Genomic DNA, 56,800 nt, shown 5'->3' on the forward strand with positions numbered 1-56,800 from the left:
CTTCCCTGGCATCGACGTTAGCGCCGCGAAATAAAGTTTAAAACCGCGCGATGAATCGCGCCGCTACAACCCCGTAACGTTTCGTAGCGGCGCGGTTTACCGCGCAATGTTTTGTTCCGTAGCGGCGCGATTTATCGCGCAATGTTTTGTTCTGTAGCGGCGCGGTTTATCGCGCAATGTTTTGCGTTATTTAGCCGCTAAATAACACAACGCCTCCGCCACCTGATATGACTTCACAAACGACGGCACCGGCAAAAACTCAAAGCGAGAATGGAAGTTGTGCGCGCCGGTAAAGAAATTCGGCGTCAGCAATCCACGGGCTGACAATGCGGCACCATCCGTACCCCCACGCATCGGGATCACCTTCGGTTCAATGCCCAATTGCGCCAGCGCGCTAAAAATCAAATCAATCGCGCGGCGGTCTTCACCAATCGCATTGCTGATATTGCTGTAGGTATCATTGATACTCAGGGATACCGTACCGGTGGGATAGCGGGCGGCAATCTCATCTGTTACCTCCACCAACTGCTGTTTCTTCGCATCAAAACCCTTAAGGTCGAAATCGCGGATGGAGGCTTTCAGCACCGCGCGGCTGGCGTTGGCCTGCATATCGTTAAACCAGATATATCCCTCGCGGCCTTCGGTATGCTCCGGTGTCGCCAGACGATCAAAATGGTCAATAAAGTCATGCGCCATCAGCAGCGGATTGACCAGTACGCCTTTGCCAGACATCGGATGTGCCGCCACGCCGGTAAATACAATCTCGGCAGCGGCAGCGTTAAAGTTTTCGAAAACCACCTCACCCAATTCGCAGCAATCGATAGTCCAGGCGAAATCGACGTTAAAACGTTGCTCCAGATCGAGCGCTTTGGCTCCCCGCAAGCCAATCTCCTCATCCGGCACAAACGCGACCCGGATATCACCGTGGTCGCCGTGCAGGTTCTCAAGCAACGTCATCACCACCGTGACCGCCGCTTTGTTATCGGCGCCGAGTACGCTGGTGCCGTCGCTAAAGATAATCTCCTGACCGAGGTAAGGGGCAATCTCAGGATGTTCCGCCACGCGCAGCCAGATATCCTGCTGAAAGTTCAGACACAGATCTTCCCCCTGAAAAGTTAAGGTTTGTGGATGGATGTCTGGTGATAACCCAACATCGACGGTATCGATATGGGTAATAAAACCGATACGCGGTGCATCGGGACGATTGCCGCGCTTCAGCGCTGTCACCGTGGCATGCTCATCTATGATGATGTCTTCCAGCCCCAACTCGCGCAGTTCTGCGGCCAACAGCTCGGCCATGGCGTGTTGTGATGCGGTGCTCGGCAATGTGGTGGATTTGGCATCGCTCTGGCTGGAGACCGCCAGGTAACGATAGAAGCGCTGAGTCAATTGGCGGGCGAGTTGGTCTGTCATCACAATTCCTTATCAGTCTCATTGCGTGGTTGAGGGTTCGCAGCGCGACTAAATCATGTTAATTATTAATCAGATGAACGACTGATATACCGATGCTGGCTCATGGAAGTCAATAAAAAGCGAGAAACAAGATGAAAAATGTGATGGCAAAATTGGCGCTCACCGCGCTGGGTCTGGCGATCGCCAGCAGCGTTTCAGCCAAAACCCTGGTGTACTGTTCCGAAGGCTCACCAGAAAACTTCAACCCACAGCTTTACACGGCAGGTACCAGCGTCGATGCCAGTGCGGTGCCGGTGTTTAACCGGTTAGTCGATTTCACGCCAGGCACCACCGAGTTGGTGCCGAGCCTGGCGCAAAGCTGGGATATCAGCCCGGACGGCACGGTCTATACCTTCCACCTGCGCCAGGGCGTGAAGTTCCACAGCAACAAATTCTTCAAGCCAACGCGAGATTTTAACGCTGATGACGTCATCTTCTCGTTTATGCGGCAGATGGACCCGAACAATCCGTACCATAACGTTTCCGGCGGGGTATATTCCAACTTCAACAGCCTGGAGTTCGCCACGCTGATTAAGAAAATCGATCGGGTTGATGACCACACGGTCCGTTTCACGCTGGCGCATGCTGAAGCGCCTTTCCTCGCCGATCTGGCGTGGTATTTTGCCTCCATCCATTCGGCGGAATATGCCGACCAGATGCTGAAAGCCGGGACACCGGAAAAGGTGGATATGGAACCGATTGGCACTGGCCCGTTTGAGCTGGTGCAGTATCAGAAAGACTCCCGCATTCTCTACAAAGCCTTCCCGGAATATTGGCAGGGCAAGGCGAAGCTGGATCGCATCGTATTCTCGATCACGCCGGATGCGTCAGTGCGTTACGCCAAACTGGAGAAAAACGAGTGTCAGATCATGCCATTCCCCAATCCGGCTGATCTCGACAAAATGCGCAAAAATCCTGACCTGACCCTGATGCAAAAGTCCGGTCTAAATACCGGCTTCCTCTCCTTCAACACCACCAAAGCACCGCTGGATAACGTGAAAGTGCGCCAGGCGCTGGCGATGGCGATCAACAAACAGGCGATTATCGATGCGGTGTTCCAGGGCACCGGTACGGTGGCAAAAAACATTCTGCCGCCCGGCGTCTGGAGTGCGGATAACAATCTGAAAGATTACGACTACGATCCTGAGAAGGCGAAAGCCTTACTACAGGAAGCGGGCATCAAACCGGGCACCGAGATCTCGCTGTGGGCGATGCCGGTCCAGCGACCTTACAACCCCAATGCGCGACGAATGGCTGAGATGATTCAGGCTGATTGGGCGAAAGTGGGTATCAAAGCCAATATCGTCAGCTATGAGTGGGGCGAATATCTCAAACGTATCCGCAATGGCGAGCACCAGGCGGCGCTGATGGGCTGGACCACCGCTACCGGCGATCCGGATAACTTCTTCGGCCCGCTATATAGCTGCACCTCGGCGAAGGACGGTTCGAATTCGGCGAAGTGGTGCTATGCACCGTTTGATAAAATCATCACTGAGGCGCGTGCCGAACAGGATCACAACAAACGCATTGCGCTGTACCTGGAGGCACAGCAAATCATGCATGACCAGATGCCTGCGGTGATGATTGCCCACTCGACCATCTTCGAACCGGTACGCAAATCGGTTACCGGTTATCAGGTGGACCCGTTTGGCAAACACATCCTCTATCCGGTGGATATCCAGCAGTAAATCTCAGGGCTTCCAGCGCTGGCGCAGGGGTTCCTCCAGCGCGTTGAGCTGCTGATGGAGAAAGTCCAGCAACAGATTCAGGGCGGCACTACGGGGCCGCCCTGATTGCGTCTGGAGTTGCAGGGTGCGTTGATTTAACTGGTCGATCCCGACCGAACGCAGGATCAACCCGTGCGTTTCCGCTTCATATAACACGGTAAACGGGCTGCTGATGGTCACGGCCAGCGGGGTGCGCAGCAGGAAGTGATAGAGGGTGGAGAAGTTATCGCAGGTCAGCACCGGTTCTACCACGTTCCCGCTCATATGGCAGGAGAGGTCGAACAGTTGGCGCACCGTGGTGTTTTGCTCTGGCAGTGCCAGCGGGTACTGGCTGAGATCCGCCAGCGAGACCTGATTGGCGTGGGCCAGTGGATGACTGTGATGCATGACCAGCAATACCGGCGCGGGCCAGGAACCAATCACCTCGACACCGCGTTCGGCGTGCAGGCTGAACTGTAACGCCAGATCACATTCGCCGTTGCGCACCCACTCGGCCACTCCCTGAGTGCTGCCAACTTTCAGGCTGAACAGCACACCGGGATTGCTGAGGCGAAAATCGGCAAACAGGCGTGGCAGCAAGGTGAAGGCCATGCCATCGGTACAGGCAACGCGGATCTGTGTGCGGCGTACCGCCGTTAAGCCCTTAATCTCCGCCAGCGCATACTCCATCTCCAGCATATTTTTACGTACCTGATGCGCAAAAATTTCCCCCGCTTCGGTCAATACCATGCCGCGGGCATGACGCTCAAACAACGGCACGCCAACCTGTGCCTCAAGGCGTTGAATCTGACGGCTGATGGCGGATACCGCCACAAACAGTTGTTCACTGGCGGCACTTAGCGATCCGGCATTCACGACGGCGAGAAAATATCGAATTTCACTGCTTTGCATATTTCTGCTTCCTGGTGGTGCATGCCTCAAAATCGGGCAGCCAAGCTTTGCTTTCAAAGCAAATCTTACTCGATAAATTGATAATTGTGGCAAATCAGCCTTTCCGCAAAGATAAGGATGATGATAAAACCAACAACAGACAGGCAAACATGACAGCACAACAGGCCGTACAACAGGCCAGCGACTATTTTGACAGCGGGGAATTCCAGCAACTGCTCACGCGCCGGGTGGCGCAGGTCACCGAAAGCCAGCGTGCGGATCGTGACCAGCAGCTGCATGATTATTTGCACAAGGAGATTGGCCCACAACTGGTGGCGCTCGGTTTCACGCTGCACTTTATCGACAATCCCGTCACCACAAATCGCCCGTTCCTGGTGGCGGTGCGCATCGAAGATCCGGCGCTGCCAACGCTGTTGAGCTACGGTCACGGCGATGTGGTGTTTGGCGATGATGAAAACTGGCGTGACGGGTTATCGCCGTGGCAACTGAAAGAAGAGGGCGATCGCTGGTATGGTCGCGGTAGCGCAGATAATAAAGGCCAGCACTGCGTCAATCTGGCCGCGCTGGAGCAGGTGTTTCAGGCGCGCGGTGGACGCCTCGGTTTTAACTGCAAAATGCTGTTTGAAATGGGGGAAGAGATTAGCTCACCGGGTCTGGCGGAGCTGTGCGAGCAATACGGCGATCTGCTGAAGGCCGATTTGTTTATCGCCTCCGATGGCCCGCGCCTGAATGCGGTGCGTCCGACGTTGTTCCTCGGATCGCGCGGCTGCGTCAATTTCCGCCTGACCATCAACGCACGCGACAATGCGTACCACTCCGGTAACTGGGGTGGCTTGCTGACCAATCCGGGAACACAACTGGCAAATGCCATCGCCACGCTGGTCAATGGCCAGGGCGTGTTGCAGGTTGAAGCACTGAAACCGACCTCTCTGACCGACGACGTGCGCGCCATCCTCAGCGATATCGAGGTGGGTGGCATGCCCGGCGATCCGGCGATCGAGGTGAACTGGGGTGAACCGGGCCTGACACCGACCGAACGCCTTTATGGCTGGAACACGCTGGAGGTGCTGGCGTTTCTCACCGGCAACCCGGCACGTCCTATGAACGCCATTCCCGGCAGCGCGACCGCCGTGTGTCAGTTACGTTTTGTGGTGGGAACAGATTGGGAAAATTTGGCACAGCACATTGAAGCGCATCTGCAAAACCACGGCTTTGACCAGGTGAAGGTCGAGTTTATGCGCGGATCGCCAGCTACCCGTCTCGACCCCACCGATCCGTTGGTGAGCTGGGTGCTGGAGAGCATGGCGCAAACCAGCGGAAAAAAACCGGCGTTGTTACCGAATCTCGGCGGTTCGCTACCCAATGAAGTGTTCTCCGACATCCTCGGCTTGCCGACGCTGTGGGTGCCGCACTCCTATCCGGCCTGCGGTCAGCACGGCGTTAACGAACATATGTTGAAATCCATCGCCCGTGAGGGGCTGCAAATCATGACGCGTCTGTTGTGGGATCTGGGTGAGCAAGGCGCAGAACTGATTGCCCGTCACCAGGCGCATGCCGGAGGTGCCAAATGAGTAGCATCAGTCACAGCGCACCAACCAGCGCGGTTAAACCCAATCTGCATAAAACCCTGTTCGCCACCTGCATCGGCAATGCGCTGGAGTGGTTCGACATTGCGGTGTATGGCTTCTTCGCCAGCTATATCGCCCATGCCTTTTTCCCGACCAGCGATCCCTCGGTATCGCTGCTGCTGACCTTTGGCAGCTTTGGCGTCTCATTCCTGATCCGCCCGCTGGGGGCGATTGTGCTCGGTAACTACGCCGATCGTCATGGCCGTAAAAAGGCGCTGCTGCTGTCGATCAACCTGATGATGCTCGGCGGGGCGATTATCACCTTTATGCCGGGTTATGCCTCAATTGGCCTGGCTGCTCCGGTGTTGATTCTGTTGGCGCGCCTGATCCAGGGCTTCTCCGCCGGTGGTGAATTCGGCAGTTCCACCGCGTTCCTGGTGGAACACTTCCCGGAGCGTAAAGCCTTTATCGCCAGCTGGCAGTTTGCTACGCAAGGGGCCAGTACCCTGATGGCATCGGCGTTTGGCCTGGGTCTGACGCAGATTCTGAGCGAAAGCCAGATTCAGGACTGGGGCTGGCGTATTCCGTTTGCCTTTGGCCTGCTGATTGGCCCGCTGGGTATTTACATCCGTCGTCATGTACATGAACCGGCCAGCTTTGCACAGCAGCAGCCGGAAGCGGCACCGCTGAAGCGTCTGTTTGGTCGTCAGAAGGAGCTGATGCTGCTGGCGATTGGCTTGATGGTGATCTCCACCGCCGTTAACTACATGCTCAACTATGTGCCGACCTATGCCACCAAAACGCTGCATCTGCCGGGTTCGGCGGCGTTCAGCGCCACCTTGCTGGCTGGGGTGATCCTGACGGTGGTGACGCCGCTGATGGGGCTGTGGGCCGAGAAGGTCGGTCGGGTGCCGTTGATGTGGGGATCGTTAATTCTGCTGCTGGTGACCATCTATCCGGCGTTTACCCTGGTGGTCAATCACACCACGCCGCTGACGCTGATGTTGCTGGTGGGCTGGATGGCACTGCTGAAATCGGTTTACTTCTCGACGGTGCCCTCGGTGATGGCCGATCTGTTCCCGATTGGCACCCGTGCCAGTGGCATGGCGATCAGCTATAACATCGCGGTGACGGTATTTGGCGGTTTTGCACCGTTGATTTGTACCCTGTTGATTAGCGCGACCGGCACCAGTCTGGCACCGAGTTATTATCTGATGGCAGTCGCATTGCTGAGCGGCATTGCGCTGGTCCGCAGTAAGCAGCGCCTGAGTTAATCCACTGCACGAACCGTAGCGGCGCAATTTATCGCGCGTTTTTTGCAAAACATGCGCGATAAATCGCGCCGCTACGGGTTATCTCTTACGCAAATTGCAAATACGCCACATGGGTTTGCAGATACTCTTCCAGACCGTGGCGACCATCCGCGCCGCCAACCCCGGATTTCCGCCAGCCCGCATGGAAGCCCTGCATCGCTTCAAAATTCTCGCGGTTAATGTAGGTTTCACCGAATTTCAGCTGACGCAGCGCAATCATCGCGGTGTTCAGATTCTGGGTATAAATCGATGAAGTCAGGCCATATTCGCAGTCGTTTGCCAGGCCAATCGCCTCATCCAGCGTTTTAAAGGTCATCACCGGCAGCACCGGACCAAAGATCTCTTCGCGCATGATCTCCATCTCCTGACGCACGTCAGTGATGATGGTCGGCTCAAAATAGAAGCCCTGTTCTCCGACACGCTTTCCACCGAGAATCACTTTCCCGCCTTGCTCCAGGGCTTTCGCCACTTTTTGTTCGACACGACCGAGCGCCGCCGCCGTGATCAGGGGGCCCATATCAATATCGGTACGCTCGGCAGGATTGCCGAATTTCACCTGTTTAAAGGCATCCGTAAGGGCGCTGATAAAGCGATCGTAAATACCTTCCTGCACATAAACGCGCTCAGCGCAGTTACACACTTGTCCGGTATTGATGACGCGGGAACTGACAATGGCTTTTACCGCCAGATCGAGGTCGGCATCATCCATTACAATCGCCGGGGCTTTGCCACCCAACTCCAGCGACACTTTGGTCACATTCTTCGCTGCCGCTTCCATGGTGGCGATACCGGCATTCACGCTGCCGGTGAGGCTGACCAGTCCCACTTTCGGGTTAGCTGCCAGCTCCTGACCGACCTCCGGCCCATAGCCGTAAACAAAGTTGATCACTCCAGCCGGCAGACCGATATCATGCAGGATCCCGGCGAAAATGGCGGCGTTATTCGGTGTCAGCTCACTCGGTTTAATCACGATGGTATTGCCGGTGACCAGCGCCGGTGCCGCTTTACGCGCAATCAGGAAGAAGGGGAAGTTCCACGGCAGAATGCCGGTAGTCACGCCGATAGCTTTCTTAAACACGAAAATGTTTTCGTTCGGGCGGTCGCTGTTGACGATTTCGCCCTCGTAGCGGCGTGCCCACTCGGCCATATAGTCGAGATAATCCGCGGTGAACAGCACCTCGGTTTGCGCCAGTCCCTGAGTTTTCCCGCCCTCAGCCACGATAGTCGCGGTGAGTTCCGCCTCGTGTTGACGAATACCATTGGCGATTTTGCGTAGCCAGTTACCGCGCTCAATTGCCGGTAACGCTTCCCAGCCGGGTTGTGCCGCTTCTGCGGCAGCAATCGCCTGACTGGCGATCTGTCTGGTGCCTTCTGGTACGCGTGACAGCAGCGCTTCGGTGGCCGGGTTAATCACTTCAATCCATTTGTCGTTCTGATTGGCAACAAACTCGCCATTGATGAAATGTTGATGGTGCGTTGTCATCTGTAGGGTCTCCGCGATCGGTTTCGTTAAATTTGTGTGAAATGCAGAGTGAAGCAGATCAAGGTGTAGCACCTTTTTGTCATTGCCAGGGTAGGGGGGCAGATGGCAGCGAAGGGAAGAAACAAATGACAAGCGCAGCATATCTGGCGAAATGCTGCGTATTCAGCAGGTTAGCTGGCAGAACGGCGAAGTCTGAAAAAGGTCACGACCCCGGCATCATCGCGCCACTGGCGATAAACCAGGCGAGAAAGCTGACACCGGCAATGATAATAGCGATGGGGAAAAGCAGTCCGATTTTCATGATTATCCTAAAGTGAAAGCGGGTTCAGGTAAGCTGAACCAGTGCGCGATGCGTTTTCATCATACTGAACAGCTGGAACTGCGTGGCATCGTCAATTTCACGCAGATGTTCACCTTTCTGATAATGGATACTGTGAATATGACCCAGTTGCCGCCACACCACAATCGCTGAGGCCAGCAGGGCGCAGTTATCTTCGCTCTGCACGCACTCAAGACGGGCATAGTGTATATCTTCCAGCCCGTTAATAAAGATGTTGAGTGACTCGGGCGGCACAATGGCGCGGATATCATCCAGCATTACGCGACTCACCGGACGTGAGAGCAACAGCGTCAACCTCTTGGTATTCATCCCAATCCTTGTCCTGATGATTTTTCTCAACGTTATACGGATTAATTGCAGTCGGGGGAAGCCACGATCCGTGCTTTGTGTGATTGCCATGTTAACGATGCGCATGGCAGTCAGGTTAAAACTGTGCTGATCAACACAACATTTCCAGAAAATATCGATAATAATAAACAGGTTATCTTTTTTTCTGACGTGCCTGCCTGCAAATGCGATTTTGTGATCCTTATGTTGAAAACCCACCGGATATTGCCAATTCCGCCCATCCTCCGGCAGCCATTCAAAGGCTGAGGAAAAGCTGCCCGCCGTAGACTGCCGGGTAATCGGGAGACCGCCGGTTTCCTGTTGGCCTCAACCTTACGAAGGAATAACAATGAACAGTGCCATCATTGCAGGTATCTTCTGGCATCTGGTGGGTGCCGCCAGTGCTGCATGTTTTTATGCTCCGTTTAAACAGGTGAAAAAGTGGTCATGGGAAACCATGTGGTCGGTCGGTGGCGTGATGTCGTGGCTGATTCTGCCCTGGGTCGTGAGCGCGGTGCTGCTGCCGAATTTCTGGGCCTACTACGGTAGCTTTAGCTTCTCCCAGCTGTTGCCGGTGTTTCTGTTTGGTGCCATGTGGGGTGTCGGCAACATCAACTACGGTCTGACCATGCGCTATCTGGGGATGTCGATGGGTATCGGTATTGCCATTGGCATTACGCTGGTGGTGGGCACGCTGATGACGCCGTTGTTACAGGGGCGTTTTGTCGAACTGTTCAGCTCAGAAGGTGGTCGGCTGACGCTGTTGGGCGTATTTGTTGCGCTGATCGGCGTGGCGATTGTCTCCCGGGCCGGATTGTTAAAAGAGCGGGCGCTGGGGATTAACGCGGAAGAGTTTAACCTGAAGAAGGGGCTGGTGCTGGCGGTAATATGCGGCATTTTCTCCGCCGGGATGTCTTTTGCGATGGATGCGGCCAAACCGATGCACGAAGCAGCCGCCAGCCTGGGTATCAATCCGTTGTACGTGGCGCTGCCCAGTTATGTGGTGATTATGGGCGGCGGGGCGCTGGTTAACCTCGCGTACTGCTTTATCCGCCTGGCGGTGAAACCTGAACTTTCCGTTCGCGCTGACTTCTCCGTAGCCAAACCGATGTTGCTGGCCAACATCGCCTTTGCGGTGCTGGGCGGTACCATGTGGTATCTGCAATTTTTCTTCTACGCCTGGGGCCATGCCAAAATCCCGCCACAGTATGATTTTGTCAGCTGGATGCTGCATATGAGCCTGTATGTGCTGTGTGGCGGTTTGGTCGGATTGGTGCTGAAGGAGTGGAAGGCCGTAGGACAACGTCCGGTGCGCGTGTTGTCACTGGGCTGCGTGGTGATTATTATCGCGGCCAACATTGTCGGGCTGGGGATGGCATCCTGATGGGGCGTGATTAATAACGTATATCCGCTGGTCTGATTTGCAGCGGCGCGATAAATCGCGCCGTTACGAGAGTTAATGCGGCTCACCCATCAACGCCGGGCGGTGCGGTAAAAATCGCTGCCGCCAGGCGCTCGGCGTCAGACCGGTTTCCCGCGTGAACACCACCGAAAAGTAATTGCTGTCATCAAAACCGCAACGCGCGGCCACTTCACTGATTAACCAATCCTGCGTGCGCAGCAGGTATTTTGCCTGGCACAACTGCAACTGACGCAGATAATGACCAACGGTCATGCCGGTTTGCTGACGAAACAACTGCTTCAACGCGCGTTCACTCAAGTTATTCTGCTGACAAAAAACGGCGAGGTCGAAGGGGCGGTCAATCGCACCCTGCAACGCTGACATCAGCAGATCCAACTGTTCACCTTCCGGTAACGCCCACGGCCGATCCGCGGCGTAACCGTGGCGACGCAATATCAGCGCCAGCTGCAAAAACAACGCTTCGGAGAGCTGGATCGACAGTGAGTCGCTTTTGCGGCTTTCGCGTTCCAGTTGAGTGATTACGCCGCGAGCCAGAGCCATGCCGCGCGTGGTTAAGCGCCAGCAGCCGGGGCAGGCGGCATCTTCCGGTGGCAGCAACTGGCTCCAGTCCAGCCCAAGCTGGAAACGGTCGCGGCAGTAGAGAATATTATCCAGTGCCAGATCGTTGACGCTGTCGTAGCTGTGGCAGTCGTTATCGCGGATATAAAAGACATCGCCACAGGTGATCAGCCACGGTCGGTCATTGAGAATATGCAGACCGTTGCCGCGCCAGACGATAACGATCTCACTGAACTCATGTCGATGCGGCGGGAAGGAGGGTTGCGGCAGGCGTTCGGCCACCGCAATCGGCAGATTCGGGGCCGGGAAGTAGTCTTCGCGCGTCAATATTAGCGACATGAGGGTGCACTCCAGGTTACAACATCTGCTGGCGCTCCGCTCGGGGCGCACAGCCAAATTCCCGCCGAAACAGCGTGGAAAAATGGTTACTGTCACCAAATCCGCACTGATAGGCGATATCCGTAATGCGCATATCACTGTGCCGCAGCAAGTGGCGCGCCTGCAACAAACGCAACCGATTCAGATAACGTTGCGGCGTATTGCCGGTTTGCTGCTTCATCTGCCGATGCAGGGTACGCAGCGACAGCGAAAACTGGTCAGCCAGCGCCTCCCAGGCAATTTCTTCACTGTAATGTTCATTCAACCAGTCGAGCAAACGATGCAGGCGAGCTTCCTGGTCCTGCGCTTCTTCGTTATGACCGGCCTCGCGCAGCAGCACCAGCAGTTGCAGGAAAGCTTGCTCCTGGCGCGCCTGTTTCTCCAGTGACCAGACGCCCGGCTGGTTCATCTGCGTCACGATCTGCAACGCCTGGTTCATCACCTTGTGGTTAATGCGCCAGTGCGAGCTGTAGTGGCCCTCTTCCTCACGCGGGAGCAACGCCTGCAAACCGGAGAGAAAACGAAACGAAGCCGGGCTGCGATACAGCACGTTAGTCAGACATAAATTGTCGGTTTGTTCATACAGATGACGATCGTGATCGCGTACGAAACACACGCACCCGGCACACAACGCCTGCGGCTGACCATTAAACACATGGATGCCGGAACCCTGTTCCACCAAAACGATCTCATGAAAATCATGGTGATGTTCGGGGAAGGCCAGCTGTGGCACGCGCGGCTCGACGGCAATGGTGTACTCCCCGGCGGGGAAAAAATCTGCGCTGTGTAACACGGTCATGGTTCGCCTCTCATTATTAACAAAACCGTAACCGAGTCTACTCAGGCGATCAGCACCTTACCTTGAATTTCACACCGGGTGATGCAGGAAAATGGTTAATTTTTCAAGATCTCCGGGCTTGATGCAGAAAATGCGGCAAAGCTCACAACTCGGCGCTTGTGTGGTTCTGTGAGCTGTCTCACGAACATCTTTGCCACGGTGCCAGCGGGTCTGACGCGCTGGCAGTAACGGGAAGGTGAGGAAAAGGCGGGATTTTTACTCTGTACGCATCTCATCACAGGAAGAACACGCCATGAGTATGCGTAACATTGTTGCCATTGATTTAGGCGCATCCAGCGGGCGCGTGATGCTCGCGCAATGGACCACAGAAACCCAGCGACTCACGCTGCGTGAAGTGCGTCGTTTTGCTAATCAGCGCGTACGGCGTGCCGGTTATGACAGTTGGGATCTGGAGGGGCTGGAGCAGGAGATCCGTCAGGGACTGCAACAGCTGGATGAGGAAGGCATCGTGCCGGACAGCATTGGCATCGATACCTGGGGCGTGGACCTCGTCCTGCTGGATGCCGACGGCCAGCGGGTCGGCGAGGCCGTCAGCTACCGCGATGCTCGCACCGACGGCCAGATGGCGCAGGCGATCAACGAGCTGGGTAAATCCAACATTTATCAGCGCACCGGTATTCAGTTTCTGCCATTCAATACCCTGTACCAGCTACGCGCGCTGCATTTGCAACAACCTGACTGGCAGGCGCAGGTCAGCCATGCGTTGATGATCCCTGATTACCTGCATTATCGCCTGACCGGTCAGTTGAACTGGGAATACACCAATGCCACCACCACGCAGTTGCTGAACATCACTCATGGCGACTGGGATGACGAGTTACTCGCCTGGGCAGGCGTACCGGCCAGTTGGTTCGGCAAACCCAGCGCACCGGGTAACACCGTCGGCCACTGGGTCAGCCCAGGCGGTCATCATATCCCGGTGATCGCGGTGGCGACCCACGACACCGCCAGTGCGGTGCTGGCGACGCCGCTGATGCTGGACGACGCCGCCTATCTGAGTTCAGGCACCTGGTCGTTGATGGGCATTGAAAGCCTGCAACCCTGGCTCAGCCCGGCGGCGCTCGACGCCAATATCACTAACGAGGGTGGCGCAGAAGGTTATCGGGTGCTGAAAAATATCATGGGCCTGTGGCTGTTGCAGCGCGTATGCAGCGAGTTGCACATCAGCGACTTGTGCGCCTTGATTCAGCAAGCCGCCGATGAACCCGCCTGTGTCGCGCTGATCAACCCCAATGACAATCGCTTTATTAACCCCGCCAATATGGTGCAGGAAATTCAGGATGCCTGTGCGGAGCAGCAGATGCCGGTGCCGCAAACTGCTGCCGCGCTGGCGCGTACCATTTTTGACAGCCTCGCGTTGTTGTATCGCCAGGTGATGGGTGAACTCGGCCAGTTGCGTGCGTCACCGTTGCGTCAACTGCATGTGGTGGGCGGTGGTTGTCAGAATCCGCTGCTGAACCAACTGTGTGCTGATGCCTGCCAGTTACCGGTGTTCGCCGGGCCGGTAGAAGCGTCAACGTTGGGTAATGTCGGTTGCCAGCTGATTGCCCTCGGTGAATTGCGCGATGTGGCGGATTTGCGTCGCTGCATCAGCCAGAACTTTCCGTTAGAAAAATTTGCCCCGCTTAACAACAGCGCTTTTGCTGCCAACCTGGCACGCTTCGCCGCGCTGAGCCAACCCGCTAAGGAACTTGCTTATGACAAAGCTGATTGAACAGGCCTTTGACCTGGCGAAACAACGTTACGCTGCGATTAACGTCGATGTAGAACAGGTGATGACACAACTGGACCGCATTCCAGTCTCGATGCACTGCTGGCAGGGCGATGACGTACGCGGCTTCGAGAATCCGCACGGCGCGCTCACCGGCGGGATTCAGGCCACCGGCAACTATCCTGGCCGGGCGCGTAATGCCGAGGAACTGCGTGCAGACCTCGACAAAGCCTTGTCGCTGATCCCCGGGGCGAAGCGCCTCAATCTGCACGCTATTTACCTGGAAAGCGATCAACCGGTGGAGCGCGATGCGATTGAACCGGCGCACTTCAGCAACTGGGTCGCATGGGCGAAAAATAATAAGTTGGGGCTGGATTTCAACCCCACCTGTTTTTCCCATCCGCTGAGTGCCGACGGCTTTACCTTATCCCACGCGGATAAGGGGATTCGCCAGTTCTGGATTGATCACTGCAAAGCCAGTCGCCACATTTCGGCCTTCTTTGGCGAGCAGTTGGGGACGCCTTCGGTGATGAATATCTGGGTGCCGGACGGCATGAAAGATCTGACGATCGATCGTCTGGCCCCGCGTCAGCGTCTGCTGGCGGCGTTGGATGAGATCATCAGCGAAAAACTTAATCCTCAGCATCATATCGATGCGGTGGAAAGCAAGCTATTTGGTATCGGTGCGGAGAGCTACACCGTGGGTTCCAACGAGTTCTACCTCGGCTATGCCTGTAGCCGCCAGACGGCGCTGACGCTGGATGCGGGCCATTTTCATCCGACTGAGGTGATCTCCGACAAAATCTCTACCGCCATGTTGTATGTGCCGCGCCTGCTGCTGCACGTCAGCCGTCCGGTACGCTGGGACAGCGATCATGTGGTGATTCTGGATGATGAAACCCAGGCGATCGCCCATGAAATCGCCCGCCAGAAACTGTTCGACAAAGTGCATATCGGCCTCGACTTCTTTGACGCTTCCATCAACCGCATCGCCGCCTGGGTGATTGGTACGCGCAATGCCAAGAAAGCGTTGCTGCGTGCCTTGCTGGAGCCGACGGATCAATTACGCCAACTGGAGGCAGCAGGGGACTACACCGCCCGTCTGGCCTTGCTGGAAGAACAAAAGTCGCTGCCGTGGCAGGCAGTCTGGGAGGCCTGGTGCCTGCGTCACGATGTCCCGGCCGACGCCAGTTGGCTGAGCGATGTCCGTCACTATGAACAACAAATTCTGGCTCAACGTTAAGGGACACACCATGCAAAGTATTCTTTCTTCTGCGTTTGTACAGGGAATGGTTAAAGCGACCAGCGATATGTGGCTGAAGGGCTGGGATGAGCGCAACGGGGGAAACGTCAGCCTGCGCCTGCTGCCGGACGAGGTGCAGCCCTATGCTGCCGACTTTTATGCTGAACCGCGTTGTATCGAACTGAGTAAACCCGCCCCGGCGCTGGCAAACGACTGGTTTCTGGTGACCGGTTCCGGCAAGTTTTTCCGCAATGTGCAACTGGATCCGGCTGACAGCCTGGTGTTGTTGCAGGTGGATGATAAAGGGCTGTCGTACAAAATCCACTGGGGGCTGAGCAATGGTGGGCTGCCAACCTCAGAGCTGGCGGCGCATTTCCAGTCACATAGCGTACGCAAACAGGTGAGCAATGGCGCCGACCGCGTGATTATGCATTGCCATGCAACCAACTTTATGGCGCTGAGCTATGTGGTGGAACTGGATGCGGCGCGTTTCACCCGTCTGCTGTGGGAAGGCAGCACCGAATGTCTGGTGGTGTTCCCGGATGGCGTGGGTATTCTGCCGTGGATGGTGCCAGGCACCGATGGTATCGGCCAGGCCACGGCGGATGAGATGGCGACGCACAGCCTGGTGATGTGGCCGTTCCACGGCATTTTTGGTGCCGGACCGACGTTGGATGAAACCTTTGGGCTGATCGACACCGCCGAAAAGTCGTCAGAGGTGGTGGTGAAGGCGCTATCGATGGGCGGGATTCGCCAGAGTATCACCACCGAGCAGTTGATTGCGTTGGGTGAGCGCTTTGGGGTGCAGCCGTGGCAGGCGGCTTTACAGGTGGAGCGCGCCAATGTTGCGTAGAGCCTTTGTGATGCAGGTGCATGCGGATTGCCATGATGAGTATCTGCGTCGCCATTCACCCATCTGGCCGGAACTGGCGGCAACGCTGAAGGCGCATGGCGCGAGTAATTACGCCATCTGGCTGGATGCAGAACGCAATCTGTTGTTTGCCAGTGTCGAAATCGAGTCGGAAGCCCGCTGGCAGGCGGTGGCGCAAACCGAGGTTTGCCAACGCTGGTGGGCGTCCATGAAGGATTTGATGCCGTCGAACGCGGATAACAGCCCGGTCAGCACTGAGCTAAAACCGATGTTTTTCCTGCCTTAAACCACAACCATCCCACATATTGCACGTCTCCTTCTCCCTCAAGCGGGAGAAGGCCCTATTGCACGTCTCCTTCTCCCGCTTGCGGGAGAAGGCCGGGATGAGGGGACGGATGTAAGCGGCAGGTTAGTTAATCGCACAATATCCCGCCAAAGCGGGCCAGATTGCCATCTGCGTATCCACAATCTGTTCTAAATCCTCGCGACTGGCCCCTTCACGGGCGCGCACCGACATGCCCTGCAACACGCAGGCAAGGAAACTGGCCAGCGTTGCGGTATTGCTGCACGCGGGTAACTCACCGCGCTGCTGGCGTGCGGCAAGGAACTGCTGCAAGGCCCGTTCCTGCGCATGATGCTGTTGTTCCAGCATGTGCGCCACTTCTTCAGAACTGGCCGACAGGGCGCTGGAGGTGCAGATAAAAAAGCAGCCAGCGGGTTTATCACATTCGGTAAAACAGGCTGCGGTGGCGCGAAAATAGGACTCAACCGCGGTTTTCACATCAAGCGAGGCATCATTCAGCACCGCGTTACGCTGCGCACTAAACCTTTCGATATAGCGCTGCATGGCGGCTTTAAACAAACCTTCTTTGTTAGCAAACTCCGCGTACAGCGTCGGCGCTTTGGCGCCAGTGGCACTGACCAGATCCGCCAGAGAGGTGCCTTCATAGCCGTGTGCCCAGAACAGCATCAGGGCTTTATCCAGCGCATCGTCACGATCGAAGACTTTAGGTCTGCCACGACTTTTACGCAGGGTCGGTTCAGTTATCTGGCTCATAGATCCTCACCACAGCTCAACATGCTTATTAAATTACCGATCATTAAATTAATATGCAACACCACTTTGTCCGTTTGTGCCTTCCCGAGCAAAATCCCCTGAATGGTAAAGTCCCCGGACGCGCTGAAGCCCATACTTACGCCACTTCCCATTAAAATAACGACCGTTAATAAAATAGTTGACGCGCATCCGACTTTGGATTTAGTATTTATTTAACGGTTGTTAATTAAATAGCGACCCACCCAATTTCATCTGCAAAGAGAGACGATCATGAAAAGCATTAAACTGACCCTGGCCGCTGTGGCCCTGTCATCAATCGCATTCGGTACAATGGCGGCTGACCTGGTAAGCGAAGCACCGGTTAATCAACAGCAAATCGGTGTGGTAAGCGCATCTGGCAGTACGGATCTGACTTCACTGGAAAATCAACTGGCGGAGAAGGCGAGCGCGGCGGGAGCAAAGTCTTTCCGCATCACTTCGACCTCTGGCAACAACAACCTGCATGGCACCGCAGAGCTTTATAAATAAATAGTAGGGATAACGAGAGGGGACAGGCTTCAGATAGCGGCTATCTGAAGCCCCTTTTTTAACCGTTGGAACGTAACTGCGGATAACGACGGAAGATATAGATACACCAGAACAGCGCTACCAGGCCGATTAACCCACCAATATTACCCACATCCGCCATTTTCAAATGCAGGCTGACCTGATTTCCGAGTAGCGCACCCGCACCGATGCCGATGTTATAAATTCCGGACATCAGTGACATAGCAACGTCGGTTGCGTCCGGTGCCAGCGACAGCACACGCACCTGCATTGCCAGACCAATCATCATCATCGCCATGCCCCAGAAAATACACAGGGTTGTAATCGCGGCAGGGCGCACGGCGGCAAAAATCAGCAGACCCATACATAAGGTGATCACCGCAATCGCAGCAATCAGCAGCGCCGAAGGATATTTATTGCCCAAGGTGCTGAACAGCACGCTACCGATAATTCCTGCCGATCCAAACAGCAGCAGCAACAGCGTGGTGAAGTTTTCCCCGGCGTTCGCCACCACCTGCATAAAGGGTTCAATGTAGCTGTAGGCGGTGTAATGCGCTGTCACCACCACCGTGACCAACACATACATGCTGACCAGCGCCGGGCGGCGAAACAGCATCGGCACGCTGCTGAGTGACCCGGTATGCTCACTGGGCAGGCGCGGCAGAATACGTGCCAGCAGCACCAGCAAAACCAGCGCAGACAAACCAATCATGCCGAAGGTAGTTCGCCAGCCGAGATACTGACCGACAACGCGACCAATCGGCACGCCCAGCACCATCGCCAGCGCCGTGCCGGTCGCCAGCATACTGAGCGCCTGGGTTTTCTTACCTGCCGGCGCGACACGAATGGCCAGCGAGGCGGTAATTGACCAGAACACCGCATGTGCCAGCGCGATACCAATGCGGGAGATAACCAGCGAGGTGAAATCCCAGGCGACCGAGGAGAGCACATGGCTGGCGATAAACAACACAAACAGAATCGACAGCAGCAGACGACGCTCAATATTGCGCGTCAGCAGCATCAGCGGCAGCGACAGCAGCGCCACCACCCAGGCGTATATGGTCAGCATGATGCCGACATCTGCCGTTCTCATTCCATAACTGGCGGCGATATCTGACAGTAAGCCGACCGGCACAAACTCGGTGGTATTGAAGACAAAAGCGGCGATGGCCAGCAACACGACGCGTAGCCAGGCCGTTTTACGGGAGACGGTTGTTGATTGCATGAAATTCAGATCAGTCAGGCAGCAAATGAGGGGCGAAAGGCCCGATGTAAAGTGACCTTTGTCACAAATTATGCCTATTGTGGAGGATTAATACGCTGAGGGAAACCATCTAACCGTATTTTATTGCTGAATATTTTTTATCACCAACGCCCAGGTTGATAGCCTGGGGTTATCGTCAGAACCATCGCGCCGCTACGGGTTGCGCTTGCGCGCAGGCATCATGCGGATCAGCGTGTTGTCCTTCAGAATATAGTGATGCAGCAGTGCGGCGACGGCATGCAGGCCAATCAGCCAGTAGCCGAGCGGTGCCAGGGTTTCATGCCAGCCAATCAAGGTATCGGCGAGGTCAAAATTCGGTGTGCTGCTCACCGGCATCGACAAGCCAAATACCTGCCAGGGACGACCATTGAGATATTTCGAGGCAACGCCGAGAGTCGGTAACGCCAGAAACAGCGCGTACAGCAGGAAATGCATCAGATGGGCGAGCATATGCTGCCAGCGTGGTGGTGCGGGATTGATATCAGGCGATGTATGACGATGACGTAATGCGGCACGCACCAGCATCAGCACCCACACCGATACGCCACAGCTAAAGTGCGTCATGATCATCAGGCTGCGCGTAACCGTACCGCGGGCCGCCAGACCTCGTAGCTCAATGGTGGTATAGGCAACCGCGATCAATAACAGGGTCAACCAGTGGAGGGCGATTTGCGACGTTGCGTATTTTTCCCGCATGAGCGTTCTACCTGAAGCAATATTATTGGTGTCTAACATAGCGAAATGCCACAGGAAAACTTAACAAAATGGCGCAACGTCGCGGTCCGTCTCAGACCGGGAATATCAGAGTCAGGCCATGTGTTTTAGCGCCACGCTATTCTGTGTGGTCAGGTTTTTTTTTACCGTAATTGGGCAACAATGTTCACAGCCCAGTGCAGAAGGATAAAACTTGCGCGCCTGTTGAATGGCAGCGTTAGCGGTATAAAAAGTGCCAAGAAAGCGCCTTGCGGCGTCGGGAGGAAGGAAAGGGCAACCCGTTGCATGTACCACATGATTGTCGTTATAGCCGGCGTATTTATCGACGTAATAGTAAAGTTCCATTTGGCTTCCTCGTTGCTGTGAAAGAAAAAATCTAACTATTTTTGGAATAGAATAAATTATAGCTAGCGATTGCTATTTTGTTTTCACTGGCACTAAAAGTTTGCCGACAGGTGTGATTACCCGAGGGGAAACGGGGCACCGTGGCCCCGCATACTGATGGAGAGAATTACAATTGGCGGCACTGCAAACGCCAGCCGACCAGCAAGGCCAGCACCAGCAACACGCTGATAAACGCGGTCACACCGCCCCAGCCAAAACTGTGCCAGAACACGCCACCTAACGTACCGGCAACGCTGGAACCCACATAATAACTGAAAAGATAGAGCGACGAGGCCTGGCCTTTTGCCCGACGGGCGCGTGGGCCGATCCATCCGCTGGCAACCGAGTGGGCGGCAAAAAATCCGGCGGTAAACAGCATCATACCCGGCAGGATGATCCACAAGGTATTGAACGCCGTCAGCAGCAGGCCGCACAGCATGATCGCCGTGGCGGTAATCATCACCGGCCCCCGGCCAAAGCGGCTGGTCATGGCTCCGGCTTTGGGTGAACTCCAGGACCCGGTCAGATACACCACCGACAACAAACCGACCACGGCCTGGCTGAGGAACCACGGTGCACTCAGCAGGCGATAGCCAATGTAGTTAAACAGGGTGACAAATGCGCCCATCAGCAGGAAACCTTCGGCGAACAGCAGCGGCAGGCCTTTGTCACGCCAGTGCAGGCGGAAGTTAATCAGCAAATTATGTGGACGTAATGATGCCGGACGGAAATGACGGGAAGCCGGCAGGATTTTCCAGAACATCAGCGCCGATGCCAGCGAAAAGCAGCCGATCACACCAATGGCGATGCGCCACGAGAAGAGGTCGGTCAATACCCCGGTCAGCAGACGACCGCTCATGCCACCAATCGAGTTGCCGCTGATATACAGGCCCATGGAAAAGGCGATCACTCGCGGATGAATCTCTTCACTCAGGTAGGTCATGCCCACCGCAGCGACCCCACTCAACGACAAACCAATCAGCGCACGCATCAATAGAATGCCGTGCCAGCTGGTCATCATGGCGGAAATCACAGTGCATAACGCGGCGAGCATCAACGCGGTAACCATCACCGACTTACGACCAATGGCGTCGGAGAGCGGCCCGGTGACCAGCAAACCCAGCGCCATCAGTCCGGTGGATAACGACAGCGAGATGCTGCTGGCCGCAGGCGAAACGCCAAACTGCTGGGAGAGCACCGGCAGAATCGGCTGGACACAATACAACAAGGCAAAAGTGGCAAGACCAGCCGAGAACAGGGCAAGGGTAACACGCATAAATTGCGGCGAACCGCGTTCAATCCATGTTACTGACGCTGGAGCAGAAGCAGGCACGACGGACACTTCGTCCTCATCGAGTGTCACCGCCTGAGAAGAGCGACTCACGGAAAATCCTCAAATTTCAAAAGGTATTGCTATCGTAGGAAAGTGATAATAGGTTGTACAATATATTAATAATCTCGAATGAGACGTTTAAAATATGAATGTCGAACTCCGTCATCTTCGCTATTTCATTGCAGTGGCTGAAGAGCTGCATTTTGGTCGCGCGGCCCTCCGCCTCAATATTTCGCAACCGCCACTCAGCCAACAGATCCAGCAACTGGAACAGGAAATTGGCGCGCAACTGTTCACCCGCACCAATCGCAGCGTGCAGATCACCGCCGCCGGGCAGCAATTTTTGCAGGATGCGCGTGGGATTTTGCTTCAGGTCGAACAGGCGGCCAGCCGTGCGGCGCGGCTCCATAACGGTCAGGAAGGGGAACTGCGCATTGGTTTCACCTCCTCAGCACCCTTTACCGGGCTGGTATCTGATGCGCTCTACCATTTCCGCCAGCGCTGGCCGGCCGTGCATATCCAGATGCAGGAGATTAACACCCGACAACAACTGGCGCCGCTGCACGAAGGGCGTCTCGATCTCGGTGTGATGCGTAATACGCCGTTACCGAGTGATTTGCAGCATCAGCTGTTGCTGCGCGAACCCTTGTGTGCAGTGGTGCACTGGGCGCATCCACTGGCCGATGCCGAGGCTATCTCGATTCAGGCGTTGGCGAACGAACCTTTTGTCTTTTTCGATCCACTTGGGGGCACCGCCTTATATGGCGAGATTCTGGCGTTGCTGCACCGCTACCAGATCAAACCCTTTATTACCCAGGAAGTCGGGGAAGCGATGACCATCCTCGGCCTGGTCGCTACCGGATTGGGAGTGTCGATTTTACCGGCCTCATTCCGTCGAGCACGGCTCGCCGATGTGGTGTGGTTACCGCTGCATGAGGCTGATGCGTTGTCTGAAGTGTGGCTGGTGTGGTCAGCGACGCGCGAGCCGAGTGCGCAAATGGCAAATATGATGAAGCTGTTACAACGTAACGCTGAAACTTAAGCCAGACGGTGCGAAAACAGCCCGACAATATGTGCGACAAATCACATATCTAATCAAATATTTGGCGCTATCCGCCAATCTGCCGCACCATAGTTGCTATTTATTTAGAAGCGCGAAAATAACCGGGAGCAGGGCGTGAATCTGGACAGTCAACCTGGCCACATTGACCAAATAAAGCAGACCAACGCAGGCGTGGTTTACCGACTGATCGATCATTTCGGCCCGATTTCGCGTATTGAACTGTCCAAACGTGCTCAACTGGCTCCCGCCAGCATCACCAAAATCGTGCGTGAAATGCTGGACGCGCATCTGGTGCAGGAAACCGAGTTTCAGGAGCCTGGCAGCCGTGGCCGTCCGGCTATTGGTCTGGTTCTCGATACCCTTGCCTGGCACTATCTGGCAATCCGCATTCAACCGGGTTACATCACCCTGACATTACGCGATCTCAGCAGTCGCGCTTTACAGGAAGATCGTCTGCCACTGATTGCCAGCCCGGACAAACCGCTGTTGCAGGAGCTACAGGAGCTGGTTGATGCCTTTTTTATTCGCCATCAGAAACAACTTGAGCGTCTGACAGCCATCGCCATCACCTTACCCGGCTTGATCAATGCGGCCTCGGGGGTGGTGCATCGTATGCCCGGTTACGCCATTCAGGATATGCCGCTGGGCGAAACCCTGTCGCAACGCACCGGCGTGCCGGTGTTTGTTCAGCACGATATTTCCGCCTGGACGCTGGCCGAATCGCTGTTTGGCGCGTCGCGCGGTGCGCAGGACGTCATCCAGATTGTGATTGATGAAACCGTGGGTGCCGGGGTGATTACTGGCGGGCAACTGCTGCACAAAAGCGGGCGGGCGCTGGTGGAAATTGGCCATACCCAGATTGATCCCTATGGTCAGCAGTGCTACTGCGGTAATCATGGTTGTCTGGAAACCGTGGCCAGTATCGGTAGCCTGCTCGGCCTGGCAGCGCAGCGTTTACCCGCTCAGCCGGAAAGCCGTTTGCACGGTGTGCCGCTGACCATTGAAGCTCTGTGTCAGGCCGCCCAGGAGGGTGACCGTCTCGCGAGTGATGTGATTGCCGGTGTCGGGCACCATATCGGTCGCATGTTGGCGATGATGGTGAATATCTTCAACCCGCGACAAATTCTTATCGGCTCGCCGCTGAATCTGGCCGCCGACGTGCTATTTCCTGCCGTGAGTAGCACCATCCGTCAGCAGGCGTTACCGGCCTATAGCGATGAAATCCAACTGGCTCCCACCGCGTTTAACGATCCCGGCACATTAGGTGCCGCGGCGTTAGTGAAAGATGCCCTTTATTCCGGTTATCTGCTGATAAAACTGCTTCAGGGCTAATCCGCCCGCCTTAAGTTTGTTCTAACGCAATCTGTCAGGTACGACATTTCCTTAAACTGCTCCTTCGTCACCTCTGGTTCACATCGCTAAACGAAGGAGGAAGGGTGAAAACACTCTTTATCACCGGTACCGACACCGCGGTGGGCAAAACCGTGGTTTCTCGCGCGCTGTTACAGTGCTTTGCACAGAATGGTCAGTGCGCCGTAGGTTATAAACCTATTGCCAAAAGTGCTAAACCCACCCCTGAGGGTTTACGCAACAAAGATGCGCTGCTGTTGCAGCAGGCTTCGGGCCTGGCATTACCTTATGCCGCTATTAACCCCATTACCCTGGAAGAGGATGAAATCAGCACCAGCCCAACGCACCAAATTGATTACCCGTTGCTGAGTAAGGGACTGGCCGCATTGCAGGAACGTTCGCCGCATGTAGTGGTGGAGGGCACAGGCGGCTGGCGCAGCCTGATGAATGATCTGCAACCGCTGTCAAATTGGGTCAAAAAGGAGCAATTACCGGTTGTGCTGGTGGTGGGCATCAAAGAGGGATGCATCAGCCACGCTTTACTGACCGCAGAGGCAGTGGCTCAGGATGGTTTACCGCTGGTCGGTTGGGTGGCAAATCGTATCAACCCCGGCCTGGCGCATTATGCTGAAATCATTGATGTACTGAGTGAAAAACTGCATGCCCCTTTGTTAGGTGAGTTGCCTTACTTACCCCGTGCCGAGCAACGAGAGCTAAGCGGCTATCTCGATCTATCCTTGCTTGCGACGCATGTTGCGCACAGCGACAGTGCAAAACCTGCGGCATGATGAAACGAAAAGTGGCAAATGATAATCGGCTGAATCTAAGGTTGCAGATTCAGCTGTATTTTTTTGTTGATTAATCTCTTTTAAATTCAATGATATGTTAAAAATATCACTGAATCTTATTGCTCTGGCGTGATTCATGCATCAGCTGGTCTGATGAATTTACTGCCGGAGCACCGTTATGTCGCACTCAGATGAAAAAGGTTTGCTGTATGGGCTGGAACAACGCATTGGCCCAGCCCCCGCATTTTTTGCCGCACTGCAACATGTGCTGGCAAGCGTGGTGGGCATTATCACGCCACCACTGATTATCGGTTCGGTATTGGGGTTACAGGCTTACATTCCTTATCTGATTAGCATGTCGTTATTGGTTTCAGGCCTGGGAACCTTTATTCAGGCGCGCCGTTTTATGGGTATCGGTGCCGGGATGATCTGCCTGCAAGGCACCAGTTTTGCGTTTCTTGGCGTGATCTTATCCGGTGGCTTGATGGTGAAAGCGCGGGGCGGTTCACCAGAAGACATTATGGCGATGATTTTCGGCTGTAACCTGATAGCCGCATTAATCCCGATGTTGATTAGCCGCTGCATTGCGCCGTTGCGTAAGGTACTGACGCCGGTAGTCACCGGTACGGTGATTACCCTGATTGGTATCAGCCTGATCAAGGTCAGCATCACCGACTGGGCGGGTGGTCACAATGCTGCCGATTTCGGCGCTCCGTGGAATCTGGCGTTGGGGGCGTTGACCTTGCTGGTGATTGTGGCGTTGAACCGTTCGCGTAATCGCTGGGCGCGCTTAGTGGCCGTGGTAGCGGGCATTGCAGTGGGTTGTATCGCCGCCGCCCTGACCGGCCATCTGCAACTTAAACCGATGGCCGAAAGCAGTTGGTTGGTGATGCCGGGCTTCTTCCGCTTTGGTTTTAATTTTGACTGGGCGATCTTTGTGCCGATTGCGCTGGTATCGGTGATCAGCGTGATCGAAGCGGTCGGGGATTTAACTGCCAACTGCCTGTTATCGCGTCAGCCGATTGAGGGTGAGGGTTTTCAGCGCCGCCTGCAAGGCGGTATCCTGGCGGATGGTATCAGTTGCGTGCTGGCCGCGATGTTCTCCGCATTTCCCAACACCACGTTTGCCCAAAACAACGGCGTGATTCAGATGACCGGCGTCGCCAGTCGTTATGTGGGGATGGTGATTGGTTTGATGCTGGTGCTGTTGGGTATTTTTCCGGTGATTGGCAACCTGTTGCAGCAAATTCCCGCCCCCGTGCTGGGCGGAGCGACGTTGGTGATGTTCGGTAGCGTGGTGGCTGCCGGTATCCGGGTAATGACACAGTCGCCGCTGGGTCGCCGCGAAATGTTGATTGTGGCCGTCTCTTTTGGCCTGGGTCTGGGAGTGGAAGCCGTGCCGGATGTGCTGAAACAGTTCCCGATGCTGGTAACCAATCTGTTTGGTCATGCGGTGACAACCGGCGGGATTCTGGCGATTGTGCTGAACGTGATTTTGCCCTCGGAGCAAACCAGACCCGCGTTGGCAACAGCCGCCGTGGAGGATTCACAATAATATTCAAAATGCGTGATGAATCACGCCGCTACACAATGGCGATGTACAATTGGCGTAGCGGCGCGATTTATCGCGCAGTCCAGCAGCGGTTAAGGATTTAACCGCCGCCGCGTCCGGCCGGAGCTCAAATAATCCGCAATATAATCCTGCGAAATTTCGCCACTGTAGCGGCCCTCTTCATCGACAATCGGCATCCAGACCAGATTGTGTTCATACAACTTCGACAGCACCACGCGCAGGTTTTCTTCCGCCTTGCCGGTGACGGTGAAGGTATGCAACATCTCTTCACAGCGACCACTGGCACCACGCGCTTCGCGGCGTTTGACAAATCCCAGCGGTTTACCGTCGTTATCGACCACCGTCACTGAACGCATATCGTTGTCGTCCATAGTGGCAAAGGCCTCAGCGAGTGGCGTGCTGCGCTGCACGGTGATGGTCGGTTGTTGATCGGTGACATCGCCCGCCTGTACCAGCAACAAACGTTTCAGCGTGCGGTCCTGGCCGACAAAAGATCCAACAAAGTCGTTGGCGGGCTTTGCCAGCAGCTCATCCGGGCTGGCGCACTGAACGATTTTACCCTGACCAAACACCGCGATACGGTCGCCCAGCTTGAGCGCCTCATCAATGTCATGGCTGACCAGCATCACGGTCTTTTTCAACTGCCGCTGCATATCAAGAAACTCGTTCTGGATCACCTCACGGTTAATCGGATCGACCGCGCCAAAAGGTTCGTCCATCAGCAGCACCGGTGGATCTGCTGCCAGTGCGCGGATCACGCCAATACGCTGCTGTTGACCGCCCGACATCTCACGCGGGTAGCGATGCAGAAACTTAGTCGGGTCGAGCGCCACCATGCTCATCAGTTCAGTGGCACGCTCACGGCAACGCTTTTTATCCCAGCCCAACATGCGTGGCACCACGGTGATGTTTTCTTCAATGGTCATATTCGGGAACAGACCAATTTGCTGAATCACATATCCGATGTTACGGCGCAGCGTCACCGTATCCTGGGCGCTGGTATCTTCACCGTTAATCAGGATGTTGCCGCTGGTCGCCGGGATCAAACGGTTGATCATCTTCAGCGTAGTGGTTTTGCCACACCCGGAAGGGCCGAGCAGCACGCACATTTCTCCGGCGGGAACGTCAAGGCTGACGTTATCAACGGCGTTAAAGGTCGTACCGTTTTTCTGGGTAAAGGTTTTCGTCAGGTTTTCCAGTTTAATCATTAGCGAATCCCCTTTGGAGTCAGCGCTGACTGCAAACGGTGCAGCAGCCAGTCAAGCACAATAGCCAGCAAACAAATCATCAACGCACCGGCAATTAACATACGAACATCACTGCCGCTGATACCATCCAGCAGCTGTAAACCCAAACCACCCGCGCCGATCACCGCAGCAATTGCCATCACACCGACATTCATCACCACGGCGGTGCGGATACCGCCAAAAATCACCGGCAGCGCCATGGGGATTTCAACCCAGCGCAAACGCTGCCAGAATGTCATGCCAATACCACGACCTGCTTCACGCAGACCCGGCGGCAGGTTTTCCAGTGCGGTGTGAGTGTTGCGCACGATGGGCAGCAGCGAATAGAGAAACACGGCGGTAATGGCAGGCAGGGCACCAATTCCCTGACCGATCAGCGAAAACAACGGGATCATCAAACCAAACAGCGCGATAGTTGGGATGGTCAGTACAATGGTGGCGATGCCCAAAACCGGCGTCGCCAGCCATTTAAAGCGCACGATCAGAATGCCGAGTGGAACACCAACGAGGATGGCAAAACCGACCGCCACCAGTACCAGCCAGGTATGTTGCCATGTCAGAGCCAGCAGGCTGTCCCAGTTATCCATGATGTAATGCAGGGTATCCATCACGCCTCCTTACAGCATGTTTTTTGATTTGAGGAAATCACGCGCCACCTGTTCAGGCGACTGGTGATCGATATCGACGCGCTTATTCATTTCGGTAATCGCTGCGTCGGTAATCAGCGGTGACAGCTGATTCATCGCCGCCGCCAGTCCGGGATGGCTCTCCAGCACATCTTTACGCACCACCGGCGTGACGTTGTAACTTGGGAAGAAGTGCTTATCATCTTCCAGCACCTTGAGATCAAAGCCTTTTACTCGCCCGTCGGTGGTGTAGATCAGCCCCGCATCGACAAAGCCTTCTTTGACGGCGTTGTACACCAGCCCAGGATCCATCTGCCGAATCTGCGGGCGGTCAAGCGGCATGTTGTAGGCTTTTTGCAGCGGAACAAGGCCATCTGAACGCCCGGCAAACTCCAGGTCCAGGCCCAGTTTCCAGTTATGGTCCGGGTCGGTTTTACGAATCTGCTCCAGCTTTGCCACCAGCTGCGACATCGTACTGATGCCTTCCTTGTCAGCCCTGGCGCGCTGCATGGCAAAGGCGTAGGTGTTGTTCATGGGTGCCGGGTCGAGCCAGACCAGTCCCAGCTTGCCGTCGAGTTGTTTCACCGTGTTATAGGCTTCCTGCGACGACATCGGTTTGGTGATGTGATTGAAGATGATCAGTGAAGTGCCGGTATATTCCCACGTCATATCAATCTGTTTGTTAATCATTGCGTTACGACCGATAGTGGTCGCGATATTGGTTTTCGGGATCACCTGAAACCCTTTCTTTTCCAGCCACATTACCGTCATGGCAGAAAGGATGTGTTGCTCGGTAAAACTTTTGGTCGCCATCACCAGCGGTGTGGCAGCAGCAGCCATCTGGCTAAGCGCCAGGGTGGCGGTCAGAACCAGCGCGCTGGGTTTTATCCAGCGCGCAAATCGGTTGGCAGTGGCCATCACAAAACTCCTGTTGTTATGCCGCTGCATGCGGGCTGAGGTAACGTCCCAGCGCCGCTAACAGCATGTCCAGGATCAGGGCGAACAGGGCGGTTGCCACTGCCCCGAGGATCAACGTCGGGAAGTCGTTGAGGTAAATGCCGGGGAAAATCAGCTCGCCGTAGCTGCTGGCGCCAATCAGAAACGCCAGTGGTGCAGTGCCGACATTGATGGCGGTGGAAATGCGTACCCCGGCGAGAATGACCGGCAATGCGTTGGGGATTTCCACCTGACGCAAACGCTGAAATTTCGTCATGCCAATACCGTTGGCGGCTTCCAGTAGCGAGGGGGGAACCGCGCTCAGTCCGGCATAGGTATTACGCACGATGGGGAGCAGAGAGGCGAGAAACAGCGCAATCAACGCCGGACGATCGCCGATGCCGACAATCACCATCGCCAGTGCCAGCACCGCTAACGGCGGCAGCGTATTGCCAACGTTGAAGATTTGCATCACGTATTCAGCCCACCCGCGGGCAAACGGGCGGCTTAGCAAAATGCCGCTGGGGATGCCGACCAGCAGCGCAAAAAACATGGACCAGAACACCAGAAACAGGTGCTGCTGCCCAAGGTAGATCAGATCGACCCTACGGGCGCGCAGAGTATCCAGCCCAAGCCCCCAAACCAACAGGCCCACCACCAGCACAATGGCAAGCACGGCTAACCCGGTGCGTCGGGCGAGCGATGCGTTTTGCATAGCGAATGTCTCCCTGATTCGTGAAAAACAACCAAAATTGCCTGATTACAGATAAAACGACTATCTAATGCCACTTTTCCAGTGAGAATCGGGAAGTGGTTTTAGACCTATAGCAACGTTAATCGCGACATGCCAGTTTTTAGGGGAAAATCAGACAGATAGAAAAGAGGAAAAAACCGGCTTAAACCGCGTGAAATAAGGCACAATCCTCAATAAAAAAAATTCATCGATTTTTTGTGACACCGTCACACACGCGGAGCACGCAGAGGAAATCGACGGCTAAAAAATTCGGCCAGGATTACGACAAAGGAAGGAAGAAAAATGACTGAGAGCGCAGAAATTCAAACGGGTAACCGCCACTGGATCCTGATGGCCTGCATGCTGGCGATGTTTATGGCGGCAATTGAGGTCACCATCGTCGCCACCGCGATGCCAACCATCATTGCCGACCTGGGCGGGTTTTCGCATTTTGGCTGGGTCTTTTCTATCTATCTGCTGACACAGGCGGTCACAGTGCCGCTTTATGGTCGACTGGCGGATTTGTGGGGGCGTAAGACGCTGTTTTTTATTGGCGTCTCGCTGTTTCTTATTGGGTCGGTGCTGTGCGGTTTCGCCCATACCATGACGTGGCTGATTCTGTTCCGTGCGTTTCAGGGTTTAGGCGCGGGTGCCATCATGCCGTTGACCACCACCATCGTGGCGGATATTTATTCACCGCGCGAGCGTGCCAGCGTGCAGGGTTGGCTTTCCAGCGTCTGGGGCGTGGCGGCGATACTCGGCCCGTTAAGCGGAGCCTGGCTGGTGCAGCACTTTAGCTGGGCGGTGATTTTCTGGGTCAACGTACCAATTGGCCTGATCTCGATGCTGTTACTGGCGCGTTTTCTGCCGGCGCGGGAACGGCGGCAGCACAGTTCGCTGAATATAACCGGCTGTGCCTGGTTGATGATCAGCGTCAGCGCGCTGTTAATCGCCTTATTGCAGGCCGAAGTGCTGGGCTATTGGTTGCTGCTATTTCTGCTGCTGGCGTTGATCGCCGCTGTGTTCCTCAAACGTCATGAACAACGCGCCAGCGCGCCGCTGTTTCCGCTGGCTATCTGGCGCAGTCGATTGATTGTGGCGGGGAATGCCGGAAATCTGATCATTGGCGCAGCGATGATGGGGATCAGTGCCTTCCTGCCAACCTGGATTCAGGGAATTACTGGCGGTACGCCGTTGCAAGCGGGCAGTGCGCTGGCAATGATGTCAATTGGCTGGCCGCTTGCCAGCACCCTGAGTGGTCGTTTGATGTTGGTCACGTCTTACCGATTTACCGCGCAGTTGGGCGCATTGCTGCTGATTGCCGGTAGCGCCTTATTGCTGTTGCTGCGCGCCGAAAGCGGGCTGATGCAGGCGGGGCTGACAGCCTTTGTCATCGGTACCGGCATGGGGATGACCAGTACGACCTTTCTGGTCTCGGTACAGAATCACGCGCATTACGAAATTCGCGGTATTTGCACTGCCTCAATCATGTTCAGCCGGATGCTGGGATCGGCGATTGGTACGGCGTTGATGGGGGCGGTGTTGAATTACAATCTGATGCGGCGCTTACCGGAGGCCAGCGATCCGATGCAAAAAATCATGTCGCACGAGAGCCGTCAGGCGTTACCGCACGGCACTTTACAGGAATGGATTACGCAAATTGCCAGCTCATTGCACTGGGTTTTCGTGGTGGCGTTGTTGATTGCCGCATTGACGCTGTGGATCGCCTGGCTGATGCCGCACCAGCGGCCGGAGAACGAGGATTAATCCGTAGCGGCGCAATTAGTACGCGTTACTGGAAAAAACGCGCGATAAATCGCGCCGCTACGATCGTTTACTGTGGTGTATCGTGTGAGCTGCCAGCATCATTAGGGACGTTGCTTTGTGCGTCGCGACTCAGCTTCTTGTAGACAATCTTCTGGGTGTCATTTTCACAATGGCCCACCACCTGACCACCCGCCTGGTCGGCCTGATCGTTAGGGACGATTTCCAGTGTAAAATCCGATTCAGCCAGCCCGTTACTGACCAGTTTCTTGCTGATCTCTGCTTTAACGCTTTCGCAGGAGGCCTGCGCCAGCATCGGTAACGCCAGCAGGGACAGCAACATCACGGCAAGACGCTTTTTCATCACACACTCCTTTGGTTTGAACTCCCTTGATAACTATAGCAGCGTCAGCAACTTATGGTGTGACGATACGACCGGTGCGACGGTCAAGGCAGCGCAACGTGTTGGGTTCCCAATAGGCGTTAACGTTGTAGCTTTTCTCGCAGGCATCACGGCTATCAAACGCTTTATCGGTTTTATCAAACTCTTTCTCGACGCGGGTATTCACTTTATTGCGCAGGTTGCGGGTGTCATTCCATTGCTCCTTGCTTTGACGTGCCGCCTCATTGCTGGACGCGCTGTTGCCGTTTTCAATGATCAGGCGTTCGGTCTGCGCTGAAGCCAGTGGGGCAGCCAGCAACACGCTGGAAGTCAGTACCGCGGCAAGCAGTGCGGGAAACAATTTTTTCATCGTCTTTTCCTTTAGTTAACGCCAGCACCATCGCGATGGTGGCTGTAACAACAATGCCCGGTAGTATATCATCGCTGCTTCTTTACTCACCAGCGGTGAGGCATTTGTTGAGACTTCTGAGAGACTTTTTATGCTGGTGAAAACCACCTTGCTGTTTTTTTTAACTGCGATTGCGGAAATTGTTGGGTGCTTTCTACCGTGGTTATGGCTGAAGAAGGGCGCGACAGCATGGTTGTTACTGCCTGCGGCGGCCAGCCTGATGCTGTTTGTCTGGTTGCTGACCCTGCATCCGGCGGCCAGTGGTCGCGTTTATGCGGCTTACGGTGGCGTTTATGTGTTGACCGCGTTGATCTGGCTACGTGTGGTGGATGGGGTAAAACTCAGCCCGTGGGATTGGGCCGGGGCGCTGATTGCCTTGAGCGGCATGCTGATTATTGTCGCGGGTTGGGGACGGGCCTGAGTTTCGCGTAGCGGCGCGATTGATCGCGCCGCCAGGGATGTTTAGTCCTTATGTACCTTCAAACCCGCCAGGGTTTGCGTTACCGGCATCATTTCCAGCGTGTTGATATTGACGTGCTTCGGTAGCGTCGCCACCCAGTATACCGCTTCGGTGACATCCTCGGCGGTCAGTGCGGTAGTTCCTTCATAAACCTTATCGGCTTTACCGTCGTCACCTTTGAAACGCACATTAGAAAACTCCGTACCGCCCACCAGACCCGGTTCGATATCGGTCACGCGCAACGCGGTGCCGTGCAGATCGGTACGTAAATTCAGGCTGAACTGGCGCACAAAGGCTTTGGTTGCACCATAGACGTTGCCACCGGCATACGGCCAGCTTCCGGCAATCGAACCAATGTTAATGATATGACCAACGTTGCGTTCCACCATAGCGGGCAGCAGGGCGCGCGTCATGTACACCAAACCTTTGTTGTTGGTGTCGATCATATTTTCCCAATCTTCGATATTGGCTTTATGCGCGGGTTCGATACCGAGCGCCAGACCGGCATTGTTGACCAACACATCGATATTGCGCCATTCAGCCGGCAGTGCGGCGATAGCTTCTTCGATAGCGGCACGGTTGCGCACATCCAGTTGTACGGTGTAGAGATTGTCGCCCAGTTCGTCTTTCAATTCCTGCAAACGCTCAACGCGGCGTCCGCTGGCGATCACTTTATGACCTGTAGCAATGAAGCGGCGGGTGATACTTTGACCAAAACCGGCCGTCGCACCGGTAACAAAAATAATCATCTCACTGTTCCTTAAACGATTGCGTGTCACAATTAATCTATTGATTCAAATTGGAAAAATCCACTTAAAATTAGAAAGAGGGCAAAACAAAACTGCCAGCAAGGTGTTAAGCATGGCGACCTGATCGCCGCTTAACGCCAAAATCCATGAACCTTAAACATCATAAACCATCTGTGCATTTTCATGGCCCATCTGGGTCACGTTGCATGTTGGACAGGTACATCCATCACGCATAAGTGTCACAGGGCTGATATATTCGCTGTAAGGCGATACGTTACTCATTCTGAAATTCTTAAAATGTGGATAGCCAATATCTTTATCGAATTGAACAGCCGGAATATAATTAACATTGGGCGTCAAATGGGAATATCTATATTTAACATGAAGTTGTGCAATTGATATTTATCAACATTATCGGCATAAAACAGATTTAAATTAAAGGCGTGTGATACGCGAATGTGACACGCTTTGCTTTCATATTATATGTGAGCTTTTAAGTACCAACCCTAATCACTGCTTCATGCTATTAACCCGCGCAAGCGGGTTTTTTTTGGATGATATTCGATAAAGCCGTCGGGAAGCCTGATTGTTACAAATCTGCGTATTCAAGAATTTCTTCGCCCATGAGCGTGCAATCAAGGTCGGAATAGTAACTGAAACGCATTCTGTATTTGCCTTTGTAGATATAACCCCACGCTTCTAATACATCGAATTTTTGTGATGGATTCTGAGGATTACTCACTTTCTCCAGCGGAGTTACTTTATTGTCTATAGAGATTCGGTCATCATTATCCCGATAAAAAGACAGGAGTTTTTTTGCATCTTTAAGAGCCGTATCTTTGCACGTCATTGACGATTGTTGTCCGGCTGCGTATGAGCTGAAAGCCGAGAGCAGCAAAACTAAAGAGAAAACAAATTTAAATTTTAACATTGTCAAATACCCATCTCATTCTTGATCCGATCAAGTGCACGCTTCCTCTCAACAAGTCCGTTATAACCACCGTTAACGGCATAGGTTACTGCTTTGAAATCATCTCGGTCGGCAGGTATGTTTACGTGTCGCTTGTGCCAGAATTCACAGGCAGTCCTGACGGCTACATCAGGATTAGATGAAACCAGTCCAGGGTGATTAACCAAATCCTCATGGAGAATACGTCCATATTGATCGTAATTTTCTCGACCAGTGAGATGGAGCATACCTCTGCCGATGTATTTAGGACCATCACCCGGATATTTGTTACCGAGCGCCCGACCAACAGCGGTGTTGTATTCGTACTCCTTACCGCCGTTTCGGGCTCTTTCCGTCAGCGATGAAAAGTTTGCAGTTTCAACACAAGACTGTGCCAGAAAGTGTGCGAGTCGGAGGTCTGAGTCGATTTTGTAAAACGGCAACCATTGGTTGAGGGAGGGGACCAGAGCACTGACATTGTGCTGTTGAGAATTTAGAAGGCTTCTTTCATGAAGATAATGCTGAGCGATTTTCCATAAAAAACCGGGTGTGATGCGGAACATTGAATGATTTCCTCCATTTAACTGAAACTTCCATCCATTCAAAAAAGCATTGAGCACATCAGTTCTTTAGATACTCATTGTAACGTGACTTTAAGAAATTTTAACAACTGATTTTGTCCAGAAATGTTTCCGTATCATCAGCACAAGCCCTCTGGCCATCCAAAGCCTTTGCTTAATTCCACCTGCACGATTTCAGCGCACAACTGCACCAACATGGCACAAATCATTGCCGCGCAAAGGGTGCAAAAAGCCCGTCTCACCGGCAGTTGTTAAATCGCAACCGATTGCGAAGCATGGCAACCGTTTGCGCATTCGGTTGCCTGGGTATGCTGCCATAGAAATCCCTTATAGCAACCTAATATATTGAATATAAACATAAAAATAAGTTATTTGCGTTGGCATGGTGTTTGCAAAACTCCTTAAAGGCCATCACCTGCCATAACAAAGATAACGCAAGGAACTACTTTATGCCTTTTGCATCCGAAACCACGCTGCGCGCCAGTTTTTTTGATTTTACCGGCGTGGCACAACAACCCGATACCATTGCTGAGCAGGCGCGCTACCTCGAAGATGGTGTATTGACGCTGCACGACGGCAAAGTTGTCAGCCTGGAGAGCTGGGAAAGCGCACAGTCGCGCATCAACCCTGCCACACTGATCGACCTGCGCGGCAAACTGATCGTACCGGGGTTTATCGATACCCACATTCACTATCCGCAAACCGAGATGATAGGGGCGTTTGGTGAGCAACTGCTGGAATGGCTGAACCAATACACTTTCCCGGTCGAGAGCCAGTACCACTGTCCCGATCATGCGGCACAGATGTCAGCGTTCTTTCTCCATCAGTTGCTGGCGAACGGTACCACCACCGCGCTGGTATTTGGTACCGTGCATCCGCAATCGGTGGAAGCATTGTTTAGCGCCGCGGAGCAGCTCAATATGCGCCTGATTGCCGGTAAGGTGATGATGGATCGCAACGCACCGGCTTATCTGACCGAAACCCCGCAGGCAAGCTACCTGCAAACCCGCGCCTTGATTGAACGCTGGCATAATCGTGGCCGTCTGAGTTATGCGCTGACGCCACGCTTTGCCCCGACATCGTCGCCACAGCTGTTGGAAAAAGTCCGGCAGCTACGGGCAGAGTTCCCCGACACCTGGTTGCATACCCATCTGAGCGAAAATCCGCAGGAAATCGCCTGGGTCAAAGAACTGTTCCCGGAGCATGACGGCTATCTCGATGTGTATCACCAGCATCAGCTCACCGGCAAACGCAGCGTGTTTGCCCACTGTCTGCATCTGGATGACCATGAATGGCAGTGCCTGCACGATACCGATTCATCAATTGCTTTCTGTCCGACCTCCAACCTGTTTCTCGGCAGCGGGTTATTTAACATCAAACGCTGCTGGCAGCAGGGCGTACGGATGGGGATTGGCACTGACGTCGGTGCTGGCACCACCTTTAACATGTTGCAAACACTTGGTGAGGCTTACAAAGTCGGCCAGCTTCAGCACTATAAACTCAGCGCCTGCGAAGCCTTTTATCATGCCACGCTCGGCGGAGCGCATGCGCTGGATCTCGATCATGCCATCGGTAACTTCAATCCGGGTAAAGAGGCGGATTTCGTGGTGCTCGACCCTGCTGTTTCAGCATTGCAGCAATTGCGTTACGCCAACAGCAAAGATATCTGGGAAAAATTGTTTGTGCTGATGACGCTGGGTGACGATCGCAATATCGCGCAGACCTGGGTCAATGGTCAGCCGGTCTGGCAACGGGAAAGCGGGGTAAAAGCGGCATGATTCAGTTTCTGCTTAATAATCGACTGGTGACTGAACGCGATCTCGATCCGAACCTCACCGTATTGAATTATTTGCGTAATCATCAGCAACGTCGTGGCACCAAAGAGGGCTGCGCCTCGGGCGACTGCGGTGCCTGCACCGTGACGCTGGGGAAGGTGATGGATGGACGCATGCATTATGAGACGGTGAACAGTTGCCTGACGCTGGTCAGCAGCCTGCAAGGCAAGCAACTGATTACCGTCGAGGATTTACGCCAGGGGGGCGATCTGCACCCGGTACAGCAGGCAATGGTCGATTGTCACGGTTCGCAGTGCGGCTACTGCACGCCAGGTTTTGTTATGTCGTTGTTCACATTACAGAAAAACAGCCACGGCTGGGACCGCCACCAGGCGGAACAGGCGCTGGCGGGCAATCTGTGTCGCTGCACCGGTTATCGGCCGATTATGGATGCGGCACAGCAGGCCTGTGAACAGCCGGTCTGCGACAACTTCAGCCAGAGCGAAGCCAGCGTGGTACAACGCTTACAGGCGTTGGTCAGCAACGAGGTACAGATACTGGAAGCCAACGGTAACCGCTGCCTGGTGCCAAAAACCCTGGATCAGTTGGCAGCCCTCTACCAACAACATCCGCACGCGCGTTTGCTGGCGGGCGGCACCGACCTGACGTTACAAATTACCCAGCAATATCAGCAGATTCCGCTGTTGATCGCGCTGGAGCAGGTCGCAGAGCTGAAGGTATGCAGCGAAGATGAAGCGCACTGGCGTCTGGGCGCAGGGGCGTCACTGCATCAATGCTATCAATTTCTCGCAGCACGTATTCCGGCGTTCAGCCGTATGCTGGAACGCTTTGCCTCGTTGCAAATTCGTCATCAGGGCACGCTGGGCGGCAATATTGGCAACGCTTCGCCGATTGGTGATGCAGCGCCGATGCTGCTGGCGCTTGATGCCCGACTCGAATTACAGCAGGGGGAACAGTGCCGGGAAGTGCCGCTGGATCAGTTCTTTACTGGTTATCGCCAGACGGTGTTGCAACCCGGCGAGTTTATTCGCACCATCATCATACCTCGCGTGACAGTGTCACCTGACTTTGTCGCCTGGAAGGTATCTAAACGCCTCGACGATGATATTTCTGCGATTTTTGCCGCCATCAACCTTCAGGTTGAGCACGGCACGGTGCAGCATGTCCGCATTGCGTTTGGCGGCATGGCGGCTACCCCCAAACGTGCGCTCAATGCTGAAGCGGTGCTCAACGGTGCCACGTTTGACCTGACAACTATCGAATCGGCCTGCGCCGCCCTGAGCCAGGATTTCCAGCCGCTGAGTGATTTCCGCGCCAGCGCTGCCTACCGTTTGCAGGTGGCGCGGAATCTGTTGCGTCGCTACTACGCACAGGCCAGCGGCGAACTGACTATCGCAGAGGTGACGCGCTATGTCTCATAATCGCCCGCAACTGAATGAAACCCTGTTAAAAACCCAGTTTGACGCCGGTATACAAAGCGGTGTCGGGCGTAGCCGTAAACACGAAAGCGCAGATAAACATGTCTCCGGCGAAGCGATTTATATCGATGACAAACCCGATCTGCCGGGTTTACTGCATCTCTGCCCGCTGCTGAGTCCTCATGCTCACGCGCGTATTACCAAACTGGATGTGCAGCCCTGTTACGCAGTGCCTGGCGTGGTCAGCGTACTGACCTGGCGTGATGTGCCGGGCAGCAACGATGTTGGCCCGTTAGAACCGGGCGATCCGCTGCTGGCACAAGATAAGGTTGAATATCTCGGCCAGGTGGTGATAGCCGTTGCAGCAGATTCACCGGAAGCCGCGCGCGCCGGTGTCGAGGCGGCGATTATCGAATACGAAGCGTTACCGGCGATCCTCGATGTTTGTCAGGCGCTGGAGCAGGGGCTTTTTGTCCAGCAGCCGCACGTCCACCAGCGCGGCGATGCTGATGCAGCGTTGGCCCGTGCACCGCACCGTATTCAGGGCAGTTTCCATATTGGTGGTCAGGAACATTTCTATCTGGAAACCCAGACGGCGTTGGTGATCCCCGGTGAAGACCATGCGCTTCAGGTGTTCTCCTCCACCCAGAACCCGACCGAGGTACAAAAGCTGGTGGCTGAGGTGATGGGGATCAGCATGAATAACGTCACCATCGATATGCGCCGGATGGGCGGGGGTTTTGGCGGCAAAGAAACTCAGGCAGCGGGCGTTGCCTGCCTGTGCGCCATTGCCGCACGTCAGACGCGACGACCGGCGAAAATGCGCCTCGCACGCCGTGACGATATGCGTATCACCGGCAAGCGTCATCCTTTCTACGTGCGTTACGATGTCGGATTTGATGACACGGGACGCTTTTGCGGTGTGAAGATCGATCTGGCAGGAAATTGCGGTTTTTCGCTCGATCTTAGTGGATCGATAGTCGATCGAGCTATGTTCCATGCAGATAATGCTTATTACTTCGGCGATGCGATGATTACCGGTTATCGCTGCCGCACCAACATCGCGTCTAATACCGCCTACCGTGGCTTCGGTGGGCCACAGGGCATGGTGGCGATTGAGCAGATCATGGATCACATCGCGCGCGAGTTGCAGCTCGACCCACTGGAACTGCGCAAGCGTAACTACTACGGCAAGCAGGATCGCAACATCACTCATTATCACCAGCAGGTAGAGGATAACCTGCTGGATGAGATCACCAACCAACTGGAAACCAGCAGCGATTACAGGGTGCGGCGCGCGGAAATTCAGGCATTTAACGCCGCCAATCGCGTGATGAAGCGCGGGCTGGCACTGACGCCGGTAAAATTTGGCATCTCCTTTACCTCCAGCTTTCTGAATCAGGCGGGCGCGCTGATTCTGATCTACACCGACGGCACGGTGCAGCTCAATCACGGTGGCACTGAGATGGGACAGGGGCTGAACACCAAAGTGGCGCAAATTGTGGCGGAGGTGCTGCAAATCGACATCAGCCACATTCAGGTTACCGCCACGGATACCGGCAAGGTGCCCAACACCTCGCCAACGGCGGCCTCCAGCGGGGCCGATCTCAACGGCAAAGCGGCACAGGATGCGGCGCAGACCTTGCGTGATCGCTTAACCGCGATGCTGTGCAAGCTGCATCAATGTGAGGCTGAGCAGGTCAACTTCAGCAACGGTATCGTGCGCGTCAGGGAGCAGCATTTCACCTTCGCCGATGTGTGCCAGCAGGCGTGGCTCAACCAGGTGCCGCTGTCGGCTACCGGTTTTTATCGGGTGCCGGGTATCCATTATGACCGCAACGCCGGACGCGGCACGCCGTTTTACTACTTCTCTTACGGTGCCGCCTGCTGCGAGGTGTTGCTGGATACCTTAACCGGCGAGTACCGCTTGCTGCGCGCTGATATTCTGCATGATGTCGGGGCATCACTTAATCCGGCCATCGATATTGGTCAGGTGGAAGGCGGTTTTGTGCAGGGCATGGGTTGGTTGACCTGCGAAGAACTGGTGTGGAATGACCAGGGCAGACTGCTCACTGACAGTCCGGCCAGCTACAAAATTCCGGCCATCAGCGATGTGCCTGCCGATCTGCGCGTGACTCTGGTGGAGAACCGCAAAAACCCGCAGCAGACGGTGTTCCATTCCAAAGCGGTGGGCGAGCCGCCGTTTATGCTGGGGATTGCCGTATGGTGCGCGTTGCAGGATGCGGTCGCCAGCGTCGCGGATTACCGTCAACATCCGCTGCTGGATGCGCCAGCCACGCCAGAACGGGTTTTCTGGGGCGTACAGCGCCTCTCGGGAGCGGATGATGATCTACCATGACTGGATTAGCGTGCTGCATCGCCTGCGGGAAAAACGGGAAAGTTGTGTGCTGGTCACCGTGCTGAGCGAGCGCGGTTCGGTGCCGCGTGACAGCGGCAGCAAAATGGTGGTCACCGCCAGTGACAGTTTTCTCACCATCGGCGGCGGCCATCTGGAGTATCAATGTATCGCTCAGGCACGCGAGATGTTGCAGCAGCAGCGCGCTGCGCCGCATACGGAAGAGTTCGCGCTGGGCGCGCGGCTCGGTCAGTGTTGTGGCGGCATGGCGACCATTTTGTTTGAACCGCTGATGCAGCAACAACCAGAAATTCAGGTGTACGGTGCCGGGCATGTCGGGCAGGCGCTGGTGCAGCTATTGGCGACGTTACCCTGTCACATAACCTGGATTGACAGCCGTGCGGCGCAGTTCCGCAACGTGCCGGAAGGCGTCACGGTATGTCAGGTGGATGACCCACTGGACTGCGTGGCGGAAGCCGCCCCAGGCAGCTATTTCGTGGTGATGACCCATCATCATCCGCTCGACCTGGCGTTGAGCGAAGCCATCCTGCGACGCGGCGACTTTCGTTATGCCGGGGTGATTGGTTCAGAAACCAAAGCACAACGCTTCCGTTACCGGCTCGAAGGTAAAGGTATTGCGGCAGATACGCTGGCGCGCCTGCGTTGTCCGTTGGGGTTGCCGGATGTCAAAGGCAAGCTACCCGCCGAAATAGCCGTAGCGGTGGCGGGTGAGATCATCAGTGTTTATCAGCGGCAGACGTGAGTTGTTGAGACGCGCTGAAACTGCCAGGATAGAAACATTCCGCCGGGGCTTGCTCCGGCGTTGCTGATGATCAGGAGCGATAATGAATTCAAGAGCCAATCCTTTCTTCACTGCCAGCACCTTACCGTATCAAACCCCACCGTTTGACCTTATTCAGGAAGACGATTTTCTCCCGGCGCTGGAAGCCGGCATTGACGAAAAACGCCGGGAAGTCGCGGCGATCGCCAGCAATCCAGAGCCTGCCAGCTTCGAAAACACCTATGAGGCGCTGGAGCGCAGTGGTCAACTGCTCAGTCGTGTCAACCTGGTGTTTGGCGCCATGACCTCAGCCAATACCAGCGAACGACTCCAGGAAATTGATGAGCTGATCACCCCTAAACTGACCGCGCTGACCGATGAGATCACCCTCAACAGCCAATTGTTCAGCCGACTGGATTATGTTTATCAGCATCGCGGTTCACTCTGCCCGGATGCGGAAGCGATGCGGCTGACGGAAGTCACCTGGCAACATTTCAAACTGGCCGGTGCGGCACTGAATGACGCAGATAAAGCGCAACTGCGCGCCTGCAATCAGGAGCTGGCGACGCTCGGCACCAAATTTGGTAACCGCCTGCTGGCGGCCACCAAAATGGGGGCGTATACCGTCAGCGACCCCGCAGCGCTGGCTGGGTTGAGCGCCGAAGAACTGGCTCACGCTAAAGCAGCGGCCGAGGCGCGCGGCTTATCTGGCGAGTGGTTGATCCCGTTGCAGAACACCACTCAACAGCCCGCGTTGCAGTCACTGAGCGTACGTGCCACGCGTGAAGCGTTGTTCCAGCGGGCGCTGTCACGGTGTGAGCAGGGCGACGATAACGACACCCGCACGCTGGTGCTACGGATGGCGCAGTTACGTGCGCAGCGTGCCAGCCTGCTCGGCTTTAAAACCTATGCCGAGTGGGGGTTGCAGGATCAGATGGCGAAGACCCCGGAAGCCGCGTTCAGTTTTATGCGCAACATCGTACCCGCGGCGCGTCAACGCGCTGAACGTGAAGCGGCGGATATCCAGCAGGCGATTGAACAGGCCCATCACAGTTTTCCGCTGCGCGCCTGGGACTGGAATTTCTACGCTGAGCAGGTGCGTAAAGCCAAATATGACCTGGATGAAAGCCAGATTCGCCCGTACTTTGCGCTGGAAAACGTGCTTGAGAAAGGGGTGTTCTGGTCAGCCAGTCAGCTGTTTGGCATTCGCTTCAGCGAACGCCACGATCTGCCGGTCTACCACCCTGATGTGCGCGTGTATGAAATTTTTGATGCAGACGACACGCCACTGGCGTTGTTCTACACCGATTTCTTCAAGCGCGATAACAAAAGCGGTGGCGCGTGGATGAGCAATTTTGTCGATCAGTCGACGCTGCTCGACACCAAACCGGTGATTTACAACGTGTGCAACTACACCAAACCCGCCAGTGGTCAACCTGCGTTGCTGAGCTGGGACGAAGTCATCACCTTGTTCCACGAGTTTGGTCACGCGTTGCATGGTTTGTTCGCGTCGCAGCGTTATGTCAGCATTTCCGGTACCGCGACACCGCGCGATTTTGTCGAATTCCCGTCGCAGATTAACGAACACTGGGCCAGTAACCCGCAGGTGTTTGCCAACTATGCCCGCCACTATCAAAGTGGGGAACCCATGCCTGCCGAACTGCGCGAAAAAAAGGTGCGTGCGGCAACGTTCAACAAAGGTTATGACATGACCGAGCTGCTGGCGGCGGCACTGCTCGACCTGCAATGGCATTCGTTGACCACGACGGATAACCCGGAAGATGTCAGCCATTTCGAGCTGCAAGCGCTGGCTGCGGAGAATATCGCGCTGAGTGCGGTGCCACCGCGCTACCGTTCCAGCTATTTCCGCCATATCTGGGGCGGCGGCTATGCCGCAGGTTATTACGCCTATATCTGGACGCAAATGCTGGCTGACGATGGCTATCAGGCGTTTGAGGAGCGGGGCGGCTTAACCCGCGAAAATGGGCAGCGATTCCGCGAGCAGATTTTGTCGCGCGGCAACAGCACCGATTTGCAGTATCTGTGGCTGGCCTGGCGCGGCAAAGCGCCGGAAATCGGCCCGATGCTGAAAAACCGCGGATTGTCGTCGTAGCGGCGCGATTTATCGCGCGCCCTGGCTTTTAGATGCGCGATTTATCGGTTCAGCGCGTGCGGTTGCCCTCATCCCGGCCTTCTCCCGCCAGCGGGAGAAGGAGGAGGGCACGATGCCAGCGGGGGAAGAGGATCAGCCCAGCGGCCCGCCTTCAATGGTGTCACACATCCCGGCGAGCACGCGCTCGCCGGTTTCATTTTTCAGTTCCTGATACCAGGCGGCGGTAATCGCTGCATCTTTGGCGTGAGTAACGTCACAACGCTTACGCGCCTTCAGCACCAGATCTTTCGTGCGCTCCACCCGACGCGCCTGGTAACGCAGTAAGCCATCCTCAATCCCCAGCGAATGTGCCGCCAGCGTCTGCGCCAGCACAATCGCGTCTTCCATCGCCGCACAACCGCCCTGACCGATATCCGGCGTCGTGCTGTGCGCCGCATCGCCCAGCAGCGCCACCCGCCCTTTGACGAACTGGCTGAAAGGTTCGATATCGTGAATCTCCACGCGGTTGGTGGTTTCCGGGTTGATCGCATCGATCAGTCGCTGCACCGGATCGGCCCAGCCAGCAAAGTAACCGCGCAGATCGTCTTTCAACGTGCTGCGATCTTCCGGCAAACCTTTCGGCAACGGCACATCAAAGAAGAAGTAAAAACGGTTGCCGCTCACCGGCATCAGCGAAACGCGTTTGCCTTCGCCGACAAAGGTGGTCCACTGATCCGCCGGGGCGATGCTTTCGTCAATGGTCACCAGCCCGTTCCAGTTAACGTAACCGGCATAGCGACGTTCGACGCTTTCGCCCAGCACGTAATGGCGAATGACCGAATGGGTGCCGTCGGCGGCAATCAGGAAATCAGCTTGCTGCTGGCTGCCATCATCAAACCATGCCGTCACGCCAGTGGCGGTCTGCTCAACCTGGGTGACGCGCTTGCCGAAGCCAATGCGTGAACGGCCATAAGTATCAATCAGCATTGCCTGCAACTCGGCGCGTGCGACCGGGTAAGGATGTTCGCCAACCTGCTGCACCAGCGGATCCATGCTAAAGCGGGTCAGGGTAGCGCCGCTATGGGCATCGTTGTAGGCCATAAACGCCATATTGCCGCCCAGCGCCCGCAGGGATGCTTTCATACCCAGCGCATTGAGACACTTCACCCCATTGGGCCAGATTGAAATGGCTGCGCCTACCGGTTTCATCTCTTTGACCGCTTCAAACACGGCAGTGGTAAAGCCTGCTTTTTCCAGCGCAATTGCCGCGCTCATCCCGCCGATACCGGCACCAATCACAATCGCTTTCATAACCTTCTCCTTTGCTATACCGGAACAAGCTTGCAACTTTTGTACCAATAACGGAAGGTCAGGCTACCAGGCAGCAATGCGCTGATATTTATTGATATTAATCAATTTATATCAGGGTGATTTCACAAGGCTGCACAACGATGCATCATCAGCTTGCACCGTATTGGTTCAATTCTTGCTGAAGCGTGAATCAATGGTTTCATTCGCAGCGGCGCGATTTATCGCGCAATATCGCACAACGACAAAAAGCCTGCGATAAATCGCGCCGCGACAGCCATACTCTTTCCGATCAACCACACGAGGGTAAGGCGATGAAGTGGACCATCCTGTTGCTGCTGCTCGTCAGCATTGGCGCAGCCGCTCAAACCCGCTGGCAACCAGAAGGCAAATCCCCGATCCCGCAGCTCACGCCTGCGGCGGCGAAATGCGATGTGTCGGCCTGTCAGCAGAATTGTTATATCCAGCAGTCGCAATGCAACAACGACAAAAACGGCGCATGTGGCTCGCTGGCACAAATTTGTGTACAAAACTGTGCCAGCCAGTGTCGTTAACTGAAATAAAACTGTCATAACAGGGTGCTAGCGTGTTTCCCCGGCAAGGTAATATTCTGATAACAGGGGAAAATAATGAAAACCCGCTTCACTCTGATCGCAGCCCTGATGCTGCTGGCGCAGCAGGCGCACGCGATTTCACTGCCGGACGCCGCTGCGCTCGCCAGTCAGACTTCCATCGGTTCTGCTCAGGCAGGTTACAACGATCTTGAACAGCAGATGCAACAAGCGTTGCGTGCGGCGTTACAGGGTAACAACTCGCAGCTCACACGTAATCTGCTGGAAAAAGCCAAACAATCCCCCACGCAGGCGGATTACGCCTGGCTGAAAAGCAGTGGCTACGATTTCCAGACCAAAGCCAATCAGCAGGCGGGTATCGCGCTGCTGGCGGGGTTTAGTTCGCTGCCAGCCAGCGTGCTGGATGCGAACCGCGCCACCGTCACCCAAATCAACCTGAATGCCACGCAGGGCACACGCCATCAGGCGCTGGCTGATGCCGAAGGCATCAACCATCTCTATTTCCTCGCCGATGCGCTTGGCCCGCGCCTCGGAAAAGCCTTTCTGACCGCCTATGACAACGGAGAACTGGGCAAAGCGGCGGCGCTGATTAAAGCCAGCGAAGTCAGCACCAGTGCGGCGAAAAAACACTTCAACTATCCGCGTCCGTTCCTGCATGAAGGCAACACCATTCACCTGGTGCCGGACGATGTGGTGGTGAAGGATAACCACCCGTACACCGCCGATGGCGGTTCTTTCCCGAGCGGGCATACCAATACCGGTTATACCGATGCGCTGTTGCTGGCGGAGATGGTGCCGGAGCGTTTCGAAGCGCTGGTCACCCGTGGTGCGCGTTACGGTTACTCGCGTCTGGTGCTGGGGGTGCATTATCCCCTCGACGTGATGGGTTCACGCATGGTGGCGGAACGCAATGTGGCGAATTATCTCAACGATGCCCGCTATCAGGCATTGTTCAGTGAAGCTCGCGAGCAACTGCGTGCGGCACTGGAGAAAGAGTGTGGCACCTCACTGGCGGAGTGCGCGCGTAGTACCGGCAAGGATGATCCGTATCGGTCACCGCAGATGAAACAATTTTACCGTTTCACCCTGAGCTACAACCTGCCGCAAACAACCGGCAAACATGTCGCGGTGACGGTACCTGCCGGGGCTGAAGTGCTGCTGAACACCGCGCTGCCACAATTGTCTGCTGCGCAACGGCGCGCGTTGATGGTGAAATCGGCACTGCCCGGCGGTTATCCGCTTTCCGGCAATGCGGAGCAGTCATTCTGGCAACGTCTGGATTTGACAGCGGCTTACGCGCTGGCAACTCAACCTTAAGTATTTCATCACGTAGCGGCGCGATTTATCGCGCGGATTTGCGCGATAAATCGCGCCGCTACGGGATAATGACATCAATCAACGATAAACAGCTTCGCCCCGGTTTCCGTTGAGGAACGGTGCGCTTCGGCATTATCCGCCACCTGATAACTGACACCGGGCGTCAGGGTAAAACGGCGACCATCTTCCAGTTCTGTCACCATTTCCCCTTCGAGACACAGCAAAATATGTCCCTTCAGACACCAGTGATCGGCCAGATACCCCGGCGAGTATTCCACCATGCGCACACGAATATCGTTGAAACGTTGGGTACGCCACAACGCAAAGCCGCGATCGCCGGTGTGGGTTTCCGGTTCAATCTGATCCCATTGGGTAATGCCAAAAGGTAACTGGTTAATCTGCATGTTGCCGATCCTTTCATCAGGTAGATGATTGTTTATACATGCATTTCAACCCGCTGCAAACCCTTACCCCTGCTGATAAATCTCCAGCGCATCCGGGCCACTCGCACCCTGATGGATGATCGCCATCAGTGCTTTCACCACCCGTGATGGATTATCGTGCTGATAAACGTTGCGTCCGTAGACCATGCCGCTGGCCCCTTGCGCCATCAGCGCGGCACTTTTTTGCAGCACTGCGCCCAGCTCACCTTTTCCGCCGCCGCGTACCAGCGTTGGACAGCGAGCGGCTTCTACCACACGGTGAAAATCTTCCACGTTATCGGTGGGGTCGGCTTTGACAATATCCGCACCGAGTTCACGCGCCAGTCGCACCAGCGGCACGATTTTTTCGACATCGCCCAGCGAACCGTAAGCGGCACCTTGTCCGGCCGGGGCCATCACCAGTGGCTCAATCATTAACGGCATGGCGTAGCGATCGCAGGCCTGACGCAGACGGCCAATGTTCTCGACACACATACGAAAGATACCTGGCTCATCCGGGATCAGATAGAGATTGACCACCACTGCGGCAGCATCCATCTGCAACGCCGCCAGAATCGGTTCTTCCGGGTTGTGCAGCACCGCCCACATCTCGCGATGGCGGGCCGCGTTGTAGGCATTACCGACATCGGTGCGCATCACCAACGCCGGTTTGCGTCCTGCTTCGCGTTGCAACAAGTCGGCCTGACCATAGTTGACCTGAATAGCATCCGGCTGGGCGGCAATCAGGTTGCGCATCACGCCTTCAATATTCTCCAGCCCAATCAGAAAATCCGGTTCATTAGCAATGCCGTGATCGATCGCCACATCGAGGCATTTGCCCTGTTGAAACAGGCGATTCATGCGTACTTTCGGGGTGACTAACATGACGTGTTTCCTCCTGAAAAACCGCGAGATAAGAAAATCATTGTAAGTCCCGCTGCGTCTCAGCGACTAATTGCGGTGACGCAGTTGTGAAGTTGTTCACTTAATTGGAAAAGGTTCTATAGTGGTGCGTCGTTTACAGAATGATCAATGCAAAACAGGAGAATGAATCATCATGGAAATTCGCGCGTTAAGTTTTGACGATCGTTCTGCGTGGCAAAAGTTATGGAAGGGCTATCAACGTTTTTATGCAGCCAGTATCAGCGATGTCGCCACCGAACAGACTTTTCGTCGATTTATGGCCGATAGCCAACCCATGTACTGCCTGGTCGCGGAAGAGAACGGGAAGCTGATTGGCCTGGTGCATTATCTGACGCACCGCACCACCTGGACTGTCGGTGATTACTGTTATCTCCAGGATCTGTTTGTCAGTGAAGCGGCGCGGGGTAAAGGGGTAGGGAAAGCGCTGATCCTGGCCGTTTATCAGCAGGCTGAAGCCTTGGGTTGCTCGCGAGTCTACTGGACAACGCAGGAGTCCAATGCCACCGCGCGCAAACTTTATGATCAGATCGCCAGCAAAACCGAATTTATTCAATATCGCAAATTGCTGGGTGCGTGATAACAGGAGCGCAAGGATGTTTGCTATCAAAACCACATCTGCCCATGACCGCCATTTCCAATCGCTGGTGGCCGAGCTGGATGCCTTCCAGAGCGTGCTTTATCCGGCGGAGAGTAACCATTGCCTTGATTTGACCACCGTCGCGGAAGATGGGCTGCATTGTGTCATTGTCACCGATGATGCAAATCAGCCGGTTGGCTGTGGCGCGGTGTTGATGCAGCAGGATGGCAGCGCGGAACTCAAGCGTATCTACGTACGCAGCGCCTGGCGTGGCAAACAATTGGGCGAGGCGATTGTACAGCGGCTGGAAAAGATCGCCATCGCACAGGGCTGCGACCAGGCCCGACTGGAAACCGGCAATCAGCAGCTCGCCGCCATTCGTTTGTATGAAAACCAGGGCTATCGCCAGTGCGAGGCCTTCCCGCCGTATCAGCCTGATCCGCTGAGTGTCTTTATGATGAAACCACTTTAAAACTGACAAGGGAGTGAAGTTATGCGCACGCAAAAACGTTGCATGGGATATGTGGCAATTGTTGTGGATGATTACGACCGCGCGATTGAATATTACACCCAGAAACTGGGTTTCCATTTAATCGAAGACACGCCGCAGCCCGGCAAACGCTGGGTGGTGGTGAATCCCAACCCGGAAAGCGACTGCAATTTGTTGCTGGCGAAAGCCTCCAATCCACGTCAGGAACAATTTATCGGCAACCAATGCGGCGGGCGCGTATTTCTGTTTCTGCAAACCGACGACTTCTGGCGTGATTACCAGCAGATGAAAGCCAATGGCGTCACGTTCTGCGAAGAACCGCGCGAAGAAGAGTACGGCATGGTGGTGGTGTTCGAAGATATTTACGGCAATCGTTGGGATCTCTACCAGAACGCATAGTTGCAGACCGGCCATAAATAACTCCGATAGTTAATTATTGTCCGTTAAATCAATAATGAGCGATGAGCCTGTGACCTTGAGGATGTTGTATGCGCGTAAAGATTGATGCAGTACCGGACAGCCCGTCGTTTCCTGAGGCGGTTGACGTGGTGGTAATTGGCGGCGGAATTATTGGCACCTCGGTCACCTACGAACTGGCGAAACGTGGTGTAGCGGTGGCGCTGTTTGAGAAAGGGGTGATGGCCGGTGAGCAATCCAGCCGTAACTGGGGTTGGGTGCGACAACAGAATCGCGATCTGTACGAGTTGCCTATGGCGATGTACAGCCTGCAACGCTGGTCCGAACTGGGTGAAGAAATGGGTATGGACCTGGGTTTTCGCCGTAGCGGTATCCTGTATGGCACCACCGAAGCCGCCGACCTGGCGAAATGGGAGAACTGGGGCAAACAGGCAAAAAATATCGGTTTCCATAGCCAGATCTTATCTGCCAAAGAGGCGCAGGAACGTATTGGTGGTAAGACATCCTGGCTCGGCGGCGTCTGGTCCCCCACCGATGGTCGTGCGGAACCTTCCCAGGCAGTACCGGCGCTGGCGATCGGGGCACAAAAGCTGGGGGCCAATATTCAACAGCGTTGCGCGGTGCGTGGCCTCGACATCAGCGCTGGACGGGTAACCGGTGTCTGGACTGAACGCGGGCTGGTTAAGGCCAGCAAGGTGATCCTGTGCGGTGGCGCCTGGAGTTCACGGTTTTGTACCCGCTACGGCATTGATTTGCCGAGCGCCAACATTCTGGGCACGGCATTTAAAACCACGGTTGCGGCCCAGGTGACAGAAGGGTGCCTGAGTGTGCCGGGTCTGGCGATTCGTCGTCGGCTGGATGGCAGCTACACCGTGGCGATTTCCGGGCGTGGACAGCTCGATCTGGCGCCGCAAAACCTGCGCTACGCCACGCGTTTCTATCCGATGTATCGCAGCAAAATCGCCAAAAAGCTGAAAATTCGCCTCAATGGATCCTTCTTCTCCGGCCCGGAAGCTGCCGGATCCTGGTCAATGGACGCGATCTCACCGTTTGAAAAGATCCGCGTACTTGATCCGGCGGCGGATAAGCAAATTCTGCGCGAGGCGATTGCTAAAATGGTGCACGAATTCCCGCAATTGCAGGGGATTGCGGTTGATCACGCCTGGGGCGGCTGGATTGATACCACCCCGGATCTGGTACCGGTAATTGACGAAATCAGCCAGATTCCGGGGTTGATTGTCGCCAGCGGTTTTAGCGGTCATGGCTTCGGTATCGGGCCGGGGGCCGGTAAGTTGTGCGCGCAGATGGTGATGCACGATCAACCCTATACCGATTTGTCGCCTTACCGCTTAAGTCGCTTTGACCGGGGCAATGCAATTCGTGAACCGCAGATGATGTAACGCTTATTGCAGCAGGTGGCCCAGCATTTCCACCAGCAGATGAGCAGCAAGATATGAGGTGACACCCGTAGCAACATCCAGTTGCGGGTTAACCTCCACCAGGTCAATCCCCACCACCTCCATGCGTGCCATCAGCGCCAACAGCGACCGCAGCAGTTCGTCATATTGCATCCCACCCGGTTCGGCGGACGCACAGCCGGGCACCAGCGCCATATCCAGCACATCAATATCGATACTGATGTAGCATTTTTCCCCGGCGGGCAGATGGTTAAACAGCGCCTCGGCTGAGCATTGGCGGAACTGTTGGTGCGTGATAATGGTGCTGCCTTGTGCCGTGGCATCGCTGAATTCCGAGGGGCGCACACGTCGGCTGCGTATGCCAATCTGCGTCAGGCTTTGTACCTGTTCCAGCGCCATGATATGGCGGAAAGGTTGCCCGTTGCTGTAATGCACGCCGTTGGTGACCGGGGCGAAATCGAGATGAGCATCGAACTGCACCACATGCACCGGCTCCTGAATGCCGCGAATCAGCGGCCAGGACACCGAATGATCGCCGCCGATGGCGACGGGAATCGCCTGACGCTGGCGAATCGACTGCGTCATAGCGCTGATATTGTCATGGGTACCCATCACATTGGTTGGCAACACATCCACATCCCCGACATCCACCAGACGCCCCTGCGTCACCACATCGGTCAGGAAATGTTGCTGACGCTCAACATCAAAGAAACCCGTCGGGGCAAAACGCATTGAATGTTCGCGAATGCTGCGCGGGGCAAAACGGCTGCCCGGTTGCCAGGGGGAACCTTCATCAAAGGGCACGCCAAATACCGCCACCGCCGCATTCAGTTCGCTCAGGCTGGCGCAATAATCCGCGCGCAGAAAGGTGGGAATACCGGTAAACGCGCGGTTCAGCCGTTCGCTGCCGCGCAGATTAATGCTCATGTTTTTCTCCAGCGGAAATCAGCGCATGCTGCAACAGCGCACGGGTGCGCGGGTGAGTCGGGGAGGAGAACAGCGTGCGGGTCGGACCTTGCTCGACAATCACACCATCCTCCATCACTACCAACCGGTCGGCAACTTCACGGGCGAAGTTCATTTCGTGTGTGACGATGATCATCGTCATTCCGTCCTGCGCCAGTTGCTTCATCACCTCCAGCACTTCCCGGGTCAGTTCCGGGTCGAGGGCCGAGGTAGGTTCATCAAACAGCATCACCTCGGGCTGCAATGCCAGTGCGCGGGCAATCGCTACGCGTTGTTTCTGACCACCGGAAAGGCTGGCAGGCATCGCCTGTGCCTTATGCGCCAGCCCGACTTTTTCCAGCAGTTCCAGCGCCAGTTGCCGGGCGAAGGCGCGTCCCTGTTTCAGAATTTTGTGTGGGCCAATGGCGACATTGTCGAGAATTGACAGATGGGGAAACAGGTTGAAGGACTGGAACACCATCCCCGCCTGACGCCGCAGGATATTCAGGTCCGGCTCGGTCAGCAGTTTGCCATCCTGCAATAACTGCTGGCCACACAGGCGGATACTGCCAAGCTGTGCGACTTCGAGGCCGTTGCAGCAGCGTAAAAAGGTGCTTTTACCGGAGCCGCTGGGGCCGATAATCACCACCACCTCACCGCGAGCCACCGACAGGCTGACCTGCTTCAGCACATGGTGCTGGTCGAAATACTTATCGAGGTTAAGCGCCTCAATGATGGCGGTACTCATTGCACCATCCCCCCGGCACGCAGTTTTTTCTCCACCACGCGCAGCAGCAGCATGGTGCTGCTGGTCATCAGCAGATAGATAAAGGCAATCACGATGTAAACCTCCAGCGAGCGGTAGGAGACGCTGATCACTTTCTGCCCCTCATGCATCAGGTCGTGAATGGTCACCAGCGAAACCAGTGCGGAGTTTTTGGTTAGCGCAATAAATTCATTAGCCAGCGGCGGCACCATGCGTACCAACGCCTGCGGCAGGATAATCAGGCGCATCGCCTGGGCACCGGACATCCCCATTGAGCGCGCCGCTTCGGTTTGCCCACGATCGATCGACAAAATTGCACCGCGTACCAGCTCAGAGACATACGCCGCCGAGTAGCATCCCAGACCGATAATGCCGCAGACGAAGGCCGGGATAACGATGTTAAAATAGGGCAGACCGAAATAGAGGATAAACAGCTGCACCAGCAGCGGCGTGCCACGGACGAACACCACGTAACTGTTGCACAGCCACCACACCAGTTTGCGCTGGGGATTGAGCCTCCCCAGACCGATTAAGGTACCGAGACAGCAGCTGATCAGCAGGGCGCACAGGGTGACCTCAATCGTCACCCAGGCACCTGACAACAACTCCGGCCAGGCCGCAAGCGCGGGGGTAAAATCAAATTCAACCATGCTTACCCCGGCTTATTGTGCGGCGGTGCCAAACCATTTTTTCTGCAACGCATCGTAAGTGCCGTTCGCTTTGATGGCTTTCAGCGCGTCATTGAGTTGCTGGCGCAGTTCCGGCTCACGTTTGCTCACCGCAATGCCGTACTCTTCGTGGGTGAGCGGTTCCGGCAGGATCTGCGTGGTGCCACGGGTTTTGCTGTAAAGCAGCGCGGCCGGTTTACCGGTCACCACCGCATCGGCACGGCCCGCTTCCAGTGAGTTGAACATCTCTTCGTTCTTTTCCACTTCTACGGTTTGTGCGCTGGGGAACTGATCCGCCAACACCTTGACCGATTTGGTGCCGACCTGCACGGCAACGCGTTTACCCGCCAGATCCTGTGGTGTTTTGATGCGGGTGTCGCCTTTTTTCACCATCACCACCAGTCCGGCAGAGAAATAGGGGTCGGTGAAATCCACCACTTTTTTGCGGTCGTCGGTGATGTAGATGGCAGATAACACGATGTCCTGACGTCCCGCCAACACCGATGGCACCATCGCTTTAAAATCCATATCGGTATACACCAACGGACGGCCCATCTGTTTCGACAGGGCGGCCGCTAAATCCACATCAAAGCCGGTGCGCTGGTTGTTCTGGATATATTCCATCGGCGGGAAGGTGGGATCAATCGCCACCCGAATAGGGTCAGCAGCCTGAGAAACAGATGAAAACAGCAGCGCACTGAGCAGAAGCGAGCGAAGAGTCATAGGTCCTCCAAAAGGTTAAATATTGCTGTCGCAGTAACCGGCGCGAATTGCCGCACCAATCAAATTGAGCACCAGACGGCCTGCGGTCATGCAGGAGAGCTGATGAACATCTTTGGCCGGCTGGATTTCAACGATATCCATGCCGACCACCCGGCCTTTTTTCACTAAACCGTGAATCAGTTTACGTGCCTGAACAAAGGTCACGCCGCCCGGTGCCGGGCCAGCCACGGCAGGCATCACCGCCGGATCAAAACCATCAGCATCAATGGTCAGGTAATAGCGACCGCCGTCCGGGATCTGCGCCAGCACGGCGTCCATACCCTGATCATGCAGCTCATAAGCGGTGATGATTTTGGCTCCCCATTCACGGGCATAATCGGCTTCTTCCTGGCGGGCACTCCCTGAAGCACGCATACCGATTTGAATAATGTCTTTGATGAACGGCAGTTCAGAAGCACGGCGCATCGGGCTGGATAAGCCGTCAGTCACGCCGTTGACGTCATCACGCCAGTCGAGATGCGCATCAAGATGGACAATAGTGATCGGCCCCTGATCGTCAAAGGCGCGCAGGATCGGGTTGGTAATGCCGTGATCGCCACCCAGGACGATGGGAATCGCACCGGCGGCAAGAATCTTACGCACGGCCTGCTCGGCGCGAACGAAGTGACCGCGTGGATCATTGAGGTCAGCCGGGACATCGCCACAATCGACAAAACGCACGTCATCCCGGCCCTGCAATAACGGACCATCTATATCGAAGTCGTAGCGTTCGGGGCTGCGAATGACACGATCGGAGGCCTGACGAATGGCGGTCGGGGCGCGAACCTGGTCATTGTTGTAGTCCTGCGGGGTGTAGGCCGCGCCGTAAGGCATCCCCAGCACGGCAAAATGTGCTTGCAAATTATCGAGATCGAGGGCTAATTCGGAAAACAGCAGTGATTTATGATTAGTTTGCGGTGGCACTGTTAACGGTAAAGACATAATGATTTCCTGGTATTGGCGAAAAACGAACTGAGGCGAGTGTAGGGATGCCGGTTTACCAGGAAAACTGATCTTATTTGTAATCACGGTTACGGAAACAGCAACCATGAAACCCCGGACATTGAATGAGAAAGACCTGCGCGCCTTGCGAATATTCTGCGAAGTGGCGCAATCTGGCGGATTTTCTGCTGCTGAGAAATCCCTGAATATGACCAAGGCGACCATCAGTCGTCAGATCAAATCGATCGAAGAAACCCTCGGAACGGCGCTGTGTACGCGCGGGCCGAAAGGCTTTGAGCTGACGGTGGCGGGGGAGTCAGCGCTGCTGTATGCCCGCGAAGCGTTAGGCGCGCTGGATCGCATATTCCCGGCGATGGATGCCAGTCGCGGCGTGATTTCCGGGCCGCTGGTGATGGGGATCACCGACAATGTCATCAGCCACAGCGGTTCGCATCTGCAACAGGCGTTGCGCGCGTTGCGCCACCATGCACCGGGAGTCCAGCTATCGTTAAGCGTTATGGCGGGATCGCAGTTGATTCAGGCGTTGCTGGACAGACGACTGGACATTGCCATCAAAGGGGTGATGGATTACCAGAAGACCCCGTCACTGCACTATGTCGATCTGTTTGACGAGTCGCACGGCCTGTATACGCTGGCTGGCAATGAGTTGCGCGCGCGGCAGTTACCGTTGGTCTGGCGTGCACAGCAGCCGTTTGTTGAGGACGCGTTGGCGCGTCTGCACCTGAGCCGGGGACCGGAGGCGGTGGGGATTGAGGCGGTAGCGATGCTGATTGCCGCGGGCGATGTGGTGGGTATCCTGCCGCACCATTATGCACAGTTGATGCAGACGCGCTTTCCGCTGGTCAGCGTACCGGACTCACCGACATGGACAGTGACTCATTATGCCGTCACCCATGCCGCCTATCCCGTCTCCCCGGCAGCAGAACAAATGATCAGAGAACTGCGCCAGGCACAGCAGATGATGTAATGGCGGGGTAATCGGCTTTGGTTATGGTTAGCTGCGGCCTGACGGTGGCAGAGATAGATAATTCATATCAAAAACGCGCGATAAATCGCGCCGCTACAAAAATGTGCTCAGCCGTAGCGGCGCGATTTATCGCGCGTCCTGAGCAACAAATCAATTATCCCTTCGTATACCTATCCATTTGTATAACTACCTTTTCCAGCGCGCATGACTGATATTGTCACCCAATCTCTGCAAAGCTGGGTGTGATATGAATGCTATCACTGCTGTAAAACCGTTTTTGCCGACCTTTTATCCAACGCAAGACAAAATGATTTATTCGGTGGTGGATGACATTATTCACTGGATCGAAGAACACCTGTATGACGAAACGATTCGTGTCAGTACCATCACCGGCAAAAGTGGTTATGGTCACTGGCATTTTCAACGTATTTTCCGCGAGGTGACCGGCTATAACCTCGGTGAATATATGCGTCTGCGCCGGGTTATCAGAGCTACTTTCGCCATTATCCACAGCGACAAAACCTTGCTGGAAATTGCGGTGGAAAATGGCTTTACCAGCCAGCAAACCTTCACCCGCGTCTATAAAAAATATATGCATGCCACGCCGGGTGAAATCAGGCTTTTACATGCTAACGATAAGCATGCCTTTTTCAGGATCACCAGGAACCTGATGAAAAAATAACACTTTCATTCAACCTGCCAACACCCGCCGCCAGGCTGGTGTTTTTTTGCGCACAGAATGTGTGGGGCAAAGGCCGCAGTTGCGTTAATTTAATTGTCATCTTTCCC

General features: G+C 55.2%; 58 protein-coding genes (1 of these 58 running past the window's edge). 29 read left to right on the forward strand and 29 right to left on the reverse strand.

Going from position 1 to position 56,800, the window contains the following annotated elements:
* A protein-coding gene (locus L579_RS04895) for a transporter substrate-binding domain-containing protein (protein WP_021183170.1) crosses the window boundary here: on the forward strand, positions 1-34 show its 3' portion. 746 nt of this gene lie to the left of the window's left edge; the window shows 34 of its 780 coding nt (coding positions 747-780); its start codon lies beyond the left edge, outside the window; the stop codon is at positions 32-34.
* 152 nt (positions 35-186) lie between these two features.
* On the opposite strand, the gene pepT is transcribed toward L579_RS04895, so the two are convergent.
* Positions 187-1,413 (reverse strand): peptidase T, encoded by a 1,227-nt coding sequence (pepT, locus tag L579_RS04900; protein WP_021183171.1) that lies wholly within the window; start codon positions 1,411-1,413, stop codon positions 187-189.
* A gap of 131 nt (positions 1,414-1,544) precedes the next feature.
* Here pepT and L579_RS04905 point away from each other — a divergent pair, with 131 nt between their 5' ends.
* Positions 1,545-3,140, forward strand: a complete 1,596-nt coding sequence (locus L579_RS04905; protein ID WP_021183172.1) for an ABC transporter substrate-binding protein — start codon at positions 1,545-1,547, stop codon at positions 3,138-3,140.
* A gap of 3 nt (positions 3,141-3,143) precedes the next feature.
* Here the strand turns inward: L579_RS04905 and L579_RS04910 are convergent, their stop codons facing one another.
* Complete coding sequence (locus tag L579_RS04910; protein ID WP_021183173.1) at positions 3,144-4,070, reverse strand: LysR family transcriptional regulator; 927 nt, start codon at positions 4,068-4,070, stop codon at positions 3,144-3,146.
* A gap of 149 nt (positions 4,071-4,219) precedes the next feature.
* Between L579_RS04910 and L579_RS04915 the strand changes: the two genes are divergently transcribed.
* Together L579_RS04915 and L579_RS04920 are read left to right on the forward strand one after the other, a co-directional pair.
* Positions 4,220-5,641: a M20 family metallopeptidase gene (locus tag L579_RS04915; RefSeq protein WP_036625316.1), complete on the forward strand. Its 1,422-nt coding sequence runs from the start codon at positions 4,220-4,222 to the stop codon at positions 5,639-5,641.
* Positions 5,638-6,912 carry an MFS transporter gene (locus L579_RS04920; RefSeq protein ID WP_021183175.1) on the forward strand — a complete coding sequence of 425 codons (1,275 nt, stop codon included), beginning with the start codon at positions 5,638-5,640 and terminating at the stop codon, positions 6,910-6,912. The genes L579_RS04915 and L579_RS04920 overlap by 4 nt, the downstream gene beginning before the upstream one ends.
* A gap of 85 nt (positions 6,913-6,997) precedes the next feature.
* On the opposite strand, the gene aldA is transcribed toward L579_RS04920, so the two are convergent.
* From aldA to L579_RS04935, 3 genes are all read right to left on the reverse strand, one after another.
* On the reverse strand, positions 6,998-8,434 hold the full coding sequence (aldA, locus tag L579_RS04925) for an aldehyde dehydrogenase (protein ID WP_021183176.1): 1,437 nt from the start codon (positions 8,432-8,434) through the stop codon (positions 6,998-7,000).
* A gap of 202 nt (positions 8,435-8,636) precedes the next feature.
* The gene (locus tag L579_RS23715; RefSeq protein WP_150105782.1) at positions 8,637-8,735 is read right to left on the reverse strand and encodes a YoaK family small membrane protein; all 99 of its coding nucleotides are present in this window, start codon (positions 8,733-8,735) and stop codon (positions 8,637-8,639) included.
* A gap of 24 nt (positions 8,736-8,759) precedes the next feature.
* A complete protein-coding gene (locus L579_RS04935; protein ID WP_021183177.1) occupies positions 8,760-9,083 on the reverse strand; it encodes a hypothetical protein in 324 nt (107 codons plus the stop codon).
* Positions 9,084-9,450: 367 nt separating this feature from the next.
* On the opposite strand from L579_RS04935, the gene rhaT reads away from it, so the two are divergent.
* Entirely contained in the window at positions 9,451-10,485 is a 1,035-nt protein-coding gene (rhaT, locus tag L579_RS04940) for an L-rhamnose/proton symporter RhaT (protein ID WP_021183178.1), read from the forward strand.
* A 72-nt stretch (positions 10,486-10,557) separates the two neighbouring features.
* Here rhaT and rhaR read toward each other — a convergent pair whose 3' ends face one another.
* Positions 10,558-11,421, reverse strand: a complete 864-nt coding sequence (rhaR, locus tag L579_RS04945) for an HTH-type transcriptional activator RhaR (protein WP_021183179.1) — start codon at positions 11,419-11,421, stop codon at positions 10,558-10,560.
* A gap of 16 nt (positions 11,422-11,437) precedes the next feature.
* Positions 11,438-12,259, reverse strand: coding sequence for an HTH-type transcriptional activator RhaS (gene rhaS, locus L579_RS04950; RefSeq protein ID WP_021183180.1), 822 nt, complete (start codon positions 12,257-12,259; stop codon positions 11,438-11,440).
* A 292-nt stretch (positions 12,260-12,551) separates the two neighbouring features.
* Between rhaS and rhaB the strand changes: the two genes are divergently transcribed.
* The 4 genes from rhaB to rhaM are packed head-to-tail and all read left to right on the forward strand — an operon-like array spanning position 12,552 to position 16,430.
* A complete protein-coding gene (gene rhaB / locus L579_RS04955; RefSeq protein ID WP_021183181.1) occupies positions 12,552-14,033 on the forward strand; it encodes a rhamnulokinase in 1,482 nt (493 codons plus the stop codon).
* Positions 14,017-15,273 carry an L-rhamnose isomerase gene (locus L579_RS04960; protein WP_021183182.1) on the forward strand — a complete coding sequence of 419 codons (1,257 nt, stop codon included), beginning with the start codon at positions 14,017-14,019 and terminating at the stop codon, positions 15,271-15,273. Before rhaB ends, L579_RS04960 begins: the two co-directional genes overlap by 17 nt.
* Positions 15,274-15,283: 10 nt before the next feature.
* Positions 15,284-16,126: a rhamnulose-1-phosphate aldolase gene (gene rhaD / locus L579_RS04965; RefSeq protein WP_021183183.1), complete on the forward strand. Its 843-nt coding sequence runs from the start codon at positions 15,284-15,286 to the stop codon at positions 16,124-16,126.
* A complete protein-coding gene (gene rhaM / locus L579_RS04970; protein ID WP_021183184.1) occupies positions 16,116-16,430 on the forward strand; it encodes an L-rhamnose mutarotase in 315 nt (104 codons plus the stop codon). The genes rhaD and rhaM overlap by 11 nt, the downstream gene beginning before the upstream one ends.
* Before the next feature lie 123 nt (positions 16,431-16,553).
* On the opposite strand, the gene L579_RS04975 is transcribed toward rhaM, so the two are convergent.
* A complete protein-coding gene (locus L579_RS04975; RefSeq protein WP_021183185.1) occupies positions 16,554-17,201 on the reverse strand; it encodes a TetR/AcrR family transcriptional regulator in 648 nt (215 codons plus the stop codon).
* Positions 17,202-17,471: 270 nt separating this feature from the next.
* Between L579_RS04975 and L579_RS04980 the strand changes: the two genes are divergently transcribed.
* A complete protein-coding gene (locus tag L579_RS04980) occupies positions 17,472-17,729 on the forward strand; it encodes a multiple stress resistance protein BhsA (RefSeq protein ID WP_021183187.1) in 258 nt (85 codons plus the stop codon).
* A gap of 58 nt (positions 17,730-17,787) precedes the next feature.
* Here the strand turns inward: L579_RS04980 and L579_RS04985 are convergent, their stop codons facing one another.
* The 4 genes from L579_RS04985 to L579_RS05000 all read right to left on the reverse strand — a co-directional run bounded on the left by L579_RS04985 (position 17,788) and on the right by L579_RS05000 (position 21,493).
* The gene (locus tag L579_RS04985) at positions 17,788-18,972 is read right to left on the reverse strand and encodes a sugar transporter (protein ID WP_021183188.1); all 1,185 of its coding nucleotides are present in this window, start codon (positions 18,970-18,972) and stop codon (positions 17,788-17,790) included.
* A gap of 192 nt (positions 18,973-19,164) precedes the next feature.
* Positions 19,165-19,707 carry a cytochrome b561 gene (gene cybB, locus L579_RS04990; RefSeq protein ID WP_021183189.1) on the reverse strand — a complete coding sequence of 181 codons (543 nt, stop codon included), beginning with the start codon at positions 19,705-19,707 and terminating at the stop codon, positions 19,165-19,167.
* 111 nt (positions 19,708-19,818) lie between these two features.
* The gene (locus L579_RS04995) at positions 19,819-20,070 is read right to left on the reverse strand and encodes a hypothetical protein (protein ID WP_021183190.1); all 252 of its coding nucleotides are present in this window, start codon (positions 20,068-20,070) and stop codon (positions 19,819-19,821) included.
* A 166-nt stretch (positions 20,071-20,236) separates the two neighbouring features.
* Positions 20,237-21,493: an MFS transporter gene (locus tag L579_RS05000; protein WP_021183191.1), complete on the reverse strand. Its 1,257-nt coding sequence runs from the start codon at positions 21,491-21,493 to the stop codon at positions 20,237-20,239.
* Positions 21,494-21,587: 94 nt separating this feature from the next.
* On the opposite strand from L579_RS05000, the gene L579_RS05005 reads away from it, so the two are divergent.
* From L579_RS05005 to L579_RS05020, 4 genes are all read left to right on the forward strand, one after another.
* Entirely contained in the window at positions 21,588-22,484 is an 897-nt protein-coding gene (locus L579_RS05005; RefSeq protein ID WP_021183192.1) for a LysR family transcriptional regulator, read from the forward strand.
* A 135-nt stretch (positions 22,485-22,619) separates the two neighbouring features.
* Positions 22,620-23,837 (forward strand): sugar metabolism global transcriptional regulator Mlc, encoded by a 1,218-nt coding sequence (locus L579_RS05010; protein ID WP_021183193.1) that lies wholly within the window; start codon positions 22,620-22,622, stop codon positions 23,835-23,837.
* Positions 23,838-23,941: 104 nt separating this feature from the next.
* Entirely contained in the window at positions 23,942-24,643 is a 702-nt protein-coding gene (gene bioD / locus L579_RS05015) for a dethiobiotin synthase (protein WP_021183194.1), read from the forward strand.
* Positions 24,644-24,821: 178 nt separating this feature from the next.
* A complete protein-coding gene (locus L579_RS05020) occupies positions 24,822-26,198 on the forward strand; it encodes a nucleobase:cation symporter-2 family protein (RefSeq protein ID WP_036625179.1) in 1,377 nt (458 codons plus the stop codon).
* Positions 26,199-26,287: 89 nt separating this feature from the next.
* Here the strand turns inward: L579_RS05020 and osmV are convergent, their stop codons facing one another.
* The 4 genes from osmV to L579_RS05040 are packed head-to-tail and all read right to left on the reverse strand — an operon-like array spanning position 26,288 to position 29,740.
* Entirely contained in the window at positions 26,288-27,424 is a 1,137-nt protein-coding gene (gene osmV, locus L579_RS05025) for an osmoprotectant ABC transporter ATP-binding protein OsmV (protein WP_021183195.1), read from the reverse strand.
* Complete coding sequence (gene osmW / locus L579_RS05030; RefSeq protein ID WP_021183196.1) at positions 27,424-28,071, reverse strand: osmoprotectant ABC transporter permease OsmW; 648 nt, start codon at positions 28,069-28,071, stop codon at positions 27,424-27,426. The genes osmV and osmW overlap by 1 nt, the downstream gene beginning before the upstream one ends.
* Positions 28,072-28,080: 9 nt before the next feature.
* A complete protein-coding gene (locus tag L579_RS05035) occupies positions 28,081-29,007 on the reverse strand; it encodes a glycine betaine ABC transporter substrate-binding protein (RefSeq protein WP_021183197.1) in 927 nt (308 codons plus the stop codon).
* A gap of 16 nt (positions 29,008-29,023) precedes the next feature.
* Positions 29,024-29,740, reverse strand: a complete 717-nt coding sequence (locus tag L579_RS05040; RefSeq protein WP_021183198.1) for an ABC transporter permease — start codon at positions 29,738-29,740, stop codon at positions 29,024-29,026.
* Between the two features lie 321 nt (positions 29,741-30,061).
* Between L579_RS05040 and L579_RS05045 the strand changes: the two genes are divergently transcribed.
* On the forward strand, positions 30,062-31,525 hold the full coding sequence (locus L579_RS05045; protein WP_021183199.1) for an MDR family MFS transporter: 1,464 nt from the start codon (positions 30,062-30,064) through the stop codon (positions 31,523-31,525).
* Positions 31,526-31,592: 67 nt separating this feature from the next.
* Here L579_RS05045 and L579_RS05050 read toward each other — a convergent pair whose 3' ends face one another.
* Both L579_RS05050 and L579_RS05055 read right to left on the reverse strand, forming a co-directional pair.
* Positions 31,593-31,886, reverse strand: coding sequence for a DUF1161 domain-containing protein (locus L579_RS05050; RefSeq protein ID WP_021183200.1), 294 nt, complete (start codon positions 31,884-31,886; stop codon positions 31,593-31,595).
* Between the two features lie 52 nt (positions 31,887-31,938).
* Positions 31,939-32,274, reverse strand: coding sequence for a DUF1283 family protein (locus tag L579_RS05055; protein WP_021183201.1), 336 nt, complete (start codon positions 32,272-32,274; stop codon positions 31,939-31,941).
* Between the two features lie 130 nt (positions 32,275-32,404).
* Here L579_RS05055 and L579_RS05060 point away from each other — a divergent pair, with 130 nt between their 5' ends.
* Positions 32,405-32,734 (forward strand): YnfA family protein, encoded by a 330-nt coding sequence (locus L579_RS05060; protein WP_021183202.1) that lies wholly within the window; start codon positions 32,405-32,407, stop codon positions 32,732-32,734.
* 41 nt (positions 32,735-32,775) lie between these two features.
* Here L579_RS05060 and ydfG read toward each other — a convergent pair whose 3' ends face one another.
* The 3 genes from ydfG to L579_RS05075 form a co-directional block, all read right to left on the reverse strand.
* Positions 32,776-33,522, reverse strand: coding sequence for a bifunctional NADP-dependent 3-hydroxy acid dehydrogenase/3-hydroxypropionate dehydrogenase YdfG (ydfG, locus tag L579_RS05065; protein WP_021183203.1), 747 nt, complete (start codon positions 33,520-33,522; stop codon positions 32,776-32,778).
* 589 nt (positions 33,523-34,111) lie between these two features.
* On the reverse strand, positions 34,112-34,453 hold the full coding sequence (locus tag L579_RS05070) for a hypothetical protein (protein WP_036625186.1): 342 nt from the start codon (positions 34,451-34,453) through the stop codon (positions 34,112-34,114).
* A gap of 2 nt (positions 34,454-34,455) precedes the next feature.
* Complete coding sequence (locus L579_RS05075; RefSeq protein WP_036625187.1) at positions 34,456-35,034, reverse strand: glycoside hydrolase family 19 protein; 579 nt, start codon at positions 35,032-35,034, stop codon at positions 34,456-34,458.
* 467 nt (positions 35,035-35,501) lie between these two features.
* Between L579_RS05075 and guaD the strand changes: the two genes are divergently transcribed.
* The 5 genes from guaD to dcp all read left to right on the forward strand — a co-directional run bounded on the left by guaD (position 35,502) and on the right by dcp (position 43,516).
* Positions 35,502-36,830: a guanine deaminase gene (gene guaD, locus L579_RS05080; RefSeq protein WP_021183204.1), complete on the forward strand. Its 1,329-nt coding sequence runs from the start codon at positions 35,502-35,504 to the stop codon at positions 36,828-36,830.
* Entirely contained in the window at positions 36,827-38,269 is a 1,443-nt protein-coding gene (gene xdhA / locus L579_RS05085; RefSeq protein WP_021183205.1) for a xanthine dehydrogenase small subunit, read from the forward strand. Before guaD ends, xdhA begins: the two co-directional genes overlap by 4 nt.
* Positions 38,259-40,625, forward strand: coding sequence for a xanthine dehydrogenase molybdopterin binding subunit (xdhB, locus tag L579_RS05090; RefSeq protein ID WP_021183206.1), 2,367 nt, complete (start codon positions 38,259-38,261; stop codon positions 40,623-40,625). Before xdhA ends, xdhB begins: the two co-directional genes overlap by 11 nt.
* Positions 40,612-41,385, forward strand: a complete 774-nt coding sequence (gene xdhC, locus L579_RS05095; protein ID WP_021183207.1) for a xanthine dehydrogenase accessory protein XdhC — start codon at positions 40,612-40,614, stop codon at positions 41,383-41,385. The genes xdhB and xdhC overlap by 14 nt, the downstream gene beginning before the upstream one ends.
* Positions 41,386-41,467: 82 nt before the next feature.
* Positions 41,468-43,516 carry a peptidyl-dipeptidase Dcp gene (gene dcp, locus L579_RS05100; protein ID WP_021183208.1) on the forward strand — a complete coding sequence of 683 codons (2,049 nt, stop codon included), beginning with the start codon at positions 41,468-41,470 and terminating at the stop codon, positions 43,514-43,516.
* A gap of 132 nt (positions 43,517-43,648) precedes the next feature.
* On the opposite strand, the gene hpxO is transcribed toward dcp, so the two are convergent.
* Entirely contained in the window at positions 43,649-44,806 is a 1,158-nt protein-coding gene (gene hpxO / locus L579_RS05105) for an FAD-dependent urate hydroxylase HpxO (protein WP_021183209.1), read from the reverse strand.
* Between the two features lie 185 nt (positions 44,807-44,991).
* On the opposite strand from hpxO, the gene L579_RS05110 reads away from it, so the two are divergent.
* Positions 44,992-45,357 (forward strand): hypothetical protein, encoded by a 366-nt coding sequence (locus L579_RS05110; RefSeq protein ID WP_021183210.1) that lies wholly within the window; start codon positions 44,992-44,994, stop codon positions 45,355-45,357.
* A 75-nt stretch (positions 45,358-45,432) separates the two neighbouring features.
* Positions 45,433-46,692, forward strand: a complete 1,260-nt coding sequence (locus tag L579_RS05115; RefSeq protein ID WP_021183211.1) for an acid phosphatase — start codon at positions 45,433-45,435, stop codon at positions 46,690-46,692.
* A gap of 74 nt (positions 46,693-46,766) precedes the next feature.
* Here the strand turns inward: L579_RS05115 and L579_RS05120 are convergent, their stop codons facing one another.
* Both L579_RS05120 and L579_RS05125 read right to left on the reverse strand, forming a co-directional pair.
* Positions 46,767-47,096 (reverse strand): DHCW motif cupin fold protein, encoded by a 330-nt coding sequence (locus L579_RS05120; protein ID WP_021183212.1) that lies wholly within the window; start codon positions 47,094-47,096, stop codon positions 46,767-46,769.
* Between the two features lie 63 nt (positions 47,097-47,159).
* The gene (locus tag L579_RS05125; protein WP_021183213.1) at positions 47,160-47,999 is read right to left on the reverse strand and encodes a class I fructose-bisphosphate aldolase; all 840 of its coding nucleotides are present in this window, start codon (positions 47,997-47,999) and stop codon (positions 47,160-47,162) included.
* 172 nt (positions 48,000-48,171) lie between these two features.
* Between L579_RS05125 and L579_RS05130 the strand changes: the two genes are divergently transcribed.
* The 4 genes from L579_RS05130 (at position 48,172) to L579_RS05145 (ending at position 50,922) form a co-directional block, all read left to right on the forward strand.
* Positions 48,172-48,615 carry a GNAT family N-acetyltransferase gene (locus L579_RS05130; RefSeq protein ID WP_021183214.1) on the forward strand — a complete coding sequence of 148 codons (444 nt, stop codon included), beginning with the start codon at positions 48,172-48,174 and terminating at the stop codon, positions 48,613-48,615.
* A 16-nt stretch (positions 48,616-48,631) separates the two neighbouring features.
* On the forward strand, positions 48,632-49,087 hold the full coding sequence (locus L579_RS05135; protein ID WP_021183215.1) for a GNAT family N-acetyltransferase: 456 nt from the start codon (positions 48,632-48,634) through the stop codon (positions 49,085-49,087).
* Positions 49,088-49,108: 21 nt separating this feature from the next.
* Positions 49,109-49,504, forward strand: coding sequence for a VOC family protein (locus L579_RS05140; protein WP_013509118.1), 396 nt, complete (start codon positions 49,109-49,111; stop codon positions 49,502-49,504).
* 89 nt (positions 49,505-49,593) lie between these two features.
* Positions 49,594-50,922: an NAD(P)/FAD-dependent oxidoreductase gene (locus L579_RS05145; RefSeq protein ID WP_021183216.1), complete on the forward strand. Its 1,329-nt coding sequence runs from the start codon at positions 49,594-49,596 to the stop codon at positions 50,920-50,922.
* 3 nt (positions 50,923-50,925) lie between these two features.
* Here the strand turns inward: L579_RS05145 and L579_RS05150 are convergent, their stop codons facing one another.
* Genes L579_RS05150 through L579_RS05170 form a run of 5 tightly spaced genes read right to left on the reverse strand, consistent with a single transcriptional unit; the run spans position 50,926 to position 55,023 of the window.
* Positions 50,926-51,867, reverse strand: a complete 942-nt coding sequence (locus tag L579_RS05150; protein WP_021183217.1) for an agmatinase — start codon at positions 51,865-51,867, stop codon at positions 50,926-50,928.
* Positions 51,857-52,633 (reverse strand): amino acid ABC transporter ATP-binding protein, encoded by a 777-nt coding sequence (locus L579_RS05155; protein WP_021183218.1) that lies wholly within the window; start codon positions 52,631-52,633, stop codon positions 51,857-51,859. Before L579_RS05155 ends, L579_RS05150 begins: the two co-directional genes overlap by 11 nt.
* Positions 52,630-53,301, reverse strand: a complete 672-nt coding sequence (locus tag L579_RS05160) for an amino acid ABC transporter permease (protein ID WP_021183219.1) — start codon at positions 53,299-53,301, stop codon at positions 52,630-52,632. Before L579_RS05160 ends, L579_RS05155 begins: the two co-directional genes overlap by 4 nt.
* 12 nt (positions 53,302-53,313) lie before the next feature.
* Positions 53,314-54,042 (reverse strand): transporter substrate-binding domain-containing protein, encoded by a 729-nt coding sequence (locus tag L579_RS05165; RefSeq protein ID WP_021183220.1) that lies wholly within the window; start codon positions 54,040-54,042, stop codon positions 53,314-53,316.
* Between the two features lie 15 nt (positions 54,043-54,057).
* On the reverse strand, positions 54,058-55,023 hold the full coding sequence (locus tag L579_RS05170; RefSeq protein WP_021183221.1) for an agmatinase: 966 nt from the start codon (positions 55,021-55,023) through the stop codon (positions 54,058-54,060).
* A 106-nt stretch (positions 55,024-55,129) separates the two neighbouring features.
* Here L579_RS05170 and L579_RS05175 point away from each other — a divergent pair, with 106 nt between their 5' ends.
* The gene (locus L579_RS05175) at positions 55,130-56,011 is read left to right on the forward strand and encodes a LysR family transcriptional regulator (protein WP_021183222.1); all 882 of its coding nucleotides are present in this window, start codon (positions 55,130-55,132) and stop codon (positions 56,009-56,011) included.
* A gap of 247 nt (positions 56,012-56,258) precedes the next feature.
* Positions 56,259-56,693: a helix-turn-helix domain-containing protein gene (locus L579_RS05180; RefSeq protein ID WP_021183223.1), complete on the forward strand. Its 435-nt coding sequence runs from the start codon at positions 56,259-56,261 to the stop codon at positions 56,691-56,693.
* Positions 56,694-56,800: the final 107 nt, after the last annotated feature.

Origin of the sequence: Pantoea sp. AS-PWVM4, assembly GCF_000468095.1 — a bacterium.
In the GTDB taxonomy this organism is placed as follows: domain Bacteria; phylum Pseudomonadota; class Gammaproteobacteria; order Enterobacterales; family Enterobacteriaceae; genus Pantoea; species Pantoea phytobeneficialis.

Bases quoted from the DNA above. Each gene is read 5' to 3' on its own strand.
- pepT (WP_021183171.1), bottom strand. From the start codon at position 1,413: ATGACAGACCAACTCGCCCGCCAATTGACTCAGCGCTTCTATCGTTAC.
- L579_RS04905 (WP_021183172.1), top strand. From the start codon at position 1,545: ATGAAAAATGTGATGGCAAAATTGGCGCTCACCGCGCTGGGTCTGGCG.
- L579_RS04910 (WP_021183173.1), bottom strand. From the start codon at position 4,070: ATGCAAAGCAGTGAAATTCGATATTTTCTCGCCGTCGTGAATGCCGGA.
- L579_RS04915 (WP_036625316.1), top strand. From the start codon at position 4,220: ATGACAGCACAACAGGCCGTACAACAGGCCAGCGACTATTTTGACAGC.
- L579_RS04920 (WP_021183175.1), top strand. From the start codon at position 5,638: ATGAGTAGCATCAGTCACAGCGCACCAACCAGCGCGGTTAAACCCAAT.
- aldA (WP_021183176.1), bottom strand. From the start codon at position 8,434: ATGACAACGCACCATCAACATTTCATCAATGGCGAGTTTGTTGCCAAT.
- L579_RS23715 (WP_150105782.1), bottom strand. From the start codon at position 8,735: ATGAAAATCGGACTGCTTTTCCCCATCGCTATTATCATTGCCGGTGTC.
- L579_RS04935 (WP_021183177.1), bottom strand. From the start codon at position 9,083: ATGAATACCAAGAGGTTGACGCTGTTGCTCTCACGTCCGGTGAGTCGC.
- rhaT (WP_021183178.1), top strand. From the start codon at position 9,451: ATGAACAGTGCCATCATTGCAGGTATCTTCTGGCATCTGGTGGGTGCC.
- rhaR (WP_021183179.1), bottom strand. From the start codon at position 11,421: ATGTCGCTAATATTGACGCGCGAAGACTACTTCCCGGCCCCGAATCTG.
- rhaS (WP_021183180.1), bottom strand. From the start codon at position 12,259: ATGACCGTGTTACACAGCGCAGATTTTTTCCCCGCCGGGGAGTACACC.
- rhaB (WP_021183181.1), top strand. From the start codon at position 12,552: ATGAGTATGCGTAACATTGTTGCCATTGATTTAGGCGCATCCAGCGGG.
- L579_RS04960 (WP_021183182.1), top strand. From the start codon at position 14,017: ATGACAAAGCTGATTGAACAGGCCTTTGACCTGGCGAAACAACGTTAC.
- rhaD (WP_021183183.1), top strand. From the start codon at position 15,284: ATGCAAAGTATTCTTTCTTCTGCGTTTGTACAGGGAATGGTTAAAGCG.
- rhaM (WP_021183184.1), top strand. From the start codon at position 16,116: ATGTTGCGTAGAGCCTTTGTGATGCAGGTGCATGCGGATTGCCATGAT.
- L579_RS04975 (WP_021183185.1), bottom strand. From the start codon at position 17,201: ATGAGCCAGATAACTGAACCGACCCTGCGTAAAAGTCGTGGCAGACCT.
- L579_RS04980 (WP_021183187.1), top strand. From the start codon at position 17,472: ATGAAAAGCATTAAACTGACCCTGGCCGCTGTGGCCCTGTCATCAATC.
- L579_RS04985 (WP_021183188.1), bottom strand. From the start codon at position 18,972: ATGCAATCAACAACCGTCTCCCGTAAAACGGCCTGGCTACGCGTCGTG.
- cybB (WP_021183189.1), bottom strand. From the start codon at position 19,707: ATGCGGGAAAAATACGCAACGTCGCAAATCGCCCTCCACTGGTTGACC.
- L579_RS04995 (WP_021183190.1), bottom strand. From the start codon at position 20,070: ATGGAACTTTACTATTACGTCGATAAATACGCCGGCTATAACGACAAT.
- L579_RS05005 (WP_021183192.1), top strand. From the start codon at position 21,588: ATGAATGTCGAACTCCGTCATCTTCGCTATTTCATTGCAGTGGCTGAA.
- L579_RS05020 (WP_036625179.1), top strand. From the start codon at position 24,822: ATGTCGCACTCAGATGAAAAAGGTTTGCTGTATGGGCTGGAACAACGC.
- osmV (WP_021183195.1), bottom strand. From the start codon at position 27,424: ATGATTAAACTGGAAAACCTGACGAAAACCTTTACCCAGAAAAACGGT.
- osmW (WP_021183196.1), bottom strand. From the start codon at position 28,071: ATGGATACCCTGCATTACATCATGGATAACTGGGACAGCCTGCTGGCT.
- L579_RS05035 (WP_021183197.1), bottom strand. From the start codon at position 29,007: ATGGCCACTGCCAACCGATTTGCGCGCTGGATAAAACCCAGCGCGCTG.
- L579_RS05040 (WP_021183198.1), bottom strand. From the start codon at position 29,740: ATGCAAAACGCATCGCTCGCCCGACGCACCGGGTTAGCCGTGCTTGCC.
- L579_RS05045 (WP_021183199.1), top strand. From the start codon at position 30,062: ATGACTGAGAGCGCAGAAATTCAAACGGGTAACCGCCACTGGATCCTG.
- L579_RS05050 (WP_021183200.1), bottom strand. From the start codon at position 31,886: ATGAAAAAGCGTCTTGCCGTGATGTTGCTGTCCCTGCTGGCGTTACCG.
- L579_RS05055 (WP_021183201.1), bottom strand. From the start codon at position 32,274: ATGAAAAAATTGTTTCCCGCACTGCTTGCCGCGGTACTGACTTCCAGC.
- L579_RS05060 (WP_021183202.1), top strand. From the start codon at position 32,405: ATGCTGGTGAAAACCACCTTGCTGTTTTTTTTAACTGCGATTGCGGAA.
- ydfG (WP_021183203.1), bottom strand. From the start codon at position 33,522: ATGATTATTTTTGTTACCGGTGCGACGGCCGGTTTTGGTCAAAGTATC.
- L579_RS05070 (WP_036625186.1), bottom strand. From the start codon at position 34,453: ATGTTAAAATTTAAATTTGTTTTCTCTTTAGTTTTGCTGCTCTCGGCT.
- L579_RS05075 (WP_036625187.1), bottom strand. From the start codon at position 35,034: ATGTTCCGCATCACACCCGGTTTTTTATGGAAAATCGCTCAGCATTAT.
- guaD (WP_021183204.1), top strand. From the start codon at position 35,502: ATGCCTTTTGCATCCGAAACCACGCTGCGCGCCAGTTTTTTTGATTTT.
- xdhA (WP_021183205.1), top strand. From the start codon at position 36,827: ATGATTCAGTTTCTGCTTAATAATCGACTGGTGACTGAACGCGATCTC.
- xdhB (WP_021183206.1), top strand. From the start codon at position 38,259: ATGTCTCATAATCGCCCGCAACTGAATGAAACCCTGTTAAAAACCCAG.
- xdhC (WP_021183207.1), top strand. From the start codon at position 40,612: ATGATCTACCATGACTGGATTAGCGTGCTGCATCGCCTGCGGGAAAAA.
- dcp (WP_021183208.1), top strand. From the start codon at position 41,468: ATGAATTCAAGAGCCAATCCTTTCTTCACTGCCAGCACCTTACCGTAT.
- hpxO (WP_021183209.1), bottom strand. From the start codon at position 44,806: ATGAAAGCGATTGTGATTGGTGCCGGTATCGGCGGGATGAGCGCGGCA.
- L579_RS05115 (WP_021183211.1), top strand. From the start codon at position 45,433: ATGAAAACCCGCTTCACTCTGATCGCAGCCCTGATGCTGCTGGCGCAG.
- L579_RS05120 (WP_021183212.1), bottom strand. From the start codon at position 47,096: ATGCAGATTAACCAGTTACCTTTTGGCATTACCCAATGGGATCAGATT.
- L579_RS05125 (WP_021183213.1), bottom strand. From the start codon at position 47,999: ATGTTAGTCACCCCGAAAGTACGCATGAATCGCCTGTTTCAACAGGGC.
- L579_RS05130 (WP_021183214.1), top strand. From the start codon at position 48,172: ATGGAAATTCGCGCGTTAAGTTTTGACGATCGTTCTGCGTGGCAAAAG.
- L579_RS05135 (WP_021183215.1), top strand. From the start codon at position 48,632: ATGTTTGCTATCAAAACCACATCTGCCCATGACCGCCATTTCCAATCG.
- L579_RS05140 (WP_013509118.1), top strand. From the start codon at position 49,109: ATGCGCACGCAAAAACGTTGCATGGGATATGTGGCAATTGTTGTGGAT.
- L579_RS05145 (WP_021183216.1), top strand. From the start codon at position 49,594: ATGCGCGTAAAGATTGATGCAGTACCGGACAGCCCGTCGTTTCCTGAG.
- L579_RS05150 (WP_021183217.1), bottom strand. From the start codon at position 51,867: ATGAGCATTAATCTGCGCGGCAGCGAACGGCTGAACCGCGCGTTTACC.
- L579_RS05155 (WP_021183218.1), bottom strand. From the start codon at position 52,633: ATGAGTACCGCCATCATTGAGGCGCTTAACCTCGATAAGTATTTCGAC.
- L579_RS05160 (WP_021183219.1), bottom strand. From the start codon at position 53,301: ATGGTTGAATTTGATTTTACCCCCGCGCTTGCGGCCTGGCCGGAGTTG.
- L579_RS05165 (WP_021183220.1), bottom strand. From the start codon at position 54,042: ATGACTCTTCGCTCGCTTCTGCTCAGTGCGCTGCTGTTTTCATCTGTT.
- L579_RS05170 (WP_021183221.1), bottom strand. From the start codon at position 55,023: ATGTCTTTACCGTTAACAGTGCCACCGCAAACTAATCATAAATCACTG.
- L579_RS05175 (WP_021183222.1), top strand. From the start codon at position 55,130: ATGAAACCCCGGACATTGAATGAGAAAGACCTGCGCGCCTTGCGAATA.
- L579_RS05180 (WP_021183223.1), top strand. From the start codon at position 56,259: ATGAATGCTATCACTGCTGTAAAACCGTTTTTGCCGACCTTTTATCCA.